Origin of the sequence: Brevibacterium luteolum (assembly GCF_013004595.1) — a bacterium.
Classification (GTDB): domain Bacteria; phylum Actinomycetota; class Actinomycetes; order Actinomycetales; family Brevibacteriaceae; genus Brevibacterium; species Brevibacterium luteolum.
Map to the genome: position 1 here is coordinate 572975 of NZ_JABEMC010000001.1, position 56383 is coordinate 629357.

Sequence of the window (56383 nt, forward strand, 5' to 3'; positions counted from 1 at the left end):
TCACCGCCCAAGGCGGCACACCCCAGCAGGTGACCGGCGCGATCATGATCGCCGGCCTCGTCCTGGCCGCCTGCGGCATCTTCATCCACTTCATGGGCGCTGCTGTGCTGACGAAGATCATGCCGCCGGTGGTCACCGGTGCGGTCGTCATGCTCATCGGTTTCAACCTCGCCCCGGTCGTCGCGAACGTGTACTGGCCGCAGGACCAGTGGATCGCCTTCATCGTCATGTTCGTCATCATCGTCATGTCGGTGGCTCTGCGCGGATTCCTCGGCCGCATCGCCGTCTTTCTCGGCCTGGCTTTCGGGTATGTGCTGTCCTGGATCTTCGATTTGGCCTTCGGTCCGATCACGGCCTTCAACGCCGCCACCGGAGAGGTCGACACCCATATGCGCGTCGACTGGTCCGGCGTCCTCGACGCCCCGTGGTTCGGTCTGCCGCCAGTCACTGACAGCGCCGCCGGGGTCGTCGGCATGCACCTGCCGGAGTTCAACGCCGCCTTCATCATCCTCATGCTCCCGGCTGTCATCGCGCTCATCGCCGAGAACGTCGGTCACGTCAAGGCTGTGGAGGAGATGACGAAGACCCCGCTGGACAAGTACATGGGCCGGGCGCTGACCGCCGACGGTGTCGCTACCGCCGTGGCCACCTCGGTCGGAGGCTCACCGACGACGACCTACGCTGAGAACATCGGCGTCATGGCCTCCACCCGCGTCTACTCGACAGCGGCCTACTACGTTGCCGCGCTGGTGGCGATCGTCTTCGGCCTTTCACCGAAGTTCGGCGCGCTCATCTCCGCGGCGCCTGGTGGCGTGCTCGCCGGCATCACCGTCGTGCTCTACGGCATGATCGGACTGCTCGGCGCCAAGATCTGGACGGAGAACAAAGTCGACTTCTCCAATCCGCTCAACATGGTCCCGGTGGCCGCTGGCATCATCATCGCCATCGGCGACATCGGACTGAAAGTGACCGAGACGTTCACCCTGGCTGGCATCGCATTGGGTACGATCGTCGTTCTGGTGATGTACCACTTCTGCCGGATCATCGCCCCCGCAGAGCTGCGGGAGGCGGCTGACAGCGCAGGAGGCGCACTCATCACCGTCGGCGAACCCGGATTGCACAATCTCGAAGAGCTCGGTCTCGAGGACGACCACGGCCGGCGACGCCGTGGCGGCCGGACTGCCGACCACGATCCACACAGACCGGAGGACATCAGGGAATGAAGCCAGCGGCTTTCGCCTACAACCGCGCAGCATCAGTCGACCACTGCCTCGAACTGCTGACTCAGCACGGGGCCGACGCGAAGCTGCTGGCAGGCGGCCAGAGCCTCATCCCGGTGCTGAACATGCGCCTGGCCGCCCCCGCTCACCTCATCGACATCTCCAGGCTGAGCGAGCTGGGCTCCATCGAGGTCACCGATTCCTGCGTGCGCGTCGGCGCTGCGGTCACACACGCGGAACTCGAAGCCGATGACCACGCCTATGCCGCGCTGCCGATCCTGCGTCAGGCGCTGGTCAATGTCGCGCATCCGGCGATCCGCAATCGCGGCACCACCGTCGGCTCGATCGCCCATGCCGATCCGAACGGAGAGATGCCGGCCGTCCTCGCCCTCACCGGCGGCACTGCGCACGCAGTCTCGTCATCCGGGTCCCGGCAGATCGACGCAGCTGAGCTCTTCATCGGCCCGCTGGAGACCTGCTTGGAAACCGATGAGCTCATCACCCATGTCGACTTCCACCGGTTCCCGCCCGGCACCCGCACCGGCTTCACCGAACTCGCCCGTCGTTCAGGCGACTACGCTCTCGCCGGGGTGGCCATGGCGCTGACTGCCGAGGAATCCACGATCACCGGGCTCCGCCTGTCCTTCGTCTCCGTCACCGACCTGCCAGAGGTTCTCGACATGAGCGAGCGGGTCACCGGGATGGAGCTGAGGGCCACCACTGACCTGTGCGCGGCCGTGACCGAGGCGGTCGAGGCAACCATCGACCCAGCCGGCGACATCCACGCCACCGCCGACTACCGCCGCCACATCACCAAGGTCATGGCCCGCAGACTGGCCGTCGAGCTCAGCTGTCGGCCACCGCAGCCGCCGACGGCAGGCCAACCGGACAGGTGACGGGCAGTCCAACCGGACTGGTGACGGGCAGGCCAACCGGACTGGTGACGGCAGGTGGCGGCAGCGACCGCAACGACGAAAATGACACAGACATCGGCTGAGAGAAGGAGCGAAACACGTGAGCAGCCTGGCACACGCTGAGGGAACCGAGCCGGAACCGCACCGCACCGTGCGGCTGATGGTCAACGGCACAGCGCACGAGATCTCCGTCGCCGACCGCCGGCTGCTCTCCGACGCCCTGCGCCACGATATCGGGCTGACTGGTACCCACGTCGGCTGCGAACACGGAGTGTGCGGCGCCTGCACCATCCAGGTCGACGGCAAGCCGATGCGCTCCTGCCTCATGCTCGCTGTCGCCGCCGAAGGCAGCGACCTCCGCACCGTCGAAGGCATCGGCAATGACCCCGAGCGCCCTTCCGATGTGCAGCAGGCGTTCATCGACTGCCACGGCCTGCAGTGCGGCTTCTGCACTCCTGGGTTCATCACCACGATCGACGCGTTCATCGAGGAGAACCCCGACCCCACACCCGAGGAGGCCCGCGAGGCGATCTCCGGGAACCTGTGCCGCTGCACCGGCTACCAGAACATCGTCGCCTCCGTGCTGCGGGCAGCCGAACTGCGCAGGACCGGATCCGTTCCCGAGGCGGCCGCCGCCTCGGGTGCGGGCGACAGGGAATCCGGCGCGGACGGGGCACCCGGCTCGGACGGGGAAGGACAGCGATGACGACACGGATGTTCGGGCAGAAGATCGCCCGCAAGGAGGACCCGCGGTTGGTGACCGGCAACGGCTCCTATGTCGATGACCTGTCCTCGCCCCACACGCTGGCCGCGGCGTTCGTGCGCAGTCCGCACGCCCATGCGAAGATCCTCGACATCGACGTCTCCGGCGCCCTCGACATCGACGGCGTGTACGCCGTGTGGACGCACGAAGACCTGCCCGGCGCAGCCGGTGAGCGGCTGCCGATGCTGCTGCCGCACCCCTCACTCATCGCGCCGAAGACCGGGTACGCGCTCGCCAAGGACGACGTCAACCACGTCGGAGAGCCGATCGCCATGGTCATCGCCGCCAACCGCTACATCGCCGAAGACGCCGCCAGCGCCGTGCACGTCGACTACGAGTACCTGCCTGCCGTCGTCGGGGTCGCGACCTCGCGCGAGGCCGAGCACGCTGTGCATGCCGATGTCGCCGACAACATCGCCGCTCACAGCATCGACGAGGTCGGCGCGGTGGACGAGGCGATGGCCGGTGCCCCACATGTGCTCGAGATCGACCTCGACATCGAGCGCAGCGCCTGCATGCCGATGGAGGGCAAGGGCGTGCTCGCCCGCTGGAACCGCCACGATGAGAGCATGATCGTGTACTCCTCGACGCAGACTTCGACCGGACTGCGCGCGGCACTGGCAGCGAAGCTGGAGATGCCGCTGACGAAGATGGAGGTCATCACCCCCGATGTGGGCGGAGGATTCGGCGTCAAGATCAACCACCCCTGGCCCGAAGAGGTCTGCGTGGCAGCCGCCGCCCGGGCACTGGACCGGGAGATCGCCTGGACCGAGGACCGGCGCGAGCACTTCATCTCCTCCGCCCATGAGCGCCAGCAGCTCCAGCAGGTGCGCATCGGCTTCGACGACGAGGGCAAGATCCACGCCCTCGACGTGAAGTTCTGGCACGACAACGGCGCCTACCTGCCCTACGGGGTGATCCCGCCGCTCAACACCGCCACCCACGTGCTCGGGCCGTATGTCGTCCGCAACTACCGCTGCGAATGGTGGTCGCTGTACACCAACACCGTCATCGTCACCCCCTACCGCGGGGCCGGGCGCCCACAGGGCGTGTACATGATGGAACGGGCGATGGACGCGGTCGCCGATGCGCTCGGCCGCGACCGCACCGAGGTGCGCGAGGCCAACTTCGTGCGCGAGTTCCCGCATCCGATCGGCCTCGTCCTGCAGGACGGGCGCGAGGGCATCTACGACTCCGGTGACTTCCCGACCTCGATGGCCAAGCTCAAAGAGCTCATCGGCTGGGACGACTTCGCTGCCTACCGTGCGAAAGCCGCCGCCGAGGGCCGGCGGGTCGGCATCGGCGTGGCCTGCTATGTCGAAGGCACCGGCGCCGGGCCGTATGAGGGCGGGCACATCGAAGTCGAAACCTCCGGGCAGGTCAACGTGTGGACCGGCCTGACCACTCAGGGGCAGGCACACGCGACCGTGTTCGCCCAGATCGTCGCCGATGAGCTCGGAGTGCCGATCGACCGGGTCAACGTCGTCACCGGTGATACCCGCAAGACCCCCTACTCGGTGGGCACCTGGGGTTCGCGCGGGGCGGTCATGAGCGGCAACGCCGTGCACCTGACGGCGAAGAAGCTCAAGCAGAAGGCACTGACGATCGCCGGGCGCTCACTCGAAGTCGACCCGGCCGACCTGGAGATCGTCGACGGGATCGTGCAGGTCAAAGGCGATCCCTCAGCCTCGATTCCGCTCGAGGTCATCTCGGTGATGTCGAACCCGCTGCGCTACGCCTTCGACGACGCTGCCAAGGCCGCCACCCAGTTCGGGATGCCATCCGATGAGTCGAAGCCGCCGATGCTGCCTGGTGAGTCACCGGGACTGGAGGAGCGGGACTTCTTCTCCCCGCAGCGGACCACCTTCGCCTCCGGCATGCACGCCGCGATCGTCGAGACCGACCCGGAAACCGCCGACATCACGGTGCTGCGCTACTGCGTCGTCCACGACTGCGGCAAGATGATCAACCCGCTCGTCGTCGAAGGACAGGTGCTCGGCGGCGTCGCGCAGGGGATCGCCGGGGCACTGTACGAGAAAATGGCCTACGACGAGACCGGCCAGCTGCTCAACGCCTCCTTCATGGACTTCCTTATGCCGTTCGCCAGCGAGATCCCGCCTGTCGAAACCGACCACCTGGAGACCCCGAGCCCGCTCAACCCCCTCGGCATCAAGGGCGCCGGTGAGGCCGGGACGATCCCCGGTGCCTCGGTCATCGCCTCGGCGATCGAAGACGCTGAAGGCTTCCCCATCACCCGCATGCCGATCTCCCCATCAGAGCTGTGGGAGCTGCGTGAGAAGCATGCCGCCGGCCAGTGGCCGTCCCTCCAGCATCCGGCCTGCGTGCCGGAGACCGACACCGCACGAGCAGAAGAAAAGGTGACCCGATGAAGATCTCCTCGACCGCCACGATGAACGCCGACCCGCAGACAGCCTGGGACGCCTTCCACAATGAGAAGATTCTCGCGGCCACCATCCCCGGCGTGGAGTCCTTCAGCGATGAAGGCGGCGGGAAGTATGCGGTCGTCGTGACGATGGGGGTCGCGGCGATCAAGGGCACCTACAACGGCACCGTCGTCTTCTCCGAAGAGCGTGAGCCCGAATCCTTCGTGCTCACCGTCAACGGGGCCGGGGGACCGGGCACCATCGGCGCCGAGGTCGCGGTGCAGCTCAGCGCCGCCGAAGACGGGGGCAGCACCGTGACCTGGGAGGCCGATGCGATCCTCGGCGGGCCGATCGGCGGGGTCGGGCAGCGGATGCTCGGCGGTGTCGCCAAGCGGATCGCGACGAAGTTCTTCGCCGATATCGACAGGGCGATCGCCGAGGGCGTGCCGGAAGCCGGCGAGCAGGCCGCACCCGGTGCACAGGCCGGCGCACCGGCAGCAGCCAACTCCCGCTCACTGTCGGACACAGGACTCGTGACAGCACCGGGGTCCGAGGGCTCAGCAATCAGCGGCGCCGCCGGGCACGCACCGGCGGCAGCCGGGGCGTGCAGCCCGGGGACCGGCGGCTTCCTCACCGGCATGGCCGCCGGTGCCGGTATCGCGCTGCTCGGTGTTGTCGTCGGAGCGATCATCAGCGGCCGGCGCTGATCATCGCGGGTGAGGCGGCTCACAGCAGAACCACCGGGCGGGGCTGCCCATGACTAGACTGTAGCCATGCGCATTGTCAGATTCGTCCACAACGATGAACCCACCTACGGCGTCGTCGAAGGCGAGCTCGGCGAGATCGTCGACGGTCGGGCCGACACCTCGGGCCTGGAGATCGCCGTCCTCGACTCGGACCCCTTCTTCAGCCCCGCCCAGTCCACCGGCGACCGCCTGACCTACGACGAGGTCCGCCTGCTGGCCCCCATCATCCCGCGCTCGAAGATCGTGTGCGTCGGCAGGAACTTCGCCGACCACGCCGCCGAACTCGGAAACGACGTGCCGGTCTCCCCGCTGACCTTCTTCAAGCCCAACACCGCCGTCATCGGCCCCGGCGACCCGATCCGCATCCCGGCGATCAGCGAGCACGTCAGCTATGAAGCCGAGCTCGGCGTCGTCATCGGCCGGGTCGCCAAACAGGTCAGCGCCGAACAGGCCTACGACACCGTGCTCGGCTACCTCGCCGGCAATGATGTCACCCTGCGCGACATCCAGGACACCGACAAGCAGTGGTCACGTGCCAAGGGCTTCGACACCTCCTGCCCGCTGGGCCCGTGGATCGAAACCGACTTCGCCCCCGAAGCCGTCGCCATCCGCTCGTGGGTCGACGGCGAGCAGCGCCAGAACGGCACGACCGAGGATTTCATTTTCGACATCCCGACCCTCATCGAGCACATCACCGAGACGATCACGCTGCTGCCCGGCGATGTCATCCTCACCGGCACCCCGGCAGGAGTCGGGAAGATCGAAGCCGGCCAGCACGTCTCGGTGGCCATCGAGGGGCTCGGACTGCTCGAGAACCCGGTGATGGACGCCTGAGCCGCACCCAGGCGACCACCGCCTCGGGACCGGAGACCTCCGCCTCGGGATCGGTGTCACCCCACCAGCCACCAGCACACGCATCGACGAAGAACGAAGGAAACTGTGAGCGTCAAAGTCCGCTTCTGCCCATCGCCCACCGGCACCCCGCACGTCGGGATGGTCCGCACCGCCCTGTTCAACTGGGCGTACGCCCGCCACACCGGCGGCACATTCGTCTTCCGCATCGAGGACACCGACGCCAGCCGCGACTCCGAGGAGTCCTACGGCCAGGTGCTCGAGGCGATGCGCTGGCTCGGCCTCGACTGGGATGAGGGCATCGACGTCGGCGGACCCGACGGACCCTACCGGCAGTCCCAGCGCGGCGAGATCTACCAGGGCATCATCACCCGCCTCGTCGACGCCGGCCACCTCTACGAGTCCTTCTCCACCAACGAGGAAGTCGAGGCCCGCCACAAAGCCGCCGGCCGCGACCCGAAGCTCGGCTACGACGGCTACGACCGCGACCTGACCGACGAGCAGAAGGCCGCTTTCCGCGCCGAGGGCCGCGAACCGGTGCTGCGCGTGCGCATGCCCGATGAGGACATCACCTTCACCGACCTCGTCCGCGGCGAGATCACCTTCAAGGCCGGGTCTGTGCCGGACTTCGTCGTCGTGCGCTCAGGCGGACAGCCGCTGTACACCTTCGTCAACCCCGTCGACGACGCTCTCATGGGCATCACCCACGTGCTGCGCGGCGAGGACCTGCTGTCCTCGACCCCGCGCCAGATCGTCCTCTACGAAGCGCTCAAGGACATCGGGGTTGCTGAGCAGACCCCTGAGTTCGGCCACCTGCCCTACGTCATGGGCCAGGGCAACAAGAAGCTCTCGAAGCGCGACCCGGAATCCAACCTGTTCCTCCACCGCGACAACGGCTTCATCCGCGAAGGCCTCATCAACTACCTCGGCCTGCTCGGCTGGTCGATCGGACCCGACCGCGACGTCTTCACCGTCGAGGAATTCATCGAGGCCTTCGACATCCACGACGTGCTGCCCAACCCGGCCCGCTTCGACGTCAAGAAGGCCACCGCCATCAACGGCGACCACATCCGCATGCTCGACGCCGCTGACTTCCGCACCCGGCTCGTGCCCTACCTGCAGCGCGCCGGCATCGTCGGTGAGCAGCTCAGCGCCCGGGAGAACGAGATCCTCACCGCCGCCGCCCCGCTCGTGCAGACCCGCATGAACCTCCTCGGCGAAGCACCGGACCTGCTCGGCTTCCTCTTCACGGCAGATGCCGACCTGGAGCTCACCGCCGACGGGCTCAAGACGCTCAAGGACACCGCCCCCGAGGTGCTTGCTGCCTCCCTGCGCGTGCTCGAACCACTCGATGACTGGTCGACCCAGGCGATCCAGGACGCCCTGCAGACCGCGCTCGTCGAGGAGATGGGCATCAAACCGCGCCTGGCCTTCGGGCCGCTGCGCGTGGCCGTGTCCGGCCGCCGGGTCTCTCCGCCACTGTTCGAGTCGATGGAGATCCTCGGCAAGGACTCCTCGCTGACCCGCCTGCGGGCGCTCGCCGATCGCCTCGCCGACGGCGAGGAGCAGGACGCCTGAGATGACTGACACCGCTACCGTGGTCCCAGGCCTGCACCTGCCCGGGCTGACCGTCGAAGAGCTCACCCTCACCGTGCCCGTCGACCGCGGCTACGGTCAGCCGCTGTCCACCTCGGGAACGGGGGAGGAGCCGGCCACACTCGAGGTCTTCGCCCGGATCCTGGGCACGAAGGACTCGGCCAAGCCCTACCTGCTGTACCTGCAGGGCGGGCCCGGGCACGAGGCGTTCCGCGCCACCCAGTCGAGCCCCGGCTGGATCGAACGGGCGCTCAAGGACTTCCGCATCGTCATGCTCGACCAGCGCGGCACCGGCCGCTCGACCCCCATCGGCTGGGTCGACGGGCACATCACCGGCCTGCCGGCCGGTCTCGATGCAACCGATCCCGAGGCGGTGGCTGGGTACCTGACTCACCTGCGGGCCGATTCGATCATCGCCGATGCCGAAGACGTCCGGCAGGCGCTCGGGGCCGAGCAGTGGAGTGTGCTCGGGCAGTCCTTCGGCGGGTTCTGCACGCTGCGGTACCTGAACGAGCATCCTGAGGTCATCCGCGAGGCTCTGTTCACCGGCGGGCTGCCGGCCGTCGGCGGGCACCCGCGGGAGGTCTACGCCGCGACCTGGCAGCAGATGACGGCCAAGTCCCGGGCCTTCACCGCCCGGTACCCGCGCGCGGCCGAGAAGTTGAAGGCGCTCAGCGCCCGCGCTGAATCCGGTCTGGAGCTGCCCGACGGCACGATCGCCACCGGCGATCACGTGCGGTTGCTCGGCCACTTCCTCGGTGCCTCGGGCGGGGCCGAACGGCTGGCCTACCTGCTCGAAGGCGACATCGACACCGCCGCCTTCCGCTACGACTTCGCCGCGGCCCTGCCGTTTGCCGGCCGCAACCCGCTGTACGCGGTCGTGCACGAAAGTTGCTGGGCTGATGGCGTCGTCACCGACTGGGCCGCTGAAGCGGCGATGCCCGAGGCGGTGCGCACCGACCCGACGCTGCTGGCCGGTGAGCACATGACTCCGGCCGTGTTCACCACCGGCCCGCTTGCGGTGTGGAAGGACATCGCCGAACGCGTGGCCGCACACGAGTGGCCACGGCTGTGGGATGCCGAGAAGCTGCGGAGCGCTGAGGTGCCGGCGGCTGCTGCGGTGTACTTCGAGGACGCCTATGTGCCCCAGCAGTTCTCTCTGGCGACCGCCGCGCTGCTGCCGCAGATGCGGCCGTGGGTGACGAACGAGTACGAGCACAACGGACTCTCGGCATCCTCAGGCGCGGTGCTCGACCGATTGCTCAAGCTCACCCGCGACGAAATCTGAGACCTCGATGCCCTGCCCGGTATCCGGAATCGCGGGTGTGACATTGCCGAGACGATGCACCGCATCATCGCGATGGGCTCCGGCGGTCTGGACACGATGCCGCACAACGGGGCGATCTGTCGCTGCTCATCATCTGCAACCTCACCTACCGCGACTCCCACAAGGACATCTTCGTCATTACGCTGGCTATCACCTCAGCGGTGACGCTCCTGATGATCGCGATCCTGTCGATCTTCGGTGGGATGCCGAGAAGCTGCGTCGAGCCGAGGTGGTGGCGGCTGCCGCGGTGTACTTCGAGGACGCCTGTGTTCCCCAGCAGTACTCCCTGGCAACCGCCTCACTGCTGCCGCAGATGCGGCCATGGGTGACCAACGAGTATGAGCACAACGGGCTGCCGTGCGCAATTTCATGCGCCCGTTTCACCGGGGATCGTTTGTCCGCAGGACACAAGACCCTTGTGGCCAGAGTTCGCTCTGACAGTCGCCAGGCATTAAAGGGGCATTCAACCGTTTCGGCGGTGCGCTCTTACATGATAGGCCTCCCCACGGACGCGCCGGAGATGGCCGCGTACTTCGTGCGACTTCCGAGGGCTTTGCGGGAGAGCCGGCAAGGACGAACGTTTAATCAGGGTCGGTCGGCCGGGAGCCTCTGAGATTAGGTAGAAGGATGAGATGTCGCCCTCGGCCTGAAGGCGTTTGGTATGAGCCGGGTCGGCAAGGGAGCCAGTCTTGATGAGATTCTGCTCGTCTGAGAATACGAAGAGCAGTGCCGCTGCCACTACCCGATGAAGCGGCCCCGCGATACGGCTGTTCTCCGAGCCGTTTGGGACAGGAAGATTCAACCGTTCTCTGCAGCCTGAGACGTAGACGATCTCAGCCACCAGACCTTTCTCTTTCGCAGCGACCAAAATATGGTCTGCCCTCTCGCCATTGCAGATCTTGGTAGGAGTTTCGGGAGCCAGAATCCATCGTCCGTGAACGCTGAGTTCGGAAGCGAGCCAGTGAATGTCAGCAGTTAGTGGGGATGATGACGCTTCAGCCAGGAGCGTTGTGAAATCAGGAAGGGCCAGATTAGCTATAACAACTAGTGCTCGAGAGTCGTTGGTGCAAGTGGGAACGCAAGCTGCGGCGTCATAAAGCGGATTGGCAGTGGCTCGCGCCGACGGTGGTTTCTGTCGCCCTCGATCATCTTGTGGTTCCTCGAGCCACCTGGCCGTTTCCGTCCAGCCCAGGTCCTTATACAGATTTGCTGCAAACCGACGTGATTTTGCGGTCGTTCCAATCATCTCGGCGATTTCCCGCTCGGCCGAGCGTTGCGCGGACTCGTCACCGTCCGGAACCTTGGAGACCAATTGCTTGAGTTTGCTTTGTTGCCGAGGCGCATGCGAAAAAGCCCGTTCCGATACGTAGACGGCTTGGTCGCTCCACGTTGTCTCGCGCATACGTATAGCGAGTGCCCGGATGATCGTCCGACGTGCCTTGGGATGGGGGAAAGAACTCGCTGCAGAAAGTAGACGACTCATTCGGGTACTGGGCCAGCCGGATCTCACTGCTTCTGCCACTGCCGATTCAAGATTTATAGCTGTGGCGATCGAGTCGAGCGTAGACCTGCGGGAACCCAAAAGGGCCCTAAGAAAGCACACAACGGCCGTTCGAAGTGGCATCGCTCGAATATTTCTTACGGGCTTCCCAAACCATTTCCCGCGCGCGTATCTATTCCGCCGTGTGCCCATCAGAGGCTTCTCCGTAGCCTCACAGTGAGCGGACCATCCCGCCGTCGACGGCGATGACGCTGCCGGTGATGTAGCTGGCGATAGGGGAGAGCAGGAACGCTGCGACCTGCCCGAACTCATGCGGCTGCCCGAGCCGGCGCAGCGGCACATGCTCCAGCTGCTCAGCATCGGGCGCCTCACCCATCCGCGGGGTGAGGATCTGACCGGGGGCCACCCCGAAGATCCGGATGCCGCGCGGGCCGATCTCATCGGCTATGTTCTTGATCGCCATTGCAATCCCGGGCCGCAGCGCATTCGAGATCGCGATCGAGGGGATCGGATTCCACACCGACGATGACAGCACCATCCCGACGGCCGAACCTGTCTCCAGGCGCTCACAGGCGCAGCGGGCCAGGCGCAGGGAGCCGAGGAACACCGACTCGATGGCCTCGCGCCACTGCTCCTCACTGGTGTCGAAGTAGCGCCCGACAGCCGGCCCGCCGACGGAGATGAACACACCGGCAACCGGTGCGTCTGCGAACGCCTCGGCGGCAGCAGCGAAGAGCCGCTCACCGGCGTCATGAGCGGCATTGTCGAGAGCCAGCCCGGCCGCCCGGTCACCGAGCTGACCAACAGCGGCGTCGATCTTCTCCTGGCTGCGCGAGGAGATCACGACGTTGGCATCCTCGGCGACCAGCGCCTCGGCGGTGGCCAATCCGAGCCCTGATGAGCCGCCTGTGACAATGAATGTGCGGCCTGAGATCTGGAGGTCCATGGGCCTCATTGTGCCGCCCCTCACGCGATTTTGCACTCGGGGTTCGGAGTGTGTAGAGTAATCTTTCGTTGCCAGGGAGGCGCAAGCCTCCGAAGTGCATTGGGGTATGGTGTAATTGGCAGCACGAGTGATTCTGGTTCACTTAGTCTAGGTTCGAGTCCTGGTACCCCAGCGCCCCCGTCGTCTAGTGGCCTAGGACGCCGCCCTCTCAAGGCGGAAACGGCGGTTCGAACCCGCTCGGGGGTACGGATAGTCCCGGTGTCTGACATGATCAGGCGCCGGGATTCGTCATTTCCCACCGGCACCGCCCCCGCGCGGTGCCCTGGCTTGATCGACGGAGACCATGACCCGAGATACCAGCTCCCGCCCGCCGCGCGAGGCCCGTGCCGCGCTGACCGGCGGAGTGGTCGGCAACTACGTCGATCAGCTGCACATCTTCCTGCCGCTGACCGCCCTCGCTCCAGCCCTGCCGCACCTGGTCGGCAGCGAGGCGATCGCAGGGGCTGCGACGCTCACGATCGTCGCCACGCTGCTCGGCCGGCCCTTCGGCGCGGTCGTCTTCGGCCGGCTGGCCGACCGGTTCGGCCGCACCGCCATCACCCAGGTCGCCATCGCCGGCACCGCCGTCTGCACTCTGGCGATCGCCTGCCTGCCGACCCACGAGACGATCGGCATCGCTGCGATCGGGCTCGTGTTGTTGCTGCGGTTCCTCGGCGGCATGTTCCTCGCCGGCGAGTACACCTCGGCGATCCCGTTGGCGATGGAATGGTCGGCCCCGCGCCGCCGCGGCCTGTTCTCCGGGCTCATCATGGCGATGGCCCCATGGGCGCAGGCTTCGATCGCCCTGGCCACCCTCGGCCTGCTCGCCGCTCTTGGCCCCGAGGCCTATGCCGTGTTCGGCTGGCGGCTGGCGTTTGCCACCGGCGGCATCGCCTCGCTGCTCGTGCTCGCCTACTACCACCGCAACGTCGCTGATGCGAAAGCCTCCCAGCTGCTGCCGGCGGACGCCGCCGCTCCCGAGGCGGAGGAGACTCAGGCGGCTGGCTCCGGTGAGCGTCCGGCCCAGCGCGGTTCGCTGCGGGCGGTCGTGTTCGGCCGCTGGGCGCGGCCGTTCTGGGCGGTGTTCCTGCTCATGACCGGGCTGTGGCTGATGACGAATATGGTCGTCATCCGGATGGCCGCCTACCTCGGTGAGGGCGGAAGTGCCGCCCATTTGACGGCTGAGACCGTGCCGGTCGTCATGGCCGCCGCCGCGATCGCCCAGGCGCTGGTGATGTCGGTGGCCGGGCACATCTCCACGCTCGTCGGCAGGCGCCGGTTCTTCGTGCTCGCCGGCATCATCGCCGCAATCGGCGGGCCGACCCTCTACGTGCTCATCACGCAGGCCCCGACGATCGTCGCCACCGCAGCGCTCGTGTGCCTCATCCAGGCGCTCACCGTCACCGCCTACGGGCCGATCGGCGCGCACCTCTCAGAGATCTTCCCGGCCGAGGTCCGCTCGACCGGCTACGGCACCGCATACAGTGCCTCGATCGTGATACCGGCCCTCTTCCCATTCTGGCTGCCGGCACTGACCGCACTGCTCGGCGGGCAGACTGCTGCCGTGGTCGTGGTGCTCGTGCTCGGCGGGATCTTCGTCTCCTTCGGTGGTGTCCTGAGCACCCGGTCACAGGCCGCCGCCGAGGCTCAGCTCAGCGCCGACTGAGCGAGAGTGTGTCTTCGGCGATCTTCCGGGTGTTCTCGGCGGTTTTGATCGAGGCGACGATGAACTCCAGAACCATGCGCCCGTAGACGAGCTGCATGAGGGCCGGAATCCAGCCGAAGAGGATCGCGAGGATGAGCGGCAGCGGGTTGAACGACGACTCACCGAAGACACTCACGCCCATGGCGAGACCGAAGATGATGCCGAAGACGACGATGGCGATCCACGTGAGCGCGCACGCGAGGATATGCAGCACGTAGATGATCCCCGCCCACGTGATGCTGACGAAGTGATCGAACTTCACGTCGAACAGGGCTTTGAAGAAGCCGCTGGCCGACCGGCCGCTGACCGGTCTTTCGGTTTCCGGTGCGCCGCCCCAGCCGGAACCGGGCTCTATGTCGTACGGGTTTCCGCCGGTCGGCTGTCCGCCATAGGGGTGAGCGTAAGGGCTGGCGGCGCCCGGCTGAGACTGGCCGGCTGCAGGAGCATGCGGAGCCTGGTATCCGATCGGCTGCTGTGAGTCCTGGGGCTGCTGTGGGTCCCGTGGATGGGACGGAGGCTGGGTCATGGTGTTCCTCTCAGTCGTTGATGCTGCTGACAGTGCTGACAGCCGGGAGAGCGCCGCGGTGATCCGGCGCTCTGCACCGTCGGTCTGTCATCGGGCATCTGCCGGTGCCAGGCTCAGCTCAGCGGTCGGCTGTGCTGATGACGGCCGTCGATGCTGCCTTGTCATGTAGGCTCTGCCGGCGCTTCGTGTCGATGAACAGCGACAGGCAGCACAGCAGGCCAGGTGACGTCATTGGCATCTTCTCTCCTCAACTGTGCGATATAGGGATATGTGGAACCGCTTCCGCGGTTCCTGCCAGCCTAACGACTCCCACACGGAATGGAACGGGCTCAGCAGAGCTTTCCGGCACACGCAATCGCGGCACCGGACCTGATGTCCGATGCCGCGATGTGAAGAGGAGCGGTTCAGGCGCGGTTGAGCGCCTCGGTCAGGGCCTTGGCTGCCTCGAGGATCGACTGTGCGTGCAGGCGGCCGGGCTGGCGGGTCAGCCGCTCGACCGGCCCAGAGATCGACACAGCAGCCACGACTCGGTTGCTCGGTCCTCGCACAGGAGCGGAGACGGAGGCGACGCCGCGTTCGCGTTCGGCGATCGACTGGGCCCAGCCGCGGCGGCGCACACCGGAGAGCATCGTGGCGGTGAAGCGGGCACCGCGCAGTCCCGAGTGCAGGCGGTCGGGCTCCTCCCAGGCCAGCAGCACCTGTGCGGCCGAACCGGCGCGCATGCTCAGGGTCGCTCCGACCGGCACGGAGTCGCGCAGGCCCACCGGGCGCTCGGCTGCCGCCACGCACAGGCGCAGATCGCCCTGCCGGCGGAACAGCTGGGAGCTCTCACCGGTTCGGTCGCGCAGCTGGTTGAGCACCGGCCCGGCGGCTGCCAGCAGCCGGTCCTCACCGGCAGCCGACGACAGCTCGGCCAGGCGGGGGCCCAGCACGAACCGGCCCTGCAGATCGCGGCCGACGAAGCGGTGGTACTCCAGGGCCACGGCCAGACGGTGTGCCGTCGGGCGGGCGAGGCCGGTGAGCGTGACGAGCTCGGCAAGGGAAGCCGGGCCGGCTTCAAGTGCAGAAAGAACGAGGGAGGCCTTGTCGATGACCCCCACGCCGCTACCAGTTTGAGTGCTCATGTTCAACATTCTGCAATCTCAAAAATCGAGATGCAAGTTCACCATGCAAAATGGCGCATTAATGTCGGTGGCCAACCCGCACCCGTGACCTGTCTCAGGCGCGAACCGCATATAGGAGGATCCTGTGGGCAAGACACTGGCCGAGAAAGTCTGGGCCGATCATGTCGTCGCACGCGGCGACGACGGCGCTCCCGACCTGCTCTATATCGACCTTCACCTCGTGCACGAGGTGACGAGCCCCCAGGCATTCGAAGGACTCCGCCTCGCCGGCCGGCCGGTGCGCCGCCCGGACCTCACGATCGCCACCGAGGACCACAACACTCCGACACTGGAGATCTTCAAGCCGATCGCCGATCCGACCTCCCGCAAGCAGATCGAGACTCTGCGCGCCAACGCCGAGGAGTTCGGCATCCGCCTGCACTCCCTCGGCGATGCCGACCAGGGCATCGTCCACGTCGTCGGCCCGCAGCTCGGACTCACCCAGCCGGGCATGACCGTCGTGTGCGGTGACTCCCACACCTCGACCCACGGCGCCTTCGGTGCGCTCGCCTTCGGCATCGGCACCTCCGAGGTCGAGCATGTGCTCGCCACCCAGACGCTGAGCCTCAAGCCGTTCAAGACGATGTCGATCACGATCGACGGTGAGCTGCCCGAAGGCTCGACGGCCAAGGACATCATCCTGGCGATCATCGCCAAGATCGGGACCGGCGGGGGACAGGGCTACGTCCTCGAATACCGCGGCGAGGCGATCCGCAAGCTGTCGATGGAAGCCCGCATGACGATCTGCAATATGTCGATCGAGGCGGGTGCCCGCGCCGGCATGATCGCCCCGGACGAGACGACCTTCGACTACATCCACGGCCGCCCCCACGCCCCCGAGGGCGCCGACTGGGATGCCGCCGTCGAATACTGGAAGACCCTGCGGACTGATGACGACGCGGTCTTCGACGCCGAGGTGGTCCTCCAGGCCGCAGACATCGAACCCTATGTCACATGGGGCACCAACCCCGGTCAGGGTCTGCCGCTGAGCGCCAACGTCCCGGACCCGGCCGAGATCGTCGACGAGAACGATCGCGCCGCCGCTGAGAGCGCACTGGCCTATATGGACCTGACCCCGGGCATGCCGCTGCGCGACATCGCCATCGACACCGTCTTCCTCGGCTCGTGCACCAACGGCCGCATCGAGGACCTGCGCGCAGCAGCCGACGTCATCCGCGGCCGGACCAAGCACCCGGATGTGAAGTTCATGGTCGTGCCCGGCTCGGCGAAGGTCCGCCTGCAGGCCGAGGCCGAGGGCCTCGACGAGGTGTTCACCGACTTCGGTGCTGAGTGGCGCTTCGCCGGCTGCTCGATGTGCCTGGGCATGAACCCCGACCAGCTCGCCGAGGGCGAACGCTGCGCCTCGACCTCGAACCGCAACTTCGAAGGCCGGCAGGGCAAGGGCGGGCGCACCCACCTCGTCAGCCCGCTCGTCGCCGCGGCCACCGCGGTGCGCGGCACCCTGTCATCGCCTGCTGACCTGACCGCCGATGACCGCACTGCGGTCAGCGCCTGAGGGAGGAACCATGGAGAAGTTCACCACGCACACCGGCACCGGCGTGCCGCTGCGCCGCTCGAACGTCGATACTGACCAGATCATCCCGGCCGTCTACCTCAAGCGCATCACCCGCACCGGCTTCGACGATGCCCTCTTCGCCCGCTGGCGCAAGGACCCGGACTTCGTGCTGAGCCAGGAGGCCTACGCCGGCGGCTCGGTGCTCGTCGCCGGCCCCGACTTCGGCACCGGCTCGTCACGTGAGCACGCCGTGTGGGCGCTCAAGGACTACGGCTTCAAAGCCGTGCTCTCCAGCCGCTTCGGCGACATCTTCCGCGGCAACGCCGGCAAGGAGGGCCTCGTGGCCGCCAAGCTCGAGCAGTCCGACATCGAGCTCATCTGGAAGATCCTCGACAACCAGCCCGGCACCGAGATCACCGTCGACCTCGAAAGCCGCACCGTGACCTGCGATTCGCTCACCGTGCCCTTCGAGATCGACGACTACACCCGCTGGCGGATCCTCGAAGGCCTCGACGACATCAGCCTGACTCTCGGGCGCGCAGACGACATCGAGTCCTATGAGGCCTCCCGTCCGAGCTTCAAGCCGCAGACGCTGCCGGCGAAGGTCTGAGGCAGCGCGCTGACCCTGAGCGCGTACTTCCTTTCTGACAGTGTGGTGACAGGCTGACCGGCCGACGATTCGCTAGGCTGGTCACGCACGCTATGCCGCCGAGCCACCGCCTCGGCGCCGGCTCCCAAGCCGAACCGAACCCTGCGTGCGCACGGCCGGAACACGGCGAAGGAGGACAATGCTCGAGGTCGACGGCGGCACACCGCTGAGCGGCACCGTCCGCGTCCGAGGTGCGAAGAACCTCGTGTCGAAGGCGATGGTCGCATCACTGCTGGGATCCAGCCCGTCTGTGCTGCGCGGGGTCCCGCGCATCCGCGACGTCGAGGTCGTCACCGGCCTGCTCGAAGTCCACGGCGTGCGCGTCGAATCCCAGCCCGACGGCGACTCGCCCGACGGCCAGCTCGTCATGGACCCCTCGAACGTCGAACAGGGCTCCATCGTCGACATCGACGCCCACGCTGGCGCCTCGCGCATCCCGATCCTCTTCTGCGGACCGCTGCTGCACCGCCTCGGCAAAGCCTTCATCCCCGACCTCGGCGGCTGCCGCATCGGCGATCGGCCGATCGACTTCCACCTCGACGTGCTGCGCCAGTTCGGGGCCACCGTCGACAAGACCCCCGGCGGCATCCAGCTCGAAGCCCGCCAGCGGCTGCAGGGCACCCAAGTCGAGCTGCCCTACCCCTCGGTCGGAGCGACCGAGCAGGTGCTGCTCACCGCCGTCACAGCAGAAGGCGTCACCGAGTTGAAGAACGCCGCGATCGAACCCGAGATCATGGACCTGGTCGCGATTCTGCAGAAGATGGGCGCGATCATCTCCGTCGACACCGACCGCTGCTTCCGCATCCTCGGCGTCGACGAGCTCACCGGCTACACCCACCGGGCGCTGCCTGACCGCATCGAGGCCGCCTCGTGGGCGTCTGCGGCCTTGGCTACCGGCGGTGAGGTGTTCGTCGAAGGCGCCCACCAGCCGGACATGATCACTTTCCTCAACGTCTTCCGCCAGATCGGCGGCACCTTCGACGTCACCGAGACCGGCATCCGGTTCTCCCACCCGGGAGGCGATCTGTCCTCCCTGCCGCTGGAGACCGACGTGCACCCGGGCTTCATGACCGACTGGCAGCAGCCGCTCGTCGTCGCCCTGACGCAGGCGACCGGACTGTCGATCATCCATGAGACTGTGTACGAGAACCGCTTCGGCTTCACCGACGCGATCAACCGGATGGGCGGGACGATCCAGCTCTACCGCGAATGCCTCGGCGGGACCCCGTGCCGGTTCGGGCGCAAGAACTTCAAGCACTCGGCCGTCATCTCCGGGCCCACGAAGCTGCGGGGTGCCGACATCGAGGTCCCCGATCTGCGCGGCGGGTTCTCCCACCTCATCGCCGCCCTCGCCGCCGAAGGCACCTCCCGGGTCTCGGGCATCGGCATCATCAACCGCGGCTACGAGGACTTCCTCGACAAGCTCGCCGCCCTCGGCGCGAAGGTGCAGATGGCATGAAGCACAACGATAGCCACGCCCACCCCGATGACGTGCCGGCCGAAGCCCTGCACGCCACCCCTGAGGGCACCGTCGACGTCACCGGCACCCCGCCGAAGTACCACGTCGACTTCGATGAGAAGAGCCTGAAGAAGCAGAAGTTCACCGCCAGCTTCGTCGCCCCGACCGCCGGGGCGCTGTTCCGCCTCTTCGGCCGCTACCAGGTGCTCGGCGAAGAGCACATCCCGCCCTCAGGCCAGCCGGCGATCTTCGTCGCCTACCACGCCAGCTACCTCGACCCGATCCTCATCGGGCTGACCCTGTGGTACCGCGGCCGGCTGCCGCACTACCTGGCCAAGTCGCCGCTGTTCACCGGCGTGCTCGGCGCCGGTCTCAAGGCGATCGGCCAGATCCCGGTGCTGCGCGACTCCGTGCACGCCGGCGGCAGCCTCGTCTACGCCAAGGCCGCCCTCGAAGGCGGGCAATCGATCGTCATCTACCCGCAGGGCACCCTGACGAAGGACCCCGACCTGTGGCCGCAGGCCTCGAAGTCCGGTGCCGCCCGCCTGGCCCTGTCGACCGGCGCCCCGCTCATCCCGATCGCCCACTGGGGCCTGGACAAGTCGATGCCGGTCGGCGCGAAGATCCCCAAGCCGCGCCCTCAGGACACGCTGCGCATCGCCTTCGGCCCGGCGATCGACTACAGCGACCTCGACGGGCTGACCACCGCCAATGCCCGCACCCTGACCAACCGCGTCACCAGCCACATCGCAGCCGAGCTCGCCGCGCTGCGCGGAGAAGAGATGCCTGAGCGCTTCCGCGCCGACTACCGCCCGGCTGCTGGGCACACAGAAGGAGACACCGCATGACGATCGCCGTACTCGGAGCCGGATCCTGGGGGACGACGTTCGCCAAGGTCATCGCCGACGCCGGCCACGACGTGCTGCTGTGGGCCCGCCGCGCCGAAGCCGCAGACGAGATCAACACCTCCCACACCAACAGCCGCTACCTGCCCGGCATCGAGCTGCCGGCAGCGATCTGCGCGAGCTCCGATATCGCTGACGTGCTCGCCGCCGCCGAGGTGGTGGTCCTGGCGGTGCCCGCGCAGTCCCTGCGGGAGAACCTCACCGAATGGGCCCCGCTGCTGCGCGAGGACGCGGTGCTCGTCAGCCTCATGAAGGGCATCGAGGTCACCACCGGCAAGCGGATGAGCGAAGTCATCGCCGAGGTCACCGGTGCCGGTCCCGAGCGCATCGCGATCGTCTCCGGGCCCAACCTGGCTAAAGAGATCGCCGTCGGCCAGCCGACCGCCACCGTCATCGCGTGCGCCGATGAGGCTGTCGCCGACCGCATCGCCGAACTGACCGCCAACGCCTACTTCCGCCCCTACACCAACGACGACGTCGTCGGCGTCGAACTCGGCGGAGCGATCAAGAACGTCATCGCCTTAGCCGTCGGCATCACCGACGGGCAGGGGATGGGCGACAACTCGAAGGCCTCGATCATCACCCGCGGCCTGGCCGAGACCACCCGGCTGGCCCTGGCGATGGGCGCTGATGCCCACACTCTGGCTGGTCTCGCCGGCCTCGGCGACCTCGTCGCCACATGTGCCTCACCGCTGTCGCGCAACCGGTCCTTCGGCCGGCTGCTCGGCGAGGGCCTGACCCTGGAAGAAGCCACCACCCGCACCGCCCAGACCGCCGAGGGCGTCAAGAGTGCTGCCGCCGTTCTCGAACTCGGCCGCTCCCACGGCGTCGAACTGCCGATCACCCAGGGTGTGACCGCCGTGCTCACCGGCCGGCTGCATGTTGACGAACTGGGCGGTTTGCTGTTGTCTCGAAAGCGTAAGACCGAAAGCCCGATGAAGTACGACCAGACCCCGGGCCAGAGCCCGGCCGGCGGCTGAGAGCCCTCAGCCGCCACCCGTCACCGCCACCGGCTCAGGAGGAAACATGATCGAGCACCAGAACTCACCCTTCGCCAAGCTCAACGAGGTCCCGCGCTTCGAGGTCACCAGCACCGACATCACCGAAGGAGCCGAACTCGACGCCGCCCAGCGCTCCGGTGCGATGGGCATCGACGGCGGCAAGGACATCTCCCCGCAGCTGTCCTGGTCTGGCTTCCCGGCCGAGACGAAGGCCTTCGCCGTCACCTGCTTCGACCCCGACGCCCCGACCGGCTCCGGCTTCTGGCACTGGGTGCTCACCGACCTGCCCGCCGATGTCACCGAGCTGCCGGCAGACGCCGGCAACCCGGACGCAGGCCTACTGCCCGAGGGCGCTGTCATGATGCGCAACGACGCCGGTGAGCCGCGCTTCGTCGGCGCTGCCCCGCCGGAAGGCCACGGGCCGCACCGCTACTTCTTCATCGTCCACGCCCTGTCCGAACCGCTGGAGCTCGACGCCTCGGCCAGCCCGGCCTTCGTCGGCTTCAACATGTTCTTCAAGTCGATCGGCCGCGGCTGGATCGAGACCACCTTCGAAGTCAAGTGACCAACCCCGCTAGGAACAACTGATCCCATGACACCAGCCTCCTCGTCCTCCACTGCCGGCGACACCCGTCCTGTCGTCGCCGTCCTGTTCGGCGGCCGCTCTTCAGAGCACGCCGTGTCGTGTGTCTCGGCAGCCAATGTGCTCGCCGCGATCGACCGGGACGCCTACCGGGTCATCCCGATCGGCATCACCCGGCAGGGCACGTGGCGGATCGTCGAGGACTGGGAGAAGTTCACCTTCGACCCCGAGGCGATGCCCGAGGTGACCGATAACGGCACCTCGGTCATCCCCTCGATCTCCGAACACCGCGAACCGCTGCTGCACCGGGAAGCCGACGGCACCCTGAGCGAGCTCGACGTCGTCGACGTCTACTTCCCGGTGCTGCACGGCCGCTACGGTGAGGACGGCACCATCCAGGGGATCTTCGAACTGTCGAACACCCCGTTCGTCGGCGCCGGCGTGCTCGCTTCGGCGGTGAGCATGGACAAGCACTTCATGAAGGCCGTCATGGCCAACTCCGGGATCCCGGCCTGCCCGTTCGTCCTCATCACCGAGGTGAAGTACGAACACGCCCCGGAGGTCATGACCGAACGCGTCGAGAAGCTCGGCTTCCCGGCCTTCGTCAAGCCCTGCCGCGCCGGCTCCTCGATCGGAGTGTCGAAGATCAACAGTGTCTCCGAACTCGATGTAGCGCTCAAAGAGGCTTTCGAGCACGACAACAAGGTCATCGTCGAGCCGCTCGTCGACGGGCGTGAGATCGAATGCTCCGTCCTCGGCTCCGTCTACGACCGCCGGGCGCGGACCTCGGTGCCCTCGGAGATCGTCGTCGGCGGCGACCATGAGTTCTACGACTTCGAGGCCAAGTACCTCGACCTCGACTCGGTCAAGCTCATCTGCCCGGCCGATGTCGATGCCGACACCACGGCGAAGATCCAGGATCTCGCCGCCCGCACCTTCAAAGCCTTCGAATGCACCGGCCTGGCCCGCGTCGACACCTTCGTCACCGCTGACGGCGAGGTGCTCATCAACGAGCTCAATACGCTGCCCGGCTTCACCCCGAGCTCGGCGTATCCGCAGATGTGGGCGGCTTCGGGGCTGGAGTACAGCGAGCTCATCTCCGAGCTCATCAGCATCGCGATGAGCGATCATGCCCGCCAGGCGGCCAACCAGCCCACGAGCTGAGCTGGGCTACGGCGCCGCCGTCTCCTCATCAGCCGGTTGCTCAGCACCGGGAGTCTCGACCGGCAGGCCGTCCTCATCGAGATCCTCGGCAGCCACACAGGAGCGCGTCTGCTCAATCGTCGACACCGACGGGGAGATCTCCGAGAGCACCGTGGCACCGGCGATCTTGTCCGAAGCGACGAGCACCTCGACAGCCGGTTCACGGCCATAGGAGACGAATCGCCACGACGTGCCGGTCTCCTCAGTCGAGACCCAGTCGACGCCGTTGACGCTCACACATCGGTCAGTCGAGGGCCCCGGCGGCTCGACGCCGCAGCGCAGCACCGCCACCGACGGGTCGCCCCACGCATCGGTGCCCTGCGAGGTCGTCTTGCGCGAGTCATGCCCGTCGATTTCATCGGGCATTCGCAGCATGACCGCCGCGCACTCTGGATTGTGGGCGTCGGCAGCAGGCTCAACGGACACGGCGGCAGCGCAGCCGCTGAGACCCAGACCGACAACGGCACAGGCGGCAACGGCAGAGGGGAGGCGGTTCATGCCCTCCAGGTTAGTCGGTGTCCGTCGGGCTTGGCATACTGACCCCATGACATCACCTGCACCTGAAAATCCGCCGGCCTCACCTGGCACACCGCCGGCCCCACCTGGTGCCACGCTCGGCGACGTCGGTGAGGACGGCGTGCTCGCCGCGCTGCTCGCTGCCCTCCCTGCCGCCGGACCCGAGGTGCGGGTCGGGCCTGGAGACGACGCTGCGGTCTCGACGCTTAACGGGGACCTTGTCTCGACGACCGACATGCTCGTCGAGGGCGAGGACTTCCTGCCGGCCTGGACGGACCCCCACCAGCTCGGCATCAAGGCCGCCGCCCAGAACCTCGCCGACGTCCACGCAATGGGCGCTGCCCCGCACGGCATGCTGCTGACGATCGGGGCACCAGCGGACACGCCGCTGTCGTTCGTGCGTGAGCTCATGGCCGGGTTCTCGGAGGAGACCGCCCGCGGGGGAGCGCAGGTGCTCGGCGGGGACCTGTCCGGCGGGCCGGTCGTCATCATCTCCGTCACCGCCCTCGGCACGCTGGCCGCCCACCCGCCGGTGCTGCGCAGCGGCGCACAGCCCGGCGATGCGATCGTGCTCGCCGGCACCGTCGGCAGGGCCGCCGCCGGCCTCGACCTGCTGCTGGCCGACCCGGACTTGGCCGACGCCTCTGACCCGGCGCTGCGCGAGCCCATCGACGTCCAGCGCAGCCCGCGCCCGGACTACGCCGCTGCCGCCCGGATCGCCGGGGCAGCTCATGCGATGATCGACGTCTCCGACGGACTGGTAGGCGACCTCGGCCGGATCGCAGCCGCCTCCGGCATCACCGCCGACCTCGACCCCAGCGCTCTCGACGCACTCGCTGCACCGCTGCAGGCAGCTGCCGACCACCTCGGGACCGGTGCCAGCCCGCGGGACTGGGTGCTACACGGAGGAGAGGACCACGGATTCCTCGCCACCGTGCCCGCCGACCAGGTTCCGGTAGGCTGGATGCGAATCGGAACATGCCGCGCAGCCAGCGACGACGGCGGCGTGACGCTGGCCGGGCAGCCGGTGACCGGAGGCTCCTTCCGGCACTTCGGCTGAGCGCTGGCATCCGGACACCATGATCGGGGAGGGGAGAGAGTGGACGAGCGCGACGCGCTGAACATCAACGGCCGGCTGGCCGCCCGCTGGGCCCGCCGGACAGTCGAGCGGCTGCGCCGCGAACGCAACGACATCAACGCCATCAACGTCTTCCCTGTCGCCGACGGCGACACCGGTTCGAATCTCTACCACACCGTCCGCTCGGCCTACCGCGCCGTCGAGAACCTGCGCGGAGCCGTCACCCTCAGCGACGTCATCGGCGCGATGGCCACCGGTGCGCTGCGCGGAGCCCGCGGCAACTCCGGGCTCATCCTGTCAGTCGCCCTGCGCGGGGTCGCCGACGCCCTCGATGGGGTCACCGACCTCGACGCCCCGACGTTCGCCGGTGCACTCGAACTCGCCGCAGCCCGCGCCCGCACCGCCGTCGCAGCACCGGTCGACGGCACCATGCTCACCGTGCTCGAGGCGATGGCCGCCGAAGCTCGCAGCCAGGCCGATGCCGGTGCCGACCTCATCGGGCTCATCGCCGCCGTGCGCGAGACCTCCCAGCAGGCGCTGCTGGAGACCACCGGACAGCTGCCGGCGCTGAGCGAAGCCAACGTCGTCGATGCCGGCTCGTCGGGCATCGTCGAGCTCTTCGACCTGCTCTACCTCACCGTCACCGGTGAGGACCCCGCCGACCACCCCGCCCTGCACGCAGCCCACCTGACGACCACGACCGGCGGATCCACCGCCTCGGGCACGGACACCGGTGGTGAGGCCGACGCGGTTGCTGAGGCGTGCCGAGAACCAAGTGCCGGGGCGCTGCTGCACACCGGCGAACAGGGCTTCGAACTCGTCTTCTACGTCGCCGAGCGCCGCGACCGCACCCGGCGGGTGAAGAAGACCCTCACCGCCGCCGGTGGTGACTCGATCGTCGTGTCCTGGCCGATGATCCACGTCCACGTGCCCAGCGAGGACGCCGCCCTGGAGACCCTGCGGGCGTGCGCGGACCTCGGGATCGACCGGCTGCGCGTCGAAGACCTCTCCGTCACCGGCGGCCGCACCCTGGCCACCACCGTCATCGCCGTCTGCTCCGGGGTCGGGATGCTCTTCGCCTGCGCGCTGCAGGACGCCCACGCCGTCAACGCCGACGGGGCAGCAGTCACCGAGCAGATCGACGAGCTCATCGCCGAAGCCGACACACCCGTCATCGTCGTCCCCGACTCCGCGCACCTGCTCGGCGAGCTGCGCCGTCGCTACGGCCACGGCAGCGAGGCCACCAGCAGTCTGCACAGCGCCGGCAGCGAGGCACGCCAGCCGGTCTCGATCGTGCGCTCCCGCTCCGCTGCCGCAGTGCTCTCCGCGCTCGCCGTCTACGACAGCGCAGCCCCAGCCGCAGAAGCGTTCGAGGACATGGCCGAATCCGCCTCCGCCACCCGGGTCGGGGGAGTGGTCCGCGCCGAGCGCAGCTCAGCCGGCCCGCTCATCTACGACCGCTCCGACCTGCTCACCATCATCGACGGGCGCATCCGCAGCGTCGAACAGAACCCAGCCGACGCGGTCATCGCATGCGCCGACCGACTCCTCGGAGCCGGCGGAGAGGTCATGACGATCGTCACCGGCGCACAGCTGCCGGCCAGCGCCACCGACGCGCTGCTGCGCCACGTCGAGACCCGCCACCCGCTCGTCACCGTCGACATCGTCCACTCCGAGCACCCCGAGGGCTGCGCGGTGCTCGGCGTCGAATAGTCCGCGGAGAGCCGAGAAGATGACCCGCGAACCGATCGACGTCAGCACCCTGCTCGACGACGAGCGCCTGTGCGCTGACCTGCGCACCGTCGGCATCACCACCGTTGACGAAGCGCTGCGCTACTTCCCGCGCCGCTACCTGCAGGCCGGCACCCTGAGCAACCTGGCGATGGTGATGGAGGAAGGCGCCGACGTTGCCTTCATGGCCCGCGTCGAATCCGTCACCACCCGGCAGATGCGCCAGCGCCGCGGCAGCATCACCACCGCCCGGGTCTCCGACGGCTCCTTCATCGTCGAAGTGCCCTTCTTCAACCAGCACTGGATCGCCGACAAGATGCTGCCCGGCACCGAGATCGCCATCAGCGGCAAGGTCGCCAAGCAGAACCCCAAATACGGCTCAGCCGCCCACTTCCAGATCAAGAACCCCGTGTGGCTCAACCAGATCGCCGGTGATGAGCTGACGTTCGAGACCCGCAGCCACCCGATCCCGATCTACAAATCCAGCAACCGGATCGCCACCCACCGCATCGCCGCAGCCATCCGCACGATCCTCGACACCGCACTCGATGAGGTCTTCGCCGACCCGCTGCCCGTCCAGGTGCTCAGCGACCGGCAGCTGCCCGACCTGCGCAGCGCCTATGCGCATATGCACCGACCCGACACGATGGAACAGGTCGAAGCCGCGCAGAAGCGCTGGAAGTTCGAAGAGGCCTTCGCCCTGCAGGCCCACCTGCTGGCGCAGAAAAGCCTGTGGAACCGCGAGGTCTCCCGTGAGCTCACCGGCCGTGACGACGGGGCGCTCGCCTATTTCGACGAGCACCTGGCCTTCCAGCTCACCGGCGCCCAGCAGCGAGCCGGTGCGGAGATCGCCGCCGACCTGGCCCAGCCGCACCCAATGAACCGGCTGCTGCACGGCGACGTCGGCTCCGGCAAGACGCTTGTCGCACTGCGGGCGATGCTCCAGGCCGTCGACTCCGGTGCCCAGGCGGCGATGCTTGCCCCCACCGAAGTGCTCGCCGCCCAGCACTACCGCTCGCTCATGGCGATGCTCGGCCCGCAGGCCCAAGACCCCTCACTGTTCTCCCACGGCCGACTCTCACACGAGCACACCCGGGTGCGGGTGGCGCTGCTGACCGGCTCACTGTCGACGAAGGAGCGCAAGGAGCTGCTGCTGGCCCTGGTCGCCGGGCAGATCGACATCATCGTCGGCACCCACGCACTCGTGTCCGACACAACGATCTTCAACGCCCTCGGCCTCGTCGTCATCGACGAACAGCACCGCTTCGGTGTGGCCCAGCGCGAGGCGCTGCGCCGCAAATCCTCCGACTACGCCCCGCACGCCCTCGTTATGACCGCCACCCCCATCCCGCGCACCATGGCGCTGACCGTCTTCGGCGACCTGGAGACCTCCGTGCTCGACGAGCTGCCACACGGGCCCAAGACCATCGCCACCCACGCGTTCTCGCTCAGTGAGCACCCCACCTGGCTCGACCGGGTGCTCGCCATCGTCGCCGAGGCGGCTGCGGCCGGTCAGCAGACTTTTATCGTCGCCTCGAAGATCGACTTCGACCCCAGCCAGGGCGACCCGCTGACCGCACCGATCGGTGTCGACGAGCTCCAGCGCCGCCTGCAGAACCACCCGGCTGTCGCCCACCTCGATATGGCGGTTGTGCACGGCCGGATGGGCATGGAGGACAAAGAGGAGGTCATGCGCGCCTTCGCCGTCGGCAAACTCGACGTGCTCATCGCCACCACCGTCATCGAAGTCGGCATCGACGTTCCGCGGGCCCGCATCATGGTGATCTTCGATGCCGAGAACTTCGGCGTCGCCCAGCTGCATCAGCTGCGCGGACGCATCGGCCGCGACGGGCAGCCCGCGACCTGTTTTCTGCTCACCCACCAGCCATCGGGCAGCGAGGCGATGGAGCGCCTGCAGACCGTCGCCGAGACCCTCGACGGCTTCGCTCTGGCCGAATTCGACATGGAGAAGCGCCGCGAAGGCGACGTGCTCGGCCGCACCCAGTGGGGCCGCACTTCACTGACCCACCTGTCGGTCGCCCGCGACAAACGCGTCATCGAAGATGCCCGGAAAGCCGCAGCAGACGTTGTCGACGCTGACCCGCTGTTCGAGGCCTACCCGCACCTGCGCGACTTCATCGACACGATCATCGGCCCCGAACGCAGCTTCGGCAGCACGGCGGACTGAGCATGCGCATCATCGCCGGCCGCTTCAAAGGCCACCGCCTCAAGACCCCGCCAGGCGAGGGCACCCGCCCGACCTCTGACCGGGTGCGTGAATCCCTGTTCTCCTCACTCACCACTCTCGACGTGCTCACCGGTGCCCACGTCCTCGACGTCTGCGCAGGTTCCGGCGGCCTCGGCTTCGAAGCGCTCTCCCGCGGAGCAGCCCACGTCACCTTCATCGAACGCGCCGCCTCCGTGTGCCGCGTCATCACCGCCAACGCCCGCTCGCTGCGCGTGACAGGCGAGGTCGAGATCATCCAGGCGTCGGCTGCCTCGGGCGCGGGACGGCTGCCGGAAGGCAGCATTGACCTCATCTTCGCCGACCCGCCGTATCCCATGCCCGAGGCAGAGGTGACCGCGATCCTGGACGCGTGCGTCCCGCTGCTGCGTGACCCGGCAGCGCTCATCGTGTTCGAACGCTCCAGCCGGTCACCGGAGCCGAGGCTGCCGCAGCGGCTGGAGGTGTTCCGGCACAAGAAGGTCGGCGAGACCGCATTGTGGTTCCTGCAGCTGCGGGAGTGACGAACGTGCGGGGCTGAGGCCTGGGGTCAGCGCTCCAGCACCGCGGAGAGGAACTTCGCGGTGCGCTCATGCTGCGGGCGGGTGAAGATCTCATCCGGCGGGCCGTCTTCGATGATCTGGCCGTCGGAGAACATCAACACCCGCTGAGAGACATCGCGGGCGAACTGCATCTCATGGGTGACGATGAGCATCGTGATGTCCGTGGTCTCGGCGATCTCGCGCAGCACCCCGAGCACATCGTCGACGAGCTCCGGGTCGAGAGCCGAAGTCACCTCGTCGAGCAGCAGCACCTCGGGATCCATCGCCAGCGCACGGGCGATCGCCACACGCTGCTGCTGTCCGCCCGAGAGCTTCGTCGGATGCTCATTCTCCTTGTCGGCCAGGCCGACCCGCTTCAGCAGCGCACGTGCCTTCTCCAGCGCCTCGGCCTTCGACATGCCGAGCACGTGGATCGGTGCTTCGATGATGTTCTCAGCGACCGTCATATTGGGGAACAGGTTGAAGTGCTGGAACACCATGCCGATGCGCTTGGTGTTGCTGCGCACCTGCTTCTTCGGCAGCGCTACCCGCTTATCGCCGCGCTTCTCGTGCGTCAGCGGCTTGCCGTGGACGTAGATGTAGCCGTCGGTCAGGCTCTCCAGTGTCATGATGAGCCTGAGGATCGTCGTCTTGCCCGAACCGCTGGGCCCGATGAGCGTGACGCGCTCGCCAGGGGCGACGGAGAAGTTGAGGTCCTGGAGGACGACGTTGGCGCCGAAACGCTTCTCGACGTCGACGAACTCGATGGCCGGCTGGGCTGCCGCAGCGCCGTCCGCGCGGGACTGTGGGGTCTCGTCAGTACCGGGCAAGGGACTTCTCCAATCGTCGGATGAGCAGTGAGGTCGGATAGCTGGCGGCCAGGAAGATGAGGCCGGCAAGCGTGAACACCTCGGTGTAGGCGAAGTGTCGGCCGCCGTACTGTTGGGCGGAGGTCACCAGCTCGACGACTCCGATGGCGAACAGGAACGGGGTGTCCTTGAACATCGCCACCGCGTAGTTGCCCAGCGAGGGGACTGTCGCCCGCAGCGCCTGGGGGAGGACGATCGAACGGAACGCCCGGGCCGGCGGCAGCGACAGCGCGCTGATCGCTTCCCACTGGCCCTTCGGCACTGAGTCGATGCCGGCCCGGTAGCTTTCGGACATGTACGTCGAATAGTGCACGCCGATGATGATGAGCCCGAGCGTCAGCGACGGAATCCCGGCGAGCACCGGATGCTTGGCGAACAGGAAGTAGATGAACAGCAGCTGCACCACCAGCGGCGTGTTGCGCACGAATGCGACGGCGAGTTTGAGCAGCCAGTTGATCCACCAGGGCAGGATGCGCAGCAGGATCGCGATGACGAGTCCGAGCACAACGGCGATGAGTGTCCCGCCGACGGTGGCGATGAGGGTGTTCCCGAAGCCCTTGAGCAGCAGCGGCAGCGCATCGAATGCGCGCGACCAATCCCACATCAGCCCAGCACCTCCTTCTTCGGACGGTGCTGTCGGAAGAACACGCTGCGCAGACCTGCGGACTTCTCTCGCCGGCCGAGTGCGACCGCAGCCCGGTGCTCGAGGGCATCCATGCCGACCTGCAGCAGCCAGGCGAGCACGAAGTACAGCAGCAGCCCGACGGAGTAGGCGAAGAACGTGTCGCCGGTGGCCTGCCGCAGCTGGTCGATGCGGTCGGTGAGGTCCTGCAGGGTGACGAAGGAGACGACTGCGGTGCCCTTGAGCAGCTGGATGAGCAGCGTCGCCAGCGACGGGATCATGAGCAGCCAGGCCTGCGGGAAGATGATGCGCCGCAGCATCCGCACCGGCGACAGGCTCAGCGCCGTCGCCGCCTCCCACTGGCCGCGGTCGACGTGCGCGATCGACGAGCGCACTACCTCGGCGGAGTAGGCCCCGTAGTTGAGTGCCAGGGCGAAGATGCCGCAGCTGAGCGGATCGAGATTCACACCCAGCAGCGGCAGCACGTAGAAGAGCCAGAACAGCTGGACGAGCAGGGACGTGCCGCGGAAGAACTCGACGATGATGCGTGCCGGGATGCCGAGCCAGCGGTACGGGCTGGCCATCGCCAGTCCGAGCACTAAGGCGATGAGCAGCGCACCTGCTGCCCCGCCGGCAGTGAGTAGGAGGGTGATCTTCAGGCCGTCCCACAGCTGGGGTGCATAGCTGAAGAGCGTCGAGAGGTTGTCTGTCATGAGCGCGTGTCTGTCATGTGCGTGCCTGGGATTCGGGTCGGAGGTGCAGAATACGCGTCGTCACCGGCGAGCGGCCCGCTCCCGAGGTGCGGGCCGCCCTGCCGATGACAGCGGACGTGATCAGCTGGGCAGGTCACCCGAGCACAGCTGCTCGGTGGTGATGGACCCGTCAGGGCGCTCCTCGGCGGTGAAGCCGAACTCACCGACGATGTCGAGGTAGCGCTGCTCGTCGCCGACGATCTCGTCGAGCTTCTCGTTGTAGGCCTTGAGCAGCTCTTCGTCATCGGTGCGGAAAACGGTGCCACCGGCACCGATCTGCGGCACGCCGTCGATCTCCTGCACGAACGACTCGGTCACCTCGACACCGGCATCCGGATTGTTGTCAGCCATCCAGTTAAGTGAGATGCCGGTGAGTGCGAAGACATCAGCCCTGCCGGAGGTCACCATGTCCATTCCGTCCTGCGGGGTGCCCACCTCAGTCGAACCGTCGATGCCGAGGTCGGCGGCGTAGTCCGATTCGATCGCACCGGTCATCGTGGCAAGCGTGACATCGTCGTTGGCCGCGACATCATCGAGCGTCTTGAGATTGTGCGGGTTGCCCTCCTTGACCATGAGCGCGGTCGTGTACATGAACTCCGGGTTGGAGAACGACGCCTGTTCGCAGCGGTCGGGCAGGATCGACATGCCCGCGGAGACGACGTCGAAGCGGTCAGCGTTAAGGCCCGGGATGAGACCGCCGAACTCGGTGAGCACACCGTCGACCTCCTCGATGCCGAGCTCCTTGAAGATCTCGCGGTGCAGCGCGACAGTGGCGCCGGTCAGCTCGCCATCGGCTTCGAAGCTGTAAGGAGCCTCGCCGGCGAAGCCGACGGTGATCTTCTTGTCCTCCTGGGCCTTCTCCAGCGTCGTGCTGCCGGCATCCGAACCGCCTCCGCCGCAGGCGGCGACGAGTCCGAGCGAGGCGACGGCGGCAAGGGCTGCCAGGGGGCGGGCGATTCTGTGGTTGCGCATAGATACTCCGTTTCGTGCGTACAGCAGGTGACGACCAGACAAGAAGTGTCGACCGAGCCGGTATGACCCAGGTCACTGCTCAACAACAGTATCGAGCGTTGTCTGCGCATCTACGGCATTTCCGGGAGCGTTAGGACATCGTTACATGCCCTGGCCGCCGCCGAGGCGTCCTGCGCTAGTCTGAGAGCGTCACCAGCCCCCGATGGAACGGATGCGTATGAAGGTCGTCTGCCCCGGCTCCTATGACCCGGTCACCGTCGGACACATCGACATCGCCGCCAGGGCCGCCGCGCTGTTCGACGAGGTCGTCATCGCCGTGGTGCACAACCCGGCCAAGACCGGCCACTATCCGGTCGCCCAGCGCATCGAGCTCATCGAGGCTGCCCTGACCGCCGATCCGCGCACCGAGCAGGCCGCGAACATCGTCGTCGACGACGTGCCCGGCGGTCTGCTCGTGGATTACTGCGCGCAGATCGGCGCTTCAGCCGTCGTCAAGGGGCTGCGTTCAGGCACCGACTTCGCTTATGAGCTGCCGATGGCCCTGATGAACCGGCACCTGACCGAACTGGAGACGATCTTCGTGCCCGGCGACCCGCGTTTCGAGCACGTCTCCTCCTCGCTCATCCGCGAAGTCCACACACTCGGCGGAGACGTCTCGGGGCTCGTGCCGGCTGCGGTGCTCGAAGCGATGGATGCCAAGCGCCGGGCCGACTGACCGCTGGCTGCCAGCTGGCCCTGCCTGCTGCTCGCAGATGTCCAGTGAGGTGCACATCACCTCAAGTGGCAATCACTGGGCGAAGCCATTAGACTGTTTCCTTGCGTGTGATCCGTTGCGTGCCGACATCACGGACAGCGTCCAAACCGGAGGTGAAGACACATGAGCAGTAGATCTGACCTCATCGTCGACCTTCGCTCGCTCGGCCTGGCAGACAGGCCAGGCGAATGGACTCGACTGGAACGTGATGTCGCGGCTCCGGCGGATCTGCGGATCGAGATGATCGGAGTGCCAACCGGTTCGCCGCTTCACCTGGACCTGCAGCTCGACTCCGTGGTGGAGGGGATCTTCGTCTCCGGCACTGTCACGGCCACAGCCCAGGGACAGGACGCCCGCACGCTGGAGGACCTGGAGGTTCCGCTGAACGTGGAGCTGTCCGAACTCTTCGCGTACGAGGTCGAAGAGGGCGACGAGGAGACATATCCGGTTGATCGCGATCGGATCGACCTCGAACCGGCGATCCGAGACGCACTCGTCATGGCTTTGCCGTTCCGTCCTCTCAAGGATGGGGAGGATGCGGACGAGTTCCGGTACACCGTCGGCGAGGACATCGTCGAAGAGGCACCGGCAGATGACCCACGCTGGTCAGAACTGAAACGACTGTTAGAAGAGAAAGAGAGCTAGACGTGGCTGTTCCCAAGCGAAAGATGTCGCGCAGCAATACCCGCCACCGTCGTTCGCAGTGGAAGGCCAAGGTTCCGACCTTGGTCAAGACTGTGGAGAACGGTCGCGTTGTGTACTCGCGCCCGCACCAGGCCAAGGTGGTTGAGGACTCCGCCGGCACCCCGCTGTTCCTTGAATACAAGGGACGCAAGGTCGCCGACATCTGATTCGGTTCTTCAGACGAATCGCATCAGACAGTGGACTCAGCACCTGATCTGAACACACTCAACGAGCGTCTCGGGGTCGACATCGACCCCGAGACGCTTCGTCTTGCCCTCACGCACCGCAGCTACGCGTTCGAGAACGGCGGCATCCCCACCAATGAGCGCCTGGAGTTCCTCGGTGACGCCGTCCTGCAGCTCGTCGCCACTGAGTCGCTGTTCCTCGACAACCCCGAGCTGCCCGAGGGCCGGCTGGCGAAGATGCGCGCCGCCGTCGTCAACACCCGTGCGCTGGCGCAGATCGCCCGGCGTCTGAAGATCGGCGAGTTCGTGCTGCTGGGCAAGGGCGAGGAGATGACAGGCGGGCGGACGAAGGACTCGATCCTCGCCGACACCGTCGAATCCCTCATCGGTGCCTGCTTCATCAGCCGCGGCCGCGCAGAGGCCTTCGCACTTGTCCACCGGCTCATCGACGACATGCTCGTCGACGCCGTCCGCCTCGGCGCCGGCATGGACTACAAGACGACCCTGCAGGAAGCCGCCGCCGACCTCGACCTCGGCGCCGTCGTCTACGAGGTCACCGGCCGCGGACCCGACCACGCACGCGTCTTCACCGCCGTCGCCCTGCTCGGCGGGACGGTATGGGGCACCGGCGAGGGCACCTCGAAGAAGGCCGCAGAAGCCGTCGCCGCCGAAGCCGCCGTCACCGCGATCCGCGCCGCCCACCCGGACTACAGCCGACACTGAGTCCCCCACGCCCCGGATCGATCGGCGCCGGTGCGGCCGGGGTACAATCCGTGTATGAACTCCCTTCTTCTGGCCGCTGACAATCCCCTCATGCCAACCGCATACGACGTCGTCTGGTCGACGATCCTGCTCATCCCGATCATCGTCGGCCTCATCATTGCGATTATCGGATTCGTCTTCCTCTTCAAGCTCGATCAGCCCAAGCCCAAGCGACTGCTTCTGGGGATCCTCCTGCTCTTCATGCCGCCGGTCGGGCTCATCGTCGTCATGTACGTGTACTACAGCGGCCGCAGAACAGCGGCTGCCTGAGCGAGGTCCGTGCCCGAGCTTCCCGAAGTCGAATCCGTCCGCCGAGGCCTGGCCGACTGGCTGCCCGGCGCCCGCGTCGCCGCAGTGCGCCTGCACGATCCGCGGATCCTCGGCACCACCTCCCAGCGCACCATCAGTCCCGCCGCCGCCGAAGCGTTCGTCACCGGCATCACCGGTGCCGGTTTCGGCGTGCCCGCCCGCCGCGGAAAGTTCCTGTGGCTGCCGCTGGCCGGAACCGGAGACATGCCGGAGCGTGCACTGTCGGTCCATCTGGGGATGAGCGGACAGTTCCGCATCCACGAGCCCGGCGACCCGGTCCACCGGCACACGCGTGCAGACTTCACCTGCTTCTCACCTGATGGCCGAGAGTTCGCGCTCCGGTTCGTCGACCAGCGGATCTTCGGCCACCTCGGCATCGATGAGCTCACCGTGCCAGGCCGGTGGAGGAGCCGCCTGCCGGTGCCAGCACAGATGGCGCACATCGCCCCGGACCCGCTGGAGGAGAGCACTGATCTCGATGCGATCGCGCGGGTGGTCAAGACGAAGCGCTCAGCGATCAAATCGGTGCTGCTCGACCAGAGCGTGCTCAGCGGGATCGGCAACATCTACGCAGACGAGGCGCTCCATCGTGCTGGAGTCCATCCGCTCGCTCACGCCGCCCGGCTGCGGATCTCCCGAGTGCGGGCCGTGCTGGAGTCCGCGCGCGAGGTGATGCTCGAAGCGCTCGAGCAGGGCGGGACGAGCTTCGACGCCTTGTATGTCAATGTCAATGGCGAATCCGGCTACTTCGACCGGTCGCTCGGCGTCTACGGCCGCACCGGGCAGCCGTGCCTGCGCTGCGGCACCCTCATCACCCGCCTCGTCGTCGGCGGCCGCGGCACACACATCTGCCTGCAGTGCCAGAAACCACAGCGCTGAGCCTGCACGTGAGGCCGGGCTCTGGCACGAGCGAGCCGCCCATGCCGCAGTCGAACTCTTCAGTGATCAAACTCAATAGTGGTAGCGAGCCTGCAAAATCACCACGTCGTCACCGTCGACAAGATACACAAGCCTGTGCTCCTCAGTGATCCGACGCGACCAGGCCCCCTGAGCGCCGTACTTGAGCTGCTCCGGCTTGCCGATCCCGGCGAAGGGCTCGCGCAGGCAGGCATCGATGAGCGTATTGATTCGCTTGAGGACCTTCCGGTCGGCAGTCTGCCAGTACGTGTAGTCCTCCCAGGCGGACCTGTCCCAGACCAGGCGCACTCAGGCGTCCCTGTCCGCATCGTCGGTGCGGTCAAGTTCGTGCACCTCGGTCCTGCCCAAGGTGGCGCGCTCGTAGGAATCGAGCAGCCGGCGGGCGTTTGCGGGCGAGCGGAACAGGTAGGCGGTCTCCTGCCATGCAGAGTACTCGTCGGCCGGCATGAGGACGGCGTTGCCCTTCCGGGAGACGATCTCCACGGCCTCCCGGTCATCGTTGACGCGCTGGATGAGGGGGAACAGGGTCTTGCGGGCTTCGCTGGCGCTGATGGACATGGGCCGCTTCCTTCCCTCGAATGAGTGGTACTGGTTAATGGTACCACGTATCAGAGGCTCTATCGAGCGTCAGTCCTCGCGCTCGCAGCGTTCGAGCAGCCCACGCGGATCCGCGATCCTCCGAAGCTGTTGCGGCTGGTCAGGACCGGCGCGTCTGCCCAGGGGGCAGAATTTCACACAATGTCACCGCAGGCATGACACAGGCCCCGACCACAGAGAGGAGTTGAGGCGATGTACCTGAAGTCGCTGACGCTGCGCGGTCTCAAGTCCTCGAGCGGCTGGACTGCTGGCGTGATCGGTGCCGGCAAGGCGCATTGATCCCACTGAAGGGCAAGGCCTGTCCCGGGGATTCACCGAATGCGGCTCGCGACCGCATATGATCAAGGATATGCACTCCACCCCTGATGTGCGGCCGTGCGCGCCGCCACCTGCGCCGTAAGTCACTTGTCGTCGACTCCCTGCTCGTCGCGATCCTCATCTTCATCATTGCGCTCGCGGTTGCATTCGTGGGTTCCGATACAGGTGCCGCGGCACTGTTCGTCCTCTCGCTGACCTGGGTTGTGTGGGTCGTCGGTCTCATCCTCTTGCTGGTGGGAGTCACCAGTGAAATGCGGGCCAGGCGCATCAATTGCGATGACTGGGCAACTGCGAACTCACTGGCCGCTCATGCCGAGCAGCTTCTGGCACGAGCAGAGACAGAAGCGTATTCGCTCGATGTTCATCGTGTGCTGGAGGTCGAGCGCCACTTCGACGAGAAGACCGCTGGTGAAGCTCGGGGGACCCTCGCGCATCAATTCAGCATGTTCGGCCAGTCCTTCGGCCTGGGCTACGCCGCGAACAATCGGACGTCAGTTGCAGCCGGGGTGCATTCCGCTGCGATCAACGGCATGTCCGATGTCCACCTGAGGCTGTCTTCGACGACGCGCCACGATCTGATGGGTGACGCTCTCTTCGCGCTCTTCGAAGTCCACGATGCGTCCGGCCAGCCCGACACGCTGCGTGTGACAGCGCTGTCCAACGGCGCTGTCACGGAGTGGATCCACGCCCTCGTCCTGCAGACAGCCGAGCAGCTCGGGATGGACACCCATTCCGGGGTCACAGTGGAAGCCTATGCGTCGCGAATCGCAGACCACTTCGCCCCAGCTGACGTCTCGTACCTCTCCGACCGTCTCCGGCTCGCTCTCGCCCAGATCGAACGTGGTGAGGAACCGCCGTCGATCTACGTTGAAGGTGTGCCGTCAGGGCGCGGTGCGATCGTGGCGACAAGTGCTCGCGTGGGCGAGGCGGATGCGCTTCGGATCTTTCCCACAGCGCTTCCCGCAATGTGGGGACACACCGTCGGCGGTGCTCTGGCCGCAGCGGTGCCGCCGAAGGAGATCAGCGCCTGACTCCCGCAGACAACAGCGTCTGCATCCCTCCACCGCGGAAGAGATCCCCGAGCGCCAGCCCCCAATCAGACTGGTGCGGTCCGCCCCCAATCAGACTGGTCAGATCCCCGCTACCAGGCTGAACGGTAGACTTTCGGGGAGAATCCCCGCCTGTCCCCACCGGCAGGGTGGACGCAGGGGCACAACGGACCGTCGAGAGGAGCTGAGGCGATGTACCTGAAGTCGCTGACGCTGCGCGGTTTCAAGTCCTTCGCCTCAGCCACCACGCTCGCCTTCGAACCCGGCATCACCTGTGTCGTCGGGCCCAACGGCTCGGGCAAGTCCAACGTCGTCGACGCGCTGGCCTGGGTGATGGGGGAGCAGGGGGCGAAGAATCTGCGCGGCGGGAAGATGGACGACGTCATCTTCGCCGGCACCTCCTCCCGGCAGGCCCTCGGACGTGCCGAGGTGTCACTGACGATCGACAACACCGACGGTGCGATTCCGATCGAGTACACCGAGGTGACGATCTCCCGGACGCTGTTCCGCACCGGCGGCAGCGAGTACGCCGTCAACGGCGCACCGGCCCGGCTGCTCGACATCCAAGAGCTGCTCAACGACTCCGGTCTGGGCAAGGAGATGCACGTCATCGTCGGGCAGGGCCGGCTCGACCAGATCCTGCACGCCGACCCACTCGAGCGCCGCGGCTTCATCGAAGAGGCCGCCGGGGTGCTCAAGCATCGCCGCCGTAAGGACAAGGCGCTGCGCAAGCTCACCGGCCTGCAGACCAACCTCGACCGGGTCGCCGACCTGCGCGCCGAACTCGCCCGGCAGCTCGGCCCGCTCGGCCGGCAGGCCAAGGCAGCCAAACGCGCCGCTGTCGTGCAGGCGACCCTGCGCGACACCGCCGCCCGGCTGCTCGCCGACGACATCGTCCAAGTCCAGGCCCGGCTGGAGACCATCACCGGACCCGAGGACTCCCAGCAGCGCCGCGAACAGCTGCAGGCCGCACTCACCGACATCGACGAGCGGATCCGCGCCGTCGAGACACAGCTGCGCGACCACGACTCCGGCGCCGAGGCGACCCGCACCCGGCTGCGCACCGCCGGCAATCGTGCGACCCGCGCTACCGCGCTGGCCCAGCGGGCAGGCGACCGGATCGGGTTCCTCGAACAGGCCCCGGTCGAACGCAGCGGCGGCGACAGCCCCGATGCGATCCGGGCCAGAGCTGCGAAGTTCGAAGAGGAACTCGAAACCGTGGCAGCCGATCACGAGCAGAAAGCCGCCGAACTCGCCGAGCTCACAACCCGGCGCGATGAAGCGGCGGGGAAGCTGAAGGAAGCCGAGCAGCAGCTCACCGTCCAGCGGCAGCGCATCGCCCAGCGGCTGCGGGAGCGCTCCAGTGTCGAATCCGCCCGCGATGTCGCGCGCAAGACCCTCGCTGATGCCCAGCGTCAGCTTTTAGGCCTCGACGAACAGGAATCGTCCCTGACCAGCAGGCTGGACGAGGCGAAGAAGGCACTTGCGGCAGCCCAGCAGCAGGCCCAGGACACCGAATCCGGGGAGACCGCGCTCGACGAAGCCCACGAGACGGCACTTGAGAAGCTGAACGCACTCCAGGAAGCGAAGTCGAAGGACGAAGCCGAACGCGACGAGATCCGCACCGAACTCGGCCAAGCCAAGGCCCGGGTCGAGGCGCTGCAGATGAGCACCCGGCTGGCCGCCGAGACTGCTGAGCTGCTCGACAGCGGACTGCCCGGCATCCAGAGTGCCGTCGGCGACCAGCTCGACATCACCCCCGGCTGCGAAACTGCCATCACCGCAGTCCTCGGCGAACTCGCAGGAGCCGTCGTCGTCGACGACATCGACGCAGCGCTCGCCGTCCTCAACCACGTCGGTGAGGACACCGACGTCGACCTCGTCGTCGCCGGAACGTCGAACACAGCCAAGGAGACGGCGGGTGCCTCGGCGACCTCCGCCTCGGGCGCGGATGCCCCCGACCTGAGCGCCGGCGTGGAAGCACTCGACCTCGTCTCGACCAGACATCCCGGACTGGCCGCCCTGCTGCAGGCCAGCCTCGGCGATGTCATCGTCGTCGACTCCGCTGACACCGCCGCCGCGCGAGCCCGCGAGGCCGGCGGGAAGACCTTCGTCACCCCGGCCGGTGAGGTGTTCTCACCCTTCCGGGTGGCGCGGGCGAGCTCCGGGGAGGGCGCGCGCATCGCCTCGCGGCAGGCGCTGGCCGAAACCGCCGAGAAGGTCGAGGCGCTCGAACAGGCGCTGGCTGCCGTCGAGAAGCGCCTGGCCGATGCCGAACCCGGCATCAGCGCGGCACAGACCGCAGTCGATGAGGCACTGGAGAAGCTGTATGCCTCCGATGCGCAGATCGTGGCCGTCGGGCAGGAAGTCTCGCGGGCGGCAGAGGAAGTCCAGCGCCTGGAGAAGACACTGGCCGGCACCGAGGAGACCCGCAGCAGGCTGGCCGACGACATCGCGACAGCCGAAGCCGAACTCGAACGCGCCGAAACCGCGCTCAAAGCCAACACCGACCACGTCGAAGAGGAACCGGACACGAGCGAACGCGACGCCCTCGCCGCACGCGTCGCAGGGCTTGGCGATGAGGTGATGGAAGCCCGCATCGCCGAACGCGGACTCAGCGACCGTGTCGGATTCCTCACCGACCGGATCCGCGGCCTCGAACGGGCCGCCAAGCAGGAAGAAGACGCCCGCGCCCAAGCCGCCCGGTCCGCAGCACGGCGGCGCGCCCAGGCAGAATCCGCCCGCGTCATCGAACGGCTCGCCGAAGCGCTGGCGACCCGGCTCAAGGATATCGAAGCCCGCGCCGAGGCCGAACTGGCCGAATCGAAGACCCGGCACGAACAGCTCGACGAGGAGCTGCGGCGGCTGCGCGAGTCCCGCGCGAGCCAGGCCGATGAGCTCACCGCCGTCACCGATGCCGAACACCAAGCCCAGCTGGCACGCGAGCGGTTCGTGCTCACCCTTGATGAGCTCACCCGCCGGGCGCGTGAGGACATCGGCCTGTCCCCGGAGAACCTCGTCGACCAGTTCGGCCCGCACATGCCGGTGCCGAGCCTCGACGGGCAGGGCAGCACCGAGGATGAAGACGACGAGACCTCGGCCGGGGAGGTGCCCTACGTCCGCGCCGATGTCGAGAAAGCCCATGCCGCTGCCGAGAAGGAGCTGAAGAAGATCGGCGCGGTCAACCCGCTGGCATTGGAGGAGTACGCCGCGCTCAACGAGCGTCACGACTACCTCGAAAAGCAGATCAACGACATCGAGGCGAGCCGGCGCGACCTGCTGGGGCTCGTCGACGACGTCGATGAGCACGTCCGCACCGTCTTCGCCGAGGCGTTCGCTGACACCCAGCGAGAGTTCGCCGACATCTTCTCCCGGCTCTTCCCGGGCGGTGAGGGCCGGCTCGAACTCACCGAACCCGATGACATGCTCGCCACCGGCGTCGACGTCTACGCCCGGCCAGCGGGCAAGAAGGTCAAGCGGCTCTCGCTGCTCTCCGGTGGTGAGCGCTCCCTGGTGGCGATCGCCATGCTCGTGGCGATCTTCAAGGCCCGCCCGAGCCCGTTCTACGTCATGGACGAAGTTGAAGCCGCCCTCGACGACCTCAACCTCTCACGCCTGCTCACGGTGTTCCAGGAGCTGCAGGAGTCCTCCCAGCTCATCGTCATCACCCACCAGAAGCGCACGATGGAGATCGCCGACGCCCTCTACGGCGTCACCATGCACGGCGACGGAGTCTCAAAGGTAATCTCTCAGCGAATTCACCGCACCGAATAACCCGGCCCGTCAAGCGATGAGCAGGCGGGGATATACACTGAAAAGGACGAATGCTCATCGCCGAGGTGCTGGGCGTTCACGAGTACACGGACACCGGTAGAGGAAGGAGCTCCCCGCCCATGCCCGCAGGTCAGCCCATTTCGGAGACGCCATGGGCATAGGCGGCGGCATGGCAGTCCTCATCGGCATGGGAGCCACGGTGCTCATCGGCCTCGTCATCGTGCTCGTCGTCGCGCTGCCGGGTCTGCAGTCCGAAGGCCGGATCAAGAGCGACCGCACCCAGCGCTTCCGGCTGCCGAGCGAATGGACCGGATACGACGATGACGCCTACGGGTTCTTCGGCCACGACGAGGAGACCTCGCACCTGGCCACCCGCGAACAGGCCGCCGTCACCGCAATGCGCGAGCACTCCTATGTGCTGCGCCCCCAGCCGCGCCGCCACTGCACCCCGCCGCTGCTGACCTTCCGGCCGCGCACCCGGCACTGGAAGGTGCCCGAGACTGGATCGGGCTTCCGCACCGCCATCACCCTGCTGTTCGGATAGGCCCAGCTGGCAGCTTGCCAGCCGCACACGCACATGGCACTGTGCACAGTGAAGCGCCCCACCCGGGCACCTGAGATCATGACCTTCCCCGTGACTGACCGCCGACCAACGCCGTCGCACATGGCCGGCCTGCCTACTGTTTGGAGTTGAACGTGGACCTCCTGACCGGAGACTCACTGCTGTGGATCGTGCTTATCGGCGCCGCCGTGCTCATCATCGGCGGAGCCTTCCTCTTCGTTCCGAAGCGCCGCAAGCCCGCCCCGCCGGAAAGCGAGCTGCCGGACCTGACCGAGGAGCCGGGCCTCGAACCCGGTGAAGAGCCCGAGGCGCCGGTCGCGGTTGAGACACCGACCGAACCCACGACACGGCTGGCCAAGCTGCGCAACCGGCTGTCGAAGTCGAACTCCACGCTCGGCCGCGGCCTGCTCGCCCTGCTCTCACGCGACACGCTTGATGAGGCGACGTGGGAGGAGATCGAGGACACCCTCATCATGGCCGACCTCGGCGTCGACACCACCACCGAACTCGTCGACCGGCTGCGCGAACGCGTCCGCGTGCTTGGCACCCGCGAACCGGAGACCGTCCGGGAACTGCTGCGCGAAGAGCTTATCAACGTCGTCGACCCGACCATGGACCGTCGCCTCAATGTCGAACGCGAGAACTCCGGCACGCCTGGCGGCGACCCGGCCGTCGTGCTAGTCGTCGGCGTCAACGGTGCCGGCAAGACGACGACGGTCGGCAAGATCGCCCGTGTGCTCGTCGCCGAGGGCCGCAGCGTGCGTCTCGGTGCAGCCGATACCTTTCGTGCTGCGGCTGCCGAGCAGCTGACCACCTGGGGTGAGCGCGTCGGTGTTGAGACGATCAGGGGAGAAGAGGGTGCCGATCCCGCCTCGGTCGCCTATGCCGCAGTCGAACAGGGCAAGGTCGACGGCGCTGACGTCGTGCTCATCGACACCGCCGGGCGCCTGCAGAACAAGCGCGACCTCATGGACGAGCTCGGCAAGGTCAAGCGTGTGGCTTCCCGCCCGTTGAGCGAAGAGGGCCACGACATCGACGAGGTGCTCCTCGTCCTCGACGCGACCACCGGGCAGAACGGCATGCAGCAGGCCAAGGTGTTCTCCGAAGCCGTCCACATCACTGGCATCGTGCTCACCAAGCTCGACGGCACCGCCAAGGGCGGCATCGTCGTTGCCGTCCAGCGCGCTCTCGGCGTGCCGGTCAAGCTCATCGGCCTCGGTGAGGGCGCTGACGACCTCGCGCCCTTCGACGCGGCAGGATTCGTCGACGCCCTGCTGGCCGAATGACGGTCCCCAGCAGCTCCGCAGCGGCTGTGTCATGACCGGAACGCTGGCCATGCGTTGACCGGTTGCCGTGCGTTATCCTGAGATGTTGACAAGTACTGACTCTGACGAAAGCTGAAGACCTTCGTGTTCAATTCACTCTCCGATCGTCTGACATCGACCTTCAAGAACCTGCGCGGCAAGGGCCGCCTGTCCGAAGCAGATGTCGATGCCACGATCCGGGAAATCCGGCGCGCGCTGCTTGACGCCGACGTCGCGCTGCCGGTCGTGCGCACCTTCACCGGCAATGTGCGCGAACGCGCGCTGTCATCCGAGGTCTCAGCAGCACTGAACCCCGGCCAGCAGGTCGTCAAGATCGTCAACGACGAACTCGTCTCCATCCTCGGCGGACAGACTCGCCGCCTGCAGTTCGCCAAGCGCCCGCCGACGGTCATCATGCTCGCTGGCCTTCAGGGTGCCGGTAAGACCACCCTGGCCGGCAAGCTCGCCCACTGGCTCAAGTCCGAAGGCCACCGGCCGATGCTCGTCGCCGCCGACCTGCAGCGGCCCAACGCCGTCAACCAGCTGCAGATCGTCGGTGAGCGCGCCGGCGCCTACACCTACGCTCCCGAACCCGGCAACGGCGTCGGCGACCCGGTCAAGGTCGCCACCGACGCTATCGGCGTGGCCAAGTCGAAGCTGCACGACGTCGTCATCGTCGACACCGCCGGCCGGCTGGGCATCGACGAAGTCCTTATGCAGCAGGCCGCTGACATTCGCGCAGCCGTCAACCCCGATGAGGTCCTCTTCGTCATCGACGCGATGATCGGCCAGGACGCCGTGCAGACCGCCGAGGCGTTCCTCGAAGGCGTCGACTTCACCGGTGTCGTGCTCTCCAAGCTCGACGGCGACTCCCGCGGTGGTGCCGCACTCTCGGTCGCCCAGGTGACCGGCAAGCCCATCATGTTCGCCTCCACCGGCGAGGGCATGAAGGACTTCGAGCAGTTCCACCCTGACCGGATGGCCGACCGCATCCTCGACATGGGTGACATCCTCACCCTCATCGAGCAGGCCGAGAAGACCTTCGACCAGGAGCAGACGCAGAAGCTGGCGAAGAAGGTCCAGGCCGGCGAGGACTTCGACCTCAACGACTTCCTCACCCAGATGGCTGCGGTGAAGAAGATGGGCTCGCTGAAGAAGATGATCGGCATGATGCCGGGCATGAGCCAGTACAAGGAGCAGCTCGAGGCCTTCGATGAACGCGAGGTCGACCGGGTCGAGGCGATCGTGAAGTCGATGACCCCGCAGGAGCGCACCAACCCCAAGATCCTCAACGGCTCCCGCCGCGCCCGCATCGCCAAGGGCTCGGGCACCACCGTCACCCAGGTCAACCAGCTCATGGAGCGCTTCGCCGCAGCCCAGAAGATGATGCGCCAGATGGGCAAGGGCGGCGGCATGCCCGGCATGGGCGGCCAGCCCGGCGGCGCCCCAGGCATGGGAGGCATGCCCGGAATGGGAGGCCTGCCCGGTGCTCCCGGCGGACGTGGTCCCAGCCGCAAGAAGAAAGGCAAGAAGGGCAAGGCTGCCGGCAAGTCCGGCAACCCGGCCAAGCGCGCTGAGCAGGAGAAGCTCGCACAGCTCAAACGCGAGGGCAAGGAGCCGACCCCGACCGGCTCGGCCTTCGGCAACCTCGGCCTGGACAAGGACGAGGACATCGATCTCTCGAAGCTGCCCAAGGGTTTCGGCGGGATCTTCGGCAAGGACTGACACACCCGCCGGCCTGCCGGTTGACTCCGGTTGGCGCGGCGTGCGCATTTCTGGCAGAATATTCGCTTGTACTCGACTGTGCTCGGACCCTCTCAACCGCAGCGCAGTCCGGTCCACGCGCGCGTCAGCTGAGTCCATCCCCACGGATGCGGTGACGCTTGCAGCACCTAACATGCAAAAGGAGACACCACTACAGTGGCAGTCAAGATTCGACTCACCCGCATGGGCAAGATCCGTGCACCCTTCTACCGTGTTGTCGTTGCCGACTCCCGCACCCGCCGTGACGGCCGTGCGATCGAGGAGATCGGCATCTACCACCCGACCCGTGAGCCCTCGGTCGTCGAGATCGACTCCGAGCGCGCACAGTACTGGCTGTCCGTCGGCGCCCAGCCGACCGACCAGGTCAAGGCACTGCTGAAGCTCACCGGCGACTGGGCGAAGTTCACCGGCGAAGGCAGCACCGAGAGCTCGGTCAAGCCGCAGCAGGAGAAGGAGGGCTTCACCGCCCCCGCCGCCGACTCGGTCGTCAAGGAGACCAAGAAGGACGACGAGGCCGAGCAGGCCGAGGAGAATCCCGCCGAGGCATCTGCCGAGGACAAGGCTGACGAGACCGCTGAGGCCCCGGCTGAGGAATCGGCCGAGGCTGGAAGCGAAGAGAGCTGATCATGCTCTCCCAGGCTCTCGACCACCTCGTGCGCGGCATCGTCGACAACCCCGATGATGTCTCGGTGCGTTCGCGCGGATCACAGCGCGGCACCACGCTCGAAGTCCGCGTCCACCCCGACGATCTCGGCCGCGTCATCGGCCGCTCAGGTCGCACCGCCAAGGCGCTGCGCACCGTCATGAGCGCCCTGGCCGGCCGCGAACAGGTGCGCGTCGACCTCATCGAGGCCTAAGCGCAGCCGCAGACAGCTGAGAAGCCCCGGCACCACCCCAAGTGGGAGGTGCTGGGGTTTCTGCGTCCGCTCCCGAGGCGGTGGCTGGGACCCGCAGGCAGGCCTGGCTGACGGCGGTGCTACAGTGCTGGTCAGCGCCGCGCACACGCGGCCGATGAGACAGCCGTGAACGAGCACGACTGACACCTGAACCAGGTGCGGTGCGTGCTCGTTCTCATTCACAAAGGACAACCCCGACGATGAGACAGCACGACACCGCCGGCACTGCTGCCGTATCCACTGCCGAACCCGCGACCACCACCGCCGCGACCACCACCTCGGGTGCGGAGGGCAGCCTCAAGCGGGTCTCGATCACGTTCTGGCAGGGCGTGGCGATGATCTTCGGCACGAACATCGGCGCCGGCATCCTCAGCCTGCCCTACGGCATGCGCGAAGGCGGATTCACCGCCCTCGTCATCGCCCTTGTCCTCTCTGGATTCCTCACCACCTGCTCGATGCTCTACGTCGCCGAGGTCGCCTTGCGCACCCGCAAGCCCATGCAGCTGGCCGGCCTCGCCCGCCGCTACATCGGCCAGGCCGGATCCTGGCTCGTCTTCGCAGGCGTGCTCGTCAACGGCTACGGAGCGATGATCGCCTACTCGACCGGCTCCGGGGAGATCCTGTCGAACCTGCTCGGCATCTCACCGACGCTTGGCAGCCTCATCTTCCTCATCCCCGGCATCACCGTCATCTGGTTCGGCCTGCACGCCACTGGCCGGTCCGAGCAGCTCATCACCACCACGATGCTCATCATCTGCCTGAGCCTCGTCGCCTGGACGCTGTTCGGCCCTGGCATCGACATCGCCAACCTGACGTACTTCAAGCCCTACTTCATCATCCCGATCGTCAACCTCACCGTCTTCGCCTTCCTCGCCCAGTACATCGTGCCCGAACTCGCCCGCGGCCTGGCCGAGCACAACCCGCGCATGCTCCCGCGCGCCATCGTCACCGGCATGGTCGCCACCGGCACGCTGCTCGCCCTCATCCCGCTCTCAGCGCTCGGGCTCATGGGCCACGACGGACTCACCCCGGTCGTCACCCTCGGCTGGGGCCAGCAGCTCGGACCTGTTGCCTACTACCTGGCCAACATCTTCGCCGCGCTGGCGATGCTCACCTCGTTCTGGGCGCTCGGCCTGACCCTGCACACGAACATTCTCGACCGTTTCAACCTGCAGGAGAGCAACTACCGGCACCGCGCGATCTCGATCGCGGCAGCCTGCCTCGTCCCATTTGCCATCGGTCTCATCGGGCTGGCCGGATTCGTCTCCGCCCTCGGCTACGCCGGTGCCTTCGCCGGTGCGGTCATGGCGGTCGTTCCAGTCCTCATGCTCACCCGCGCCCGGCGCACCGGTGACGTCGAACCGGCCTGGCAGGCCGGCTGGGTCGCTCACCCGGTCATCCGCATCGCCATGATCACCGTGTTCACCGGCGCGTTCATCTACTCGCTGCTGACGATCATCGGCCTCGTGCCCAACGGCTGGACGTGAGTGCCTGCGATACCGTTGGAGTCATGAGCACAGTAGTCGCCCGCCTGGGCAAACCGCACGGCATCCGCGGTGAGATGACCGTCGAAGTCCGCACCGACGATCCCGATGAGCGCTTCGTTCCCGAGGCGGTGTTCGGCACCGAACCCGACATCGGCCCGCTGACGCTCACCCGCGCCCGCTGGCACCGCGACCGGCTGCTGCTGAGCTTCGCTGAGGTCCCGGACCGCAACCGGGCCGAGGAGATCCGCAACACCCTCATCACCGTCGATGCCGAGGACACGGAGGACGACGATGAGGATGCCTGGTACATCGACGACCTCATCGGTGCCGATGCCCTCATCGGCGAGCACCTCGTCGGGAAGGTCTCCGGGGTCAGCCCCGGTGCAGCCCAGGACCTGCTGCACATCACACCCTCGGCCGAACAGGTCGAGCGCACAGGCTCCGATGAGGAGATCCTCGTGCCCTTCGTCGCTGAGATCGTCCCCGAGGTCGACATCGACGCCGGACGTATCGTGCTCACCCCGCCGGCTGGCCTCATTCCGGGATTCGACGACTGATGCGCATCGACGTCATCTCGATCTTCCCCGACTACCTCGCCCCGCTGCAGCTCTCACTGACCGGCAAAGCGATGGCCGCTGGCCTCCTCGACGTCGGCATCCACGACCTGCGCGACTGGACCACCGACCGGCACCGCACCGTCGACGACACCCCCTACGGCGGGGGCGCGGGCATGGTGATGAAGCCCGAACCGTGGGCCCAGGCACTCACCGACGTCGCTGGGCTGGCTCCTGCGAGCCAGGTGCCGGCCGTCGCCCAGGCAACCGCCGCCTCGGGCCCGGTCACCGCCGCCGAGGCGGGGGAGCGGCCGGTGCTCATCGTCCCCTCACCGGCCGGGGCCCCCTTCACCCAGGCCGACGCCCGCCGGCTGGCCGGCCGATCGCATCTCGTGTTCGCCTGCGGGCGCTATGAGGGCATCGACCAGCGGGTCATCGACTGGGCAGGTGAGGACTTCGACGTCGAACTCGTCTCGATTGGCGACTACGTGCTCAACGGCGGTGAGGTCGCAGCACTCGTCATCATCGAAGCCGTCGCCCGGCTCATCCCCGGCTTCATGGGCAACCCGGACTCCCTCATCGAGGAGAGCTACGAGGACGGGCTGCTCGAATACCCCGTCTACACCAAGCCCGCCGATTGGCGCGGAAACCAGGTGCCAGATGTGCTGCTCTCAGGCAACCACGCCGCGATCGCACGGTGGCGGCGCGACCAGCGGCTCATCCGCACCCAGCGCACCCGCCCCGACCTGCTTGCCGGCCTGCCCGACGAAGCCCTCGATGCTCGTGACTGGCAGGTGCTCACCGAGGCCGAACGTGAAGTTGAGCCCGGCGGACCCGGCGGCTAAGATAGAGCATTGCGTTTGTTGGCACCGATCTGCCCCGGGGGAGCAGGTGCCAGCGCCCACCGTTAGCCCATGAGGATCATGCCAGCAGGTGTGCGCAGCAGAGGAACACCGTTCCGGCAGACGAACTCATCTCATCACCGGCTGCGGCCGGGCTGATCGAAGCTGTGCCGGCCCGAGGCGAGCACACAGGAGAACACATCATGCAGAAGCTTGACATTGTCGACAATAAGTCGATGAAGACGGACATCCCCGAGTTCCGCGCAGGCGACACTGTTGACGTCGCCGTCCGCGTCATCGAGGGCAGCCGCTCGCGTATCCAGATGTTCAAGGGTGTTGTCATCCGCCGTCAGGGTGCCGGCATCTCCGAGACCTTCACCGTGCGCAAGATCAGCTTCGGCGTCGGCGTTGAGCGTACCTTCCCGCTCCACTCGCCGACCGTCGAGCGCATCGACGTCGTCTCCCGCGGCATCGTCCGCCGCGCGAAGCTGTACTACCTGCGCGACCTGCGCGGCAAGGCAGCTCGCATCCGCGAGAAGCGCTGATCACTCGCCACGGCGAGACCATGACACCGACGAAGGGCGTGACTGCACAGTCGCGCCCTTCGCCGCGCCCGAGGCGGTGGCTGCGGTTGATCGCGATCCTCGCGGTCGTCGCCGTGCTCGCCGCCGCCGGCATCCGGGCCCTGGGCGTCCAGTCGTTCTCGATCCCGTCTGAGTCGATGGAGCCGACCTTCCATCCCGGCAACCGGGTCACGGTGCTGCGGGCCGACGCCCTGACCGGCAGCATCGAGGCCGGTGACGTCGTCGTCATCGACGGCCGCGGCTCCTTCCTGCCGACCAGCCCGCCGAACGCCGCCCAGCAGCTCGGCTCCTGGTTCGGAGTCGGGCCCGGTGACGTCTTCTTCATCAAACGCGTCATCGCAGTACCCGGCGACACCCTCGAATGCTGCTCTGATGACGGCAAGCTCATCCGCAACGGCGAAGAGATCGACGAACCCTATCTCGCCAGCTCGCCAGGTGCCGACCACCCGGCCTCAGCCACCCCGTTCGCCGTCGAAGTGCCAGCCGACCGACTGTGGCTCATGGGCGACAACCGGGACAACTCGACAGACTCCCGCGCGCTGCTCGGCAGCCCCGGCGGCGGGATGATCCCCACCCGGCGTGTCATCGGCGTCGTCATCGGCCACGGCTCCTCGGCTGACCGGGGCAAGTAGGTAGACTGCCTGCGTGGCCCAAAAAAAGACAGAGAAGAAGAGCCTGCGATACTTCCTCGTGGAAGTCGCTGTCATCCTCGTCATCGCCCTGGTCGTCTCGACTGCCGTGAAGACGTGGGTGGTGCGCTCCTTCTACATCCCCTCCAGCTCGATGGAGCCGACCCTGCTCGTCAACGACCGGGTGCTGGCCAACCAGCTGCCGGGCAACACCGTTGACCGCGGGGACATCGTCGTCTTCACCGATCCCGGCGGATGGCTCTCACCCGGGCTTGTCGCTGACTACAAGCCCAACCCGATCCTCGAATTCATCGGCCTCGTCCCCTCCGATGCCGGCACCCAGCTCGTCAAACGCGCGATCGCCGTCGGCGGCGACCACGTCGAATGCTGCGATGCCGAAGGTCGCGTCTCCGTCAACGGCCAGCCGCTGGACGAGACCTACCTCGGGGAGGGCACCGAACCCTCGGAGATCGAGTTCTCCGAAGACGTCCCGGCCGGCCACTACTGGGTGATGGGCGACAACCGCACCAACTCTCTGGACTCCCGCTACAACGGCGACGCACCCGGCGGCGCTTTCGTCCCCGAGGACAAGGTCGTGGGCACTGTGTTCGTGCGCAACTGGCCGCTGGACCGGATCGGCCGGCTGAAGAACCCGGAGGCGGTCTACGCCGATGTCCCGCAGCCCTGACGCCGCCACCCTCGAACGCACCACCCGCACGGGCAGCACGGCTGCCGGTCTGCGCGACCTGAGCGCCGAACGTGAGCTTGCCGCTGCCGGTGTCGAGACGATCATCGGCATGGATGAGGTCGGCCGCGGCTGCGTGGCCGGGCCGATCGGCGTCGGTGCCGTTCACTACCGGCTGGTTGACCTGCTCGCAGGCGACATCCCCGCGGGCATCCACGACTCCAAGCAGCTGAACATCACCGCCCGGCAGACGATCGCCCAGACTGTCACCGCCTGGCAGCAGCACACCGCCGTCGCCTACGCGTCTCCTGCTGAGATCGATGCCCTCGGTGTCACCCTGGCGCTGTGCCTGGCCGGCCGGCGGGCACTTGCCGCACTGCCGCCGGCCAGCCTCGTGCTCCTTGACGGCAGCCACGACTGGCTGTCCTCCCCGCTCACCCTCGACTGCTTCGACACCTTCGGACCCGCCGCCGAGGTCGATGTCCCTGAAGTGCGCACGATCATCAAGGGCGACGGCACCCGCGTGACGATCGCTGCTGCCAGCGTGCTGGCCAAAGTCGCCCGCGATGAGCTCATGCACGCCCTTGCCGCCGAATACCCCGGTTATGCCTGGGATTCCAACGTCGGCTACCTCACCCAGGCCCACCGCGCCGGAGTCGCCGCCCACGGGATGAGCCCGCACCACCGGCGCAGCTTCCGCATCGACGTCTGAACACTAGCCGGGCAGAGGCTCACTGTCTGCACCCTGCTGCCGGTTCATGATTCTGCAACCGCTGACAGTGGCATAGGATGACGCCATGAGCGCCGAGGACCTGGAAAACTACGAAGCCGACCTGGAACTGCAGCTGTACCGCGAGTACCGCGATGTTGTCGGACTGTTCTCATACGTCGTCGACACGAACCAGCGGTTCTACCTGGCCAATTCGGTCGATCTCAAGGCCCACCATGAGGGCTCGGACGTCTACTTCGAAGTCACCCTCAAGGACGCCTGGGTGTGGGACACCTACCGCACCGCCCGGTTTGTCAAGCACGTCTCGATCCTGACGTTCAAGGACGTCAACATCGAGGAGATCGCCAAGAACGAGGACTTCGATCCGCCGCAGTCGCTGCGCCCGTGAACGCCGAAGAGCTGTGACCACACGTCGTTGTGCGGTCACAGCTCTGCGCTACTGCCTGTGGATCAGCGAGCGTCGGCGATGCGCTGACCGGCCATCTCCTCAGCGACCTCGGCAGCCGGACGGTCTTCTGCCTCGGCCTGATCGAGGACCTGCGTGACCCGGTCGAACAGCGAGAGCACGCTGGCACGCGAACCCTCCAGCGATGGCTCGGAGTAGATCATCGTCGCTGCGGCCATGACACCGCCGGCGTTGGCGAGGAAGTCGGGCACGTAGGCGATGCCGCGCTCACGCAGCTGCCGGCCGTGGGCCGGGGTGGCGAGCTGGTTGTTGGCGATGCCGCTGATGAGGCGGGCCTTGATGTCGCCGATCGTGTCATCGTTGATGATGCCGCCGAGAGCACACGGGGCGAACACGTCGACATGCTGGGCGTGGATCTCATCGGCGGGAACCGCGGTGGCGCCGAAAGCCTCAACGGCGGAGTCGACAGCCGGCTGGTAGACGTCGGAGACGACGAGTTCGGCACCGGCCTCATGCAGCATCCGGCACAGTTCGCGCCCGGTGCCGCCGAGTCCCTGCACGGCCACGCGCAGACCCGACAGGTCAACCCGGTCAGCTGGGTCTGAGGTGTCGGCCTTGGCGCGTTCCTTCCACACGTGTGCGACACCGGCCTGCAGCGACGTGAACGCGCCGAGGGCGGTGAACTGGGAGGTGCTGACACCTGCGGGGAACTGGCTGGCGCGGGCGAAGATGTAATCGCAGTTCTCCGCCAGCACATCGGCATCCTCCGGGCCGACGCCGACGTCGATGGCGGTCCAGTAGCGGCCGCCGAGCGTCTGCACGTGCTTGGAGAAGGCGCGCAGCACCTCTGCCTTGTCGGGTCGGTGCGGATCGGCGATGATGACGCACTTGCCGCCGCCGAGCGGCAGGCCGGCGATCGAGTTCTTATAGGTCATGCCGCGTGAGAGGCGCAGCACGTCGGTGAGCGCATCGGCTTCGGACTCGTACGGATACATTCGGCAGCCGCCGGCAGCCGGTCCGAGAGTGGTGTCGTGCACGGCGATGATGGCGCGCAGGTCGAGGTCGCGGTCATGGCAGAAGATGACCTGCTCGTGGTGATCGAACTCAGGGTGCGAGAAGAGGTCCACGGTGACTCCTTCGGTCTCAGGTGTGAGCAGCAGGCGCGGGATGTGCGCCCGTGCAAAAACCGCACGCGGTTCGCGCGAGCGGCCTTTGACCTCACCGTACATCGGTTCTGCCGGACAGAGGTAGCTGGGCGGGATGGTCCGGTGGCTGTACTACTTCTACTCTGGCTGTCCTTCTCGTCGCGCCTGTGCATGTGGGTGTTTGATGAGCCTTGACCCCGGGATTTCGGGCGCGGATCTTTTCCAGGACGTGTCGACAATTCGCGCAGTTCGGGAGTTAAAAACTCGAGGCTGGGTGATCCAGCGCAGATGATGGCGTGGGCACACGAAAAGCGGATTGGCCGAAAATGCAGATTCTGGCAATATTCGGCTGGGCGCGGCGACTGGCAGCGAGCGGTTATTTCGTCTCGTTCGGGTGGCTTGTGTGAACCTGCTCGAGGAATACAGTCTTGTCGACGACGAAGTACCAGATCCGAGCAGTGCCTTTCGCGGTCGGTTTGTGCTGCCAACGTTCGTGCGTGGTTCCGCCTCGGGAAAGATGTCCGAGCTGGCCCTTGAGCCGATAGTTGGTTGGAGTGGTGGTCAAAGGCGCCCGGGTGAGGAAATCCCAGGTATCGGCCATCGGATTGCGGATGGTTGCGACGAGGTCGCGCCAGCCCTTCTGTGCTTCGGCGGTAGCGAATCTGATTTCATACTCGACCTTCTTCGGAGGCCGAGGAACCAACTTGCCCTTCTTGCTGCCTGACACGGTCAGGGGCGCTCCACGACGTCGTCACCCTCGTCGAGCCATTCGAGTTCGGCACTCCCGAGTCCGGCGGCCATTGCCGTGGCTGTCTCCTTCCACGACGTCAGCTCAGCGATCGCCAGGTGCGGTTGATCAGTCGAGAAGGACGCTCGTGCGGCGTCGACGAGATTGTGAGCGCAGGACTCGCGGTCCTCAGGAGAGAGAGCGTGCATCCACGGGAACGACCTCGTCATGCGTTCGGGGAGAGTGCCGGATTCGTCGAGGGCGACGGTCAGCAACCGAGCAGCGAAGTCAAGCAGGTGAGTGCGGGCGTCTGCCTCGCGCTGCGACATGAGTACGAGCGCTTCGCCGTCTCGGCGCGTCACCGTGACGGGGTGATCTTCAGCCTCGGCGAAGACCTCGGCGGAGTGCTTACTCAGATCCGACGAGCGCCGAGTGTAGGCAGGGAGGGCGGAAGCAGCGGTCATAGATCCATCATATTCGGAACGTGTTCGGAAGTCTAGGGTTTATTGCTGCGGCTGTCTTCCCTCCGATGCTGACCTCGCGACTGGCTGGGTGTGGACCGGCGCGGAGGCGTGAGCCCGGTCGGGTGTGCACGATCGGTGTCCGTCCACACCGGTAGGGCAGGCGTTCTCACCAGCCGCATGCGCTGGTGAGGTGGAGCCATGAAAGCACAGACACTCGGCCGCACCGGTGAGGACTACGCCACCCGCTACCTCGAATGCCTCGGTTGGACGATCCTGCACCGCAACTGGCGCTGCTCCAATGGCGAGATCGACATCATCGCCCGCGACGGTGACACGCTCGTCTTCGTCGAGGTCAAAACCCGTATCGCGTCCTGGGCAGGGCACCCGCTGGAGGCGATCACCCCGATCAAGCTCAGAAACCTGCGGACCCTCGGTCTGCGGTTCCTGGCCGAGTGCGATGAGTGGTATCCGCAGTTCAGGTTCGATGCCATCGGCATTCTGTGGAGCGCCCGCCAACCGGACCTCCAACACGTCAGGGATGTGCAATGAGTGCAGTGGAAGAGGAGCAGAAGGCCCGCGTCGTCGGCGGGGTGCGCAACCGCCTCGGCCGGGCCCAGGCGGTCGCCCTGTGGGGCACCAGCGGCACACTGATCAGCATCGAGACGAGCATGAACCAGGGCCTTCCCGGAATCGACATCATCGGCCTGCCCGATGCCTCGGTCAGCGAATCGCGCAAACGGATCCGGGCGGCACTGTCGAATCTGGGGATCTCGCTCAGTGCTGCGAAGGTGACAGTCAACCTGCAGCCGGGTGCGGTCAGGAAGGTCGGAACATCCTTCGACCTCGGCATCGCGGTGACGATCCTCGCCTGCGAGGAGCTCATTCCGGAGCACTCAGCAGATGGGGTCGTGCACTGCGGTGAGCTCGGTCTCGACGGGCGCATTCTGCCTGTGCGCGGGGTGCTGCCGACGATCCTCGCCGGTCTGGAGGCGGGCTTCACTCGCTTCGTCGTTCCCTACGGCAATCGTGCCGAAGCAGCTCTTGTCCCGCAGGCTGAGGTCGTTGCCGCCGGGCATCTGGCCGATGTCGTCCAGGCTCACGGTGGTCGTGCGGCACCATCCAACACCGAACCAGTGCCCGCGGCTCCCAGCAGTCGCGAGAACGTCATCGAACCCACCGATCTCGCCGACGTCCACGGTCAGCATGACGCCCGGCGCGCACTCGAACTGGCGGCCGCCGGTGGCCACCACTTGCTCATGAGCGGTGCTCCCGGCGCCGGCAAGTCGATGCTCGCCGCCTGTCTCAGCGGCATCGTGCCGCCGTTGAACCGCGATGAGCGCATAGAAGTGCTGGCCATGCAGTCACTGGCCGGCTGCGTCGAAGCCGATGAACTCGATGCTGTTGCTCCACCGTTCGAAGCGCCTCATCACCGGACGACAGCCACGGCGATGGTCGGTGGCTCCCGGCCGGGAGCGATCGGAGTGTTCTCACGCGCTCACCGCGGGGTGCTGTTCCTCGATGAGGCTCCGGAATTCAACCGCGACGTGCTCGAAGCGCTGCGTCAGCCGCTGGAGAGCGGCTACTGCGATATCCACCGCGCCTGGGGGTCGGTGGTGCTGCCGGCGAAATTCCAACTCGTGCTGGCGGCCAACCCGTGTCCCTGCGGTGTCGCTGGCAGCAGCACCCAGACGTGTTCGTGCACCCCGCACGTGCGCCGCCGCTACCGGCAGAAGCTCTCCGGCCCGCTGCTCGACCGCGTCGACATCCAGCTCGACGTCCTGCCTGTCACCGCAGCCGACCTGCGCACGGATGCGCCAGTCGAGTCGTCGACTGTCGTCGCCGAGCGGGTGGCGGCAGCACGGGAGCGCCAGACCCACCGCTATGCCGATATGCCGTGGAACACGAACGCCCGCGCACCGGGTGCGTATCTGCGAGAAGCGTTCTCCTTCA

Annotated in this window: 57 protein-coding genes and 2 tRNA genes (2 of these 59 cut by a window edge); 45 read left to right on the forward strand and 14 right to left on the reverse strand. The window is 66.9% G+C overall.

Going from position 1 to position 56383, the window contains the following annotated elements; genetic code table 11:
• The 8 genes from HLA91_RS02640 to HLA91_RS02675 all read left to right on the forward strand — a co-directional run.
• On the forward strand, positions 1-1223 hold the 3' portion of the coding sequence (locus tag HLA91_RS02640) for a uracil-xanthine permease family protein (RefSeq protein ID WP_102161711.1). 286 nt of this gene lie to the left of the window's left edge; only the last 1223 of its 1509 coding nucleotides appear in the window; its start codon lies beyond the left edge, outside the window; the stop codon is at positions 1221-1223.
• Entirely contained in the window at positions 1220-2116 is an 897-nt protein-coding gene (locus tag HLA91_RS02645; RefSeq protein WP_170273377.1) for an FAD binding domain-containing protein, read from the forward strand. The genes HLA91_RS02640 and HLA91_RS02645 overlap by 4 nt, the downstream gene beginning before the upstream one ends.
• Positions 2117-2234: 118 nt before the next feature.
• Complete coding sequence (locus HLA91_RS02650; RefSeq protein ID WP_259846414.1) at positions 2235-2840, forward strand: 2Fe-2S iron-sulfur cluster-binding protein; 606 nt, start codon at positions 2235-2237, stop codon at positions 2838-2840.
• Entirely contained in the window at positions 2837-5287 is a 2451-nt protein-coding gene (cutA, locus tag HLA91_RS02655; RefSeq protein ID WP_170273378.1) for an aerobic carbon-monoxide dehydrogenase large subunit, read from the forward strand. Before HLA91_RS02650 ends, cutA begins: the two co-directional genes overlap by 4 nt.
• A complete protein-coding gene (locus HLA91_RS02660; protein WP_170273379.1) occupies positions 5284-5988 on the forward strand; it encodes an SRPBCC family protein in 705 nt (234 codons plus the stop codon). Before cutA ends, HLA91_RS02660 begins: the two co-directional genes overlap by 4 nt.
• Before the next feature lie 66 nt (positions 5989-6054).
• Entirely contained in the window at positions 6055-6861 is an 807-nt protein-coding gene (locus HLA91_RS02665; protein WP_170273380.1) for a fumarylacetoacetate hydrolase family protein, read from the forward strand.
• A 159-nt stretch (positions 6862-7020) separates the two neighbouring features.
• Positions 7021-8457 (forward strand): glutamate--tRNA ligase, encoded by a 1437-nt coding sequence (gene gltX, locus HLA91_RS02670; RefSeq protein WP_239557147.1) that lies wholly within the window; start codon positions 7021-7023, stop codon positions 8455-8457.
• 1 nt (position 8458) lies between these two features.
• Positions 8459-9763 carry an alpha/beta fold hydrolase gene (locus tag HLA91_RS02675; RefSeq protein WP_170273382.1) on the forward strand — a complete coding sequence of 435 codons (1305 nt, stop codon included), beginning with the start codon at positions 8459-8461 and terminating at the stop codon, positions 9761-9763.
• Positions 9764-10265: 502 nt separating this feature from the next.
• On the opposite strand, the gene HLA91_RS02680 is transcribed toward HLA91_RS02675, so the two are convergent.
• Both HLA91_RS02680 and HLA91_RS02685 read right to left on the reverse strand, forming a co-directional pair.
• A complete protein-coding gene (locus tag HLA91_RS02680) occupies positions 10266-11204 on the reverse strand; it encodes a hypothetical protein (RefSeq protein WP_170273383.1) in 939 nt (312 codons plus the stop codon).
• Positions 11205-11514: 310 nt separating this feature from the next.
• Entirely contained in the window at positions 11515-12249 is a 735-nt protein-coding gene (locus HLA91_RS02685; RefSeq protein WP_170273384.1) for an SDR family oxidoreductase, read from the reverse strand.
• A gap of 100 nt (positions 12250-12349) precedes the next feature.
• On the opposite strand from HLA91_RS02685, the gene HLA91_RS02690 reads away from it, so the two are divergent.
• From HLA91_RS02690 to HLA91_RS02700, 3 genes are all read left to right on the forward strand, one after another.
• Positions 12350-12421: transfer RNA gene (locus HLA91_RS02690), tRNA-Gln, on the forward strand.
• Between the two features lies 1 nt (position 12422).
• Positions 12423-12495 (forward strand) — tRNA-Glu (locus HLA91_RS02695).
• Positions 12496-12592: 97 nt separating this feature from the next.
• Positions 12593-13954, forward strand: a complete 1362-nt coding sequence (locus HLA91_RS02700) for an MFS transporter (RefSeq protein WP_170273385.1) — start codon at positions 12593-12595, stop codon at positions 13952-13954.
• Here HLA91_RS02700 and HLA91_RS02705 read toward each other — a convergent pair.
• Both HLA91_RS02705 and HLA91_RS02710 read right to left on the reverse strand, forming a co-directional pair.
• On the reverse strand, positions 13941-14519 hold the full coding sequence (locus HLA91_RS02705; protein WP_170273386.1) for a DUF4282 domain-containing protein: 579 nt from the start codon (positions 14517-14519) through the stop codon (positions 13941-13943). The genes HLA91_RS02700 and HLA91_RS02705 overlap by 14 nt on opposite strands.
• A gap of 404 nt (positions 14520-14923) precedes the next feature.
• Complete coding sequence (locus tag HLA91_RS02710; RefSeq protein ID WP_102161721.1) at positions 14924-15643, reverse strand: IclR family transcriptional regulator; 720 nt, start codon at positions 15641-15643, stop codon at positions 14924-14926.
• A gap of 124 nt (positions 15644-15767) precedes the next feature.
• Between HLA91_RS02710 and leuC the strand changes: the two genes are divergently transcribed.
• The 7 genes from leuC (at position 15768) to HLA91_RS02745 (ending at position 22959) form a co-directional block, all read left to right on the forward strand.
• Entirely contained in the window at positions 15768-17198 is a 1431-nt protein-coding gene (gene leuC / locus HLA91_RS02715) for a 3-isopropylmalate dehydratase large subunit (RefSeq protein ID WP_165882517.1), read from the forward strand.
• A gap of 10 nt (positions 17199-17208) precedes the next feature.
• On the forward strand, positions 17209-17808 hold the full coding sequence (gene leuD / locus HLA91_RS02720) for a 3-isopropylmalate dehydratase small subunit (RefSeq protein WP_165882518.1): 600 nt from the start codon (positions 17209-17211) through the stop codon (positions 17806-17808).
• Positions 17809-17986: 178 nt separating this feature from the next.
• A complete protein-coding gene (gene murA / locus HLA91_RS02725) occupies positions 17987-19306 on the forward strand; it encodes a UDP-N-acetylglucosamine 1-carboxyvinyltransferase (protein ID WP_170273387.1) in 1320 nt (439 codons plus the stop codon).
• Positions 19303-20154 (forward strand): lysophospholipid acyltransferase family protein, encoded by an 852-nt coding sequence (locus HLA91_RS02730; protein WP_170273388.1) that lies wholly within the window; start codon positions 19303-19305, stop codon positions 20152-20154. Before murA ends, HLA91_RS02730 begins: the two co-directional genes overlap by 4 nt.
• Positions 20151-21191 carry an NAD(P)H-dependent glycerol-3-phosphate dehydrogenase gene (locus HLA91_RS02735; protein ID WP_170273389.1) on the forward strand — a complete coding sequence of 347 codons (1041 nt, stop codon included), beginning with the start codon at positions 20151-20153 and terminating at the stop codon, positions 21189-21191. The genes HLA91_RS02730 and HLA91_RS02735 overlap by 4 nt, the downstream gene beginning before the upstream one ends.
• Before the next feature lie 46 nt (positions 21192-21237).
• The gene (locus tag HLA91_RS02740; RefSeq protein WP_102161727.1) at positions 21238-21777 is read left to right on the forward strand and encodes a YbhB/YbcL family Raf kinase inhibitor-like protein; all 540 of its coding nucleotides are present in this window, start codon (positions 21238-21240) and stop codon (positions 21775-21777) included.
• 27 nt (positions 21778-21804) lie between these two features.
• On the forward strand, positions 21805-22959 hold the full coding sequence (locus tag HLA91_RS02745) for a D-alanine--D-alanine ligase family protein (protein ID WP_170273390.1): 1155 nt from the start codon (positions 21805-21807) through the stop codon (positions 22957-22959).
• 6 nt (positions 22960-22965) lie between these two features.
• Here HLA91_RS02745 and HLA91_RS02750 read toward each other — a convergent pair whose 3' ends face one another.
• On the reverse strand, positions 22966-23496 hold the full coding sequence (locus HLA91_RS02750) for a DUF3515 domain-containing protein (protein ID WP_170273391.1): 531 nt from the start codon (positions 23494-23496) through the stop codon (positions 22966-22968).
• 46 nt (positions 23497-23542) lie between these two features.
• Between HLA91_RS02750 and thiL the strand changes: the two genes are divergently transcribed.
• Genes thiL through rsmD form a run of 4 tightly spaced genes read left to right on the forward strand, consistent with a single transcriptional unit; the run spans position 23543 to position 29071 of the window.
• Complete coding sequence (gene thiL, locus HLA91_RS02755; RefSeq protein ID WP_170273392.1) at positions 23543-24574, forward strand: thiamine-phosphate kinase; 1032 nt, start codon at positions 23543-23545, stop codon at positions 24572-24574.
• 39 nt (positions 24575-24613) lie between these two features.
• A complete protein-coding gene (locus HLA91_RS02760; RefSeq protein ID WP_170273393.1) occupies positions 24614-26305 on the forward strand; it encodes a DAK2 domain-containing protein in 1692 nt (563 codons plus the stop codon).
• Between the two features lie 19 nt (positions 26306-26324).
• Positions 26325-28511, forward strand: coding sequence for an ATP-dependent DNA helicase RecG (locus tag HLA91_RS02765; RefSeq protein ID WP_170273394.1), 2187 nt, complete (start codon positions 26325-26327; stop codon positions 28509-28511).
• A gap of 2 nt (positions 28512-28513) precedes the next feature.
• Positions 28514-29071, forward strand: a complete 558-nt coding sequence (gene rsmD / locus HLA91_RS02770) for a 16S rRNA (guanine(966)-N(2))-methyltransferase RsmD (protein WP_170273395.1) — start codon at positions 28514-28516, stop codon at positions 29069-29071.
• Between the two features lie 26 nt (positions 29072-29097).
• On the opposite strand, the gene HLA91_RS02775 is transcribed toward rsmD, so the two are convergent.
• The 4 genes from HLA91_RS02775 to ehuB form a co-directional block, all read right to left on the reverse strand.
• A complete protein-coding gene (locus HLA91_RS02775; protein ID WP_212753893.1) occupies positions 29098-29919 on the reverse strand; it encodes an amino acid ABC transporter ATP-binding protein in 822 nt (273 codons plus the stop codon).
• Positions 29906-30562, reverse strand: coding sequence for an ectoine/hydroxyectoine ABC transporter permease subunit EhuD (ehuD, locus tag HLA91_RS02780; protein WP_170273396.1), 657 nt, complete (start codon positions 30560-30562; stop codon positions 29906-29908). The genes HLA91_RS02775 and ehuD overlap by 14 nt, the downstream gene beginning before the upstream one ends.
• The gene (gene ehuC, locus HLA91_RS02785) at positions 30562-31293 is read right to left on the reverse strand and encodes an ectoine/hydroxyectoine ABC transporter permease subunit EhuC (RefSeq protein ID WP_170273397.1); all 732 of its coding nucleotides are present in this window, start codon (positions 31291-31293) and stop codon (positions 30562-30564) included. The genes ehuD and ehuC overlap by 1 nt, the downstream gene beginning before the upstream one ends.
• A gap of 120 nt (positions 31294-31413) precedes the next feature.
• Positions 31414-32304, reverse strand: coding sequence for an ectoine/hydroxyectoine ABC transporter substrate-binding protein EhuB (gene ehuB / locus HLA91_RS02790; protein ID WP_170273398.1), 891 nt, complete (start codon positions 32302-32304; stop codon positions 31414-31416).
• A 217-nt stretch (positions 32305-32521) separates the two neighbouring features.
• On the opposite strand from ehuB, the gene coaD reads away from it, so the two are divergent.
• The 6 genes from coaD (at position 32522) to mutM (ending at position 35877) form a co-directional block, all read left to right on the forward strand.
• The gene (gene coaD, locus HLA91_RS02795; RefSeq protein ID WP_170273399.1) at positions 32522-33019 is read left to right on the forward strand and encodes a pantetheine-phosphate adenylyltransferase; all 498 of its coding nucleotides are present in this window, start codon (positions 32522-32524) and stop codon (positions 33017-33019) included.
• Between the two features lie 279 nt (positions 33020-33298).
• The gene (locus tag HLA91_RS02800; protein WP_239557022.1) at positions 33299-33703 is read left to right on the forward strand and encodes a YceD family protein; all 405 of its coding nucleotides are present in this window, start codon (positions 33299-33301) and stop codon (positions 33701-33703) included.
• A gap of 2 nt (positions 33704-33705) precedes the next feature.
• Positions 33706-33909, forward strand: a complete 204-nt coding sequence (rpmF, locus tag HLA91_RS02805) for a 50S ribosomal protein L32 (protein WP_102162557.1) — start codon at positions 33706-33708, stop codon at positions 33907-33909.
• 30 nt (positions 33910-33939) lie between these two features.
• A complete protein-coding gene (rnc, locus tag HLA91_RS02810; RefSeq protein ID WP_170273401.1) occupies positions 33940-34650 on the forward strand; it encodes a ribonuclease III in 711 nt (236 codons plus the stop codon).
• Positions 34651-34704: 54 nt separating this feature from the next.
• Positions 34705-34959: a hypothetical protein gene (locus HLA91_RS02815; protein WP_170273402.1), complete on the forward strand. Its 255-nt coding sequence runs from the start codon at positions 34705-34707 to the stop codon at positions 34957-34959.
• 9 nt (positions 34960-34968) lie between these two features.
• Positions 34969-35877, forward strand: a complete 909-nt coding sequence (gene mutM, locus HLA91_RS02820; protein ID WP_170273403.1) for a bifunctional DNA-formamidopyrimidine glycosylase/DNA-(apurinic or apyrimidinic site) lyase — start codon at positions 34969-34971, stop codon at positions 35875-35877.
• Positions 35878-35949: 72 nt separating this feature from the next.
• On the opposite strand, the gene HLA91_RS02825 is transcribed toward mutM, so the two are convergent.
• Positions 35950-36204, reverse strand: coding sequence for a Txe/YoeB family addiction module toxin (locus HLA91_RS02825; RefSeq protein ID WP_170273404.1), 255 nt, complete (start codon positions 36202-36204; stop codon positions 35950-35952).
• Positions 36205-36474 carry a type II toxin-antitoxin system Phd/YefM family antitoxin gene (locus HLA91_RS02830; RefSeq protein ID WP_170273405.1) on the reverse strand — a complete coding sequence of 90 codons (270 nt, stop codon included), beginning with the start codon at positions 36472-36474 and terminating at the stop codon, positions 36205-36207.
• 404 nt (positions 36475-36878) lie between these two features.
• Between HLA91_RS02830 and HLA91_RS02835 the strand changes: the two genes are divergently transcribed.
• The 15 genes from HLA91_RS02835 to HLA91_RS02905 all read left to right on the forward strand — a co-directional run bounded on the left by HLA91_RS02835 (position 36879) and on the right by HLA91_RS02905 (position 52079).
• Positions 36879-37862 (forward strand): hypothetical protein, encoded by a 984-nt coding sequence (locus HLA91_RS02835; RefSeq protein ID WP_170273406.1) that lies wholly within the window; start codon positions 36879-36881, stop codon positions 37860-37862.
• A gap of 210 nt (positions 37863-38072) precedes the next feature.
• Positions 38073-41654 (forward strand): chromosome segregation protein SMC, encoded by a 3582-nt coding sequence (gene smc / locus HLA91_RS02840; RefSeq protein ID WP_170273407.1) that lies wholly within the window; start codon positions 38073-38075, stop codon positions 41652-41654.
• 169 nt (positions 41655-41823) lie between these two features.
• Positions 41824-42198 (forward strand): hypothetical protein, encoded by a 375-nt coding sequence (locus tag HLA91_RS02845; RefSeq protein WP_225210457.1) that lies wholly within the window; start codon positions 41824-41826, stop codon positions 42196-42198.
• A gap of 161 nt (positions 42199-42359) precedes the next feature.
• Positions 42360-43502, forward strand: coding sequence for a signal recognition particle-docking protein FtsY (ftsY, locus tag HLA91_RS02850; protein WP_170273559.1), 1143 nt, complete (start codon positions 42360-42362; stop codon positions 43500-43502).
• 123 nt (positions 43503-43625) lie between these two features.
• On the forward strand, positions 43626-45245 hold the full coding sequence (gene ffh, locus HLA91_RS02855) for a signal recognition particle protein (protein WP_102162566.1): 1620 nt from the start codon (positions 43626-43628) through the stop codon (positions 45243-45245).
• A gap of 195 nt (positions 45246-45440) precedes the next feature.
• A complete protein-coding gene (gene rpsP / locus HLA91_RS02860; RefSeq protein ID WP_170273408.1) occupies positions 45441-45908 on the forward strand; it encodes a 30S ribosomal protein S16 in 468 nt (155 codons plus the stop codon).
• A gap of 2 nt (positions 45909-45910) precedes the next feature.
• Positions 45911-46141, forward strand: coding sequence for an RNA-binding protein (locus HLA91_RS02865; protein ID WP_102162568.1), 231 nt, complete (start codon positions 45911-45913; stop codon positions 46139-46141).
• Positions 46142-46380: 239 nt separating this feature from the next.
• A complete protein-coding gene (locus HLA91_RS02870; RefSeq protein ID WP_165882545.1) occupies positions 46381-47667 on the forward strand; it encodes an aromatic amino acid transport family protein in 1287 nt (428 codons plus the stop codon).
• A 23-nt stretch (positions 47668-47690) separates the two neighbouring features.
• Positions 47691-48224, forward strand: coding sequence for a ribosome maturation factor RimM (gene rimM, locus HLA91_RS02875; protein ID WP_170273409.1), 534 nt, complete (start codon positions 47691-47693; stop codon positions 48222-48224).
• A complete protein-coding gene (gene trmD / locus HLA91_RS02880; RefSeq protein WP_170273410.1) occupies positions 48224-49066 on the forward strand; it encodes a tRNA (guanosine(37)-N1)-methyltransferase TrmD in 843 nt (280 codons plus the stop codon). Before rimM ends, trmD begins: the two co-directional genes overlap by 1 nt.
• A gap of 200 nt (positions 49067-49266) precedes the next feature.
• Positions 49267-49608: a 50S ribosomal protein L19 gene (gene rplS, locus HLA91_RS02885; RefSeq protein WP_170273411.1), complete on the forward strand. Its 342-nt coding sequence runs from the start codon at positions 49267-49269 to the stop codon at positions 49606-49608.
• A gap of 20 nt (positions 49609-49628) precedes the next feature.
• A complete protein-coding gene (lepB, locus tag HLA91_RS02890; protein ID WP_170273412.1) occupies positions 49629-50279 on the forward strand; it encodes a signal peptidase I in 651 nt (216 codons plus the stop codon).
• 13 nt (positions 50280-50292) lie between these two features.
• Positions 50293-50964: a signal peptidase I gene (lepB, locus tag HLA91_RS02895; RefSeq protein WP_170273413.1), complete on the forward strand. Its 672-nt coding sequence runs from the start codon at positions 50293-50295 to the stop codon at positions 50962-50964.
• A complete protein-coding gene (gene rnhB / locus HLA91_RS02900; protein ID WP_170273414.1) occupies positions 50948-51673 on the forward strand; it encodes a ribonuclease HII in 726 nt (241 codons plus the stop codon). Before lepB (HLA91_RS02895) ends, rnhB begins: the two co-directional genes overlap by 17 nt.
• 85 nt (positions 51674-51758) lie before the next feature.
• Positions 51759-52079, forward strand: coding sequence for a DUF2469 domain-containing protein (locus HLA91_RS02905; RefSeq protein ID WP_102162575.1), 321 nt, complete (start codon positions 51759-51761; stop codon positions 52077-52079).
• Positions 52080-52141: 62 nt separating this feature from the next.
• Here HLA91_RS02905 and HLA91_RS02910 read toward each other — a convergent pair whose 3' ends face one another.
• From HLA91_RS02910 to HLA91_RS02920, 3 genes are all read right to left on the reverse strand, one after another.
• Complete coding sequence (locus HLA91_RS02910) at positions 52142-53224, reverse strand: Glu/Leu/Phe/Val dehydrogenase dimerization domain-containing protein (protein WP_204514184.1); 1083 nt, start codon at positions 53222-53224, stop codon at positions 52142-52144.
• 394 nt (positions 53225-53618) lie between these two features.
• Entirely contained in the window at positions 53619-53969 is a 351-nt protein-coding gene (locus HLA91_RS02915; protein WP_170273416.1) for a hypothetical protein, read from the reverse strand.
• Positions 53970-53971: 2 nt separating this feature from the next.
• Positions 53972-54433: a prevent-host-death protein gene (locus HLA91_RS02920; protein ID WP_102162578.1), complete on the reverse strand. Its 462-nt coding sequence runs from the start codon at positions 54431-54433 to the stop codon at positions 53972-53974.
• A 198-nt stretch (positions 54434-54631) separates the two neighbouring features.
• Here HLA91_RS02920 and HLA91_RS02925 point away from each other — a divergent pair, with 198 nt between their 5' ends.
• A complete protein-coding gene (locus HLA91_RS02925; protein WP_170273417.1) occupies positions 54632-54982 on the forward strand; it encodes a YraN family protein in 351 nt (116 codons plus the stop codon).
• Positions 54979-56383, forward strand: partial view of a YifB family Mg chelatase-like AAA ATPase gene (locus HLA91_RS02930; RefSeq protein ID WP_170273418.1) — the 5' portion only. Its footprint extends 176 nt past the window's final position; the window shows 1405 of its 1581 coding nt (coding positions 1-1405); it begins with the start codon at positions 54979-54981; its stop codon lies beyond the right edge, outside the window. Before HLA91_RS02925 ends, HLA91_RS02930 begins: the two co-directional genes overlap by 4 nt.

Bases quoted from the DNA above. Each gene is read 5' to 3' on its own strand.
- HLA91_RS02705 (WP_170273386.1), bottom strand. From the start codon at position 14,519: ATGACCCAGCCTCCGTCCCATCCACGGGACCCACAGCAGCCCCAGGAC.
- HLA91_RS02645 (WP_170273377.1), top strand. From the start codon at position 1,220: ATGAAGCCAGCGGCTTTCGCCTACAACCGCGCAGCATCAGTCGACCAC.
- rnhB (WP_170273414.1), top strand. From the start codon at position 50,948: ATGTCCCGCAGCCCTGACGCCGCCACCCTCGAACGCACCACCCGCACG.
- lepB (WP_170273412.1), top strand. From the start codon at position 49,629: ATGACACCGACGAAGGGCGTGACTGCACAGTCGCGCCCTTCGCCGCGC.
- HLA91_RS02835 (WP_170273406.1), top strand. From the start codon at position 36,879: ATGTGCGGCCGTGCGCGCCGCCACCTGCGCCGTAAGTCACTTGTCGTC.
- HLA91_RS02660 (WP_170273379.1), top strand. From the start codon at position 5,284: ATGAAGATCTCCTCGACCGCCACGATGAACGCCGACCCGCAGACAGCC.
- trmD (WP_170273410.1), top strand. From the start codon at position 48,224: ATGCGCATCGACGTCATCTCGATCTTCCCCGACTACCTCGCCCCGCTG.
- HLA91_RS02925 (WP_170273417.1), top strand. From the start codon at position 54,632: ATGAAAGCACAGACACTCGGCCGCACCGGTGAGGACTACGCCACCCGC.
- HLA91_RS02665 (WP_170273380.1), top strand. From the start codon at position 6,055: ATGCGCATTGTCAGATTCGTCCACAACGATGAACCCACCTACGGCGTC.
- HLA91_RS02905 (WP_102162575.1), top strand. From the start codon at position 51,759: ATGAGCGCCGAGGACCTGGAAAACTACGAAGCCGACCTGGAACTGCAG.
- cutA (WP_170273378.1), top strand. From the start codon at position 2,837: ATGACGACACGGATGTTCGGGCAGAAGATCGCCCGCAAGGAGGACCCG.
- ehuC (WP_170273397.1), bottom strand. From the start codon at position 31,293: ATGACAGACAACCTCTCGACGCTCTTCAGCTATGCACCCCAGCTGTGG.
- rimM (WP_170273409.1), top strand. From the start codon at position 47,691: ATGAGCACAGTAGTCGCCCGCCTGGGCAAACCGCACGGCATCCGCGGT.
- HLA91_RS02675 (WP_170273382.1), top strand. From the start codon at position 8,459: ATGACTGACACCGCTACCGTGGTCCCAGGCCTGCACCTGCCCGGGCTG.
- HLA91_RS02710 (WP_102161721.1), bottom strand. From the start codon at position 15,643: ATGAGCACTCAAACTGGTAGCGGCGTGGGGGTCATCGACAAGGCCTCC.
- HLA91_RS02800 (WP_239557022.1), top strand. From the start codon at position 33,299: ATGATCGGAGTGCCAACCGGTTCGCCGCTTCACCTGGACCTGCAGCTC.
- HLA91_RS02845 (WP_225210457.1), top strand. From the start codon at position 41,824: ATGGCAGTCCTCATCGGCATGGGAGCCACGGTGCTCATCGGCCTCGTC.
- HLA91_RS02765 (WP_170273394.1), top strand. From the start codon at position 26,325: ATGACCCGCGAACCGATCGACGTCAGCACCCTGCTCGACGACGAGCGC.
- HLA91_RS02750 (WP_170273391.1), bottom strand. From the start codon at position 23,496: ATGAACCGCCTCCCCTCTGCCGTTGCCGCCTGTGCCGTTGTCGGTCTG.
- HLA91_RS02830 (WP_170273405.1), bottom strand. From the start codon at position 36,474: ATGTCCATCAGCGCCAGCGAAGCCCGCAAGACCCTGTTCCCCCTCATC.
- leuD (WP_165882518.1), top strand. From the start codon at position 17,209: ATGGAGAAGTTCACCACGCACACCGGCACCGGCGTGCCGCTGCGCCGC.
- HLA91_RS02745 (WP_170273390.1), top strand. From the start codon at position 21,805: ATGACACCAGCCTCCTCGTCCTCCACTGCCGGCGACACCCGTCCTGTC.
- ehuD (WP_170273396.1), bottom strand. From the start codon at position 30,562: ATGTGGGATTGGTCGCGCGCATTCGATGCGCTGCCGCTGCTGCTCAAG.
- HLA91_RS02700 (WP_170273385.1), top strand. From the start codon at position 12,593: ATGACCCGAGATACCAGCTCCCGCCCGCCGCGCGAGGCCCGTGCCGCG.
- ehuB (WP_170273398.1), bottom strand. From the start codon at position 32,304: ATGCGCAACCACAGAATCGCCCGCCCCCTGGCAGCCCTTGCCGCCGTC.
- smc (WP_170273407.1), top strand. From the start codon at position 38,073: ATGTACCTGAAGTCGCTGACGCTGCGCGGTTTCAAGTCCTTCGCCTCA.
- HLA91_RS02920 (WP_102162578.1), bottom strand. From the start codon at position 54,433: ATGACCGCTGCTTCCGCCCTCCCTGCCTACACTCGGCGCTCGTCGGAT.
- rplS (WP_170273411.1), top strand. From the start codon at position 49,267: ATGCAGAAGCTTGACATTGTCGACAATAAGTCGATGAAGACGGACATC.
- HLA91_RS02730 (WP_170273388.1), top strand. From the start codon at position 19,303: ATGAAGCACAACGATAGCCACGCCCACCCCGATGACGTGCCGGCCGAA.
- rsmD (WP_170273395.1), top strand. From the start codon at position 28,514: ATGCGCATCATCGCCGGCCGCTTCAAAGGCCACCGCCTCAAGACCCCG.
- HLA91_RS02815 (WP_170273402.1), top strand. From the start codon at position 34,705: ATGAACTCCCTTCTTCTGGCCGCTGACAATCCCCTCATGCCAACCGCA.
- HLA91_RS02865 (WP_102162568.1), top strand. From the start codon at position 45,911: ATGCTCTCCCAGGCTCTCGACCACCTCGTGCGCGGCATCGTCGACAAC.
- coaD (WP_170273399.1), top strand. From the start codon at position 32,522: ATGAAGGTCGTCTGCCCCGGCTCCTATGACCCGGTCACCGTCGGACAC.
- HLA91_RS02735 (WP_170273389.1), top strand. From the start codon at position 20,151: ATGACGATCGCCGTACTCGGAGCCGGATCCTGGGGGACGACGTTCGCC.
- HLA91_RS02870 (WP_165882545.1), top strand. From the start codon at position 46,381: ATGAGACAGCACGACACCGCCGGCACTGCTGCCGTATCCACTGCCGAA.
- HLA91_RS02680 (WP_170273383.1), bottom strand. From the start codon at position 11,204: ATGCGCGAGACAACGTGGAGCGACCAAGCCGTCTACGTATCGGAACGG.
- thiL (WP_170273392.1), top strand. From the start codon at position 23,543: ATGACATCACCTGCACCTGAAAATCCGCCGGCCTCACCTGGCACACCG.
- gltX (WP_239557147.1), top strand. From the start codon at position 7,021: ATGGTCCGCACCGCCCTGTTCAACTGGGCGTACGCCCGCCACACCGGC.
- murA (WP_170273387.1), top strand. From the start codon at position 17,987: ATGCTCGAGGTCGACGGCGGCACACCGCTGAGCGGCACCGTCCGCGTC.
- HLA91_RS02685 (WP_170273384.1), bottom strand. From the start codon at position 12,249: ATGGACCTCCAGATCTCAGGCCGCACATTCATTGTCACAGGCGGCTCA.
- HLA91_RS02740 (WP_102161727.1), top strand. From the start codon at position 21,238: ATGATCGAGCACCAGAACTCACCCTTCGCCAAGCTCAACGAGGTCCCG.